This window comes from Labrenzia sp. ATLA3, assembly GCF_057180185.1.
Window position 1 is genome coordinate 399806 of sequence record NZ_JBXUKV010000002.1, and the last position, 57671, is coordinate 457476.

A 57671-nucleotide genomic window follows, 5' to 3' on the forward strand; every position below is an offset into this window, starting at 1 on the left:
CGGACCTCGATCTGCGTGACGAGATCTTCCGAGGCTTCCTCTGCGAAGACTGCCTGCTCGACGATCATTTCATCGGCCAGCGCTTCCAGCACATCGAAAAAGCCGGGCACACCCGGGCTCACCGCCAGGTCGATCACACCGACATTGGCAGGCACCGGCAGGCCCGCGTCCGCCAGGACGATTTCGTCCATATGGCCGAGCGAGGCAACCAGTTTGCTGAGGTGCCGGTTTAAGAGCTTGGTACGTTTCATGGCCTTGTCCTGAATGTTCGGTAGTGCTTACGTGAGCGAGACCAGTGTTTCGCAAAGCGGCACGGGGTCATAATAGGGTGCGGAGGCCTTGCTGACGAGAGCAAGACGAAGAACGGAAAGTCCCAGATCCCGCAGCCCTTCCGTTTCACTTTCCGGAACTGCCTGGTCGACGATCACGAAATTCAGCAGCCGATCCACCGGGCAGTCGCTGCCCGCGTCCCGCCGCAGGTAGGCAAGCAGGGTCATCACCTTGTCCGCAACGCTCATCGTTCCCGTTTCCGGGTCGTGCCCCGTTCCGGGCACAAAGACCTTCGGCACAGTGCGCGCAGCGATGGCCATTCCGACACCAGTCGGCAGAAGATTCGCGATCAGGCTGGTGTAGAAGCTGCCCGGCGCGTAGCAGATCAGATCCGCGGACTGGATCAGGCTCTGGTTGCGCTCCGGAAACGCAGCTTCCGCAGGATCCTTGCCGGACAGTCCCCGGTTGAGAAAAAGGAATTTGATCGGCGACACCAGCGGGGGATGTTCCTTGCCGGTCAGAAGATGCTGGCCGATGACCACCTCGCCATTCTCCAGCTCCGCGCCCAGATGCAGGTTATCCTCGGCAATGGCCCGCACGGTGCCCTGCACACCTACCAGCTTGGCCACCAGAAAGATGATCGGTTCAAGCTGCTGGTTCTGGTTGAGATAACCCCCGGCCAGGATCAAATTGCCGATGCTGGCTCCCCGCAAATCGAAAGCATCCGGACGCGCGGCGTAAAACGTGCCCAGCTGGTTCTGGATCAAAGTGCGCATCGGCTGCTCGATCGCCGTCACAAGACCATGCGTTCCGGCAATCATGCTATCCAGCTCGCCGGCCAGATCCGCTTGCGGCGCCGTTTTGGAAAAACGGTGCGTGAACAGGCGAAAGATATCGGGGTGACCAAGCACCGTCTCGTCGGCAAGAGCCATCAGCCGGCTTCTGAGATCGCCGATGGCAGGCATGTTGAAGGCAATCCTGAGGCCTTGCGAACTGCCGCCGCTGTCGAACGGTGTTACCAGATGAATGGAATTATGCGTGTAGCGTTTCAGGTTCTGGGCAACACCGTTGAGCGCCGAGCCCCCACTGAAAAACAGCGTCCTTGGACCAAGCTTGGGATTGGACAGAAACCGTTCGATCCGGAACGGATCGGGCAGGCGCGCCACACGGGTGATGGTAATTTCAGTCAAGTCCTGTCCCTTGGGATGTCCGGCAAGATCAACCGGGTAAAGGAAGTGCGGCGCCTATCCATGCCAATACGCTATCCAATCCATATGGCGCGGAAATCATTGACATTCGTCAGTGTCGGTCCGGTGACAATCTGATCTCCGATCGTGTCGAAAAAGCGGTGAGCGTCGTTGTTGAGCAGGGCTTCTTCCACATCGGCACCGGCCTTGTCCGCCCGGGCGAGCGTATCGGGTCCGATAACGGCTCCGGCCACCTCCGCGGCCCCGTCGACACCATCCGTATCACAGGCAATCGCATGGATACCTTTAGCGTCGCGCAAGGCAAAGGCCAGAGCGAGGGCATATTCGGCGTTAGGTCCGCCGACACCTTCACCGCGACGTGTGACCGTCAACTCGCCGCCGGACAAAAGCAACAGGGGCGTGCTCCCCTCAGGCCGGTCGCTCTGGCGGCTCAAAGCCAGTTCCGCATGAGCGCGCGCAACATCCCGCGCCTCGCCTTCCAGTGCATCGCCCAGGATCTCGACATCGCAGCCTTCCGCCTCCGCAAGGCTTTTGGCAGCGTCCAGCGACTGGGAGGGAGCCGCGTAGATGGTATTCGAAACGCGGCTGAGCTTTTCGTCATCCGGCTTCAGAACACCACTGCCCTCAGCCAGAACCTGCTGAACCGAGTCTGGCACCTCGATCTTCCACTGGTCCAGGATGGCCTTTGCATCGTCTGCCGTGCTTTCGTCGCCCACCGTCGGACCGGACCCGATCTCGGCAGGACTGTCGCCGGGAACATCGGAAATGAGCAGGGTCAGCATTTTGGCAGGATAGGCAGCGGCAGCCAGTTGGCCGCCCTTTACGCGGCTCAGATGTTTCCGCACGACATTCATCTGGCCAATGGGGGCCCCGGAAGCCAGAAGCGCCTGATTGACCGCCTGCTTCTCCGCAAGCGTGATGTCGCCCGCAGGCGCGACCAGCAGCGCCGAAGCGCCGCCGGATATCAGCGCCAGCACAAAGTCGTCCTCACCCAGGCCGGACACGAGATCGATCATGCGCTCGGTTGCGACCAAACCCATTTCGTCCGGAACCGGATGCGCCGCTTCCACAATCTCGATGCCCTCGCACGGTCTCGCATAGCCGTAGCGCGTAATCACCAGACCTTCGCAAGGCCCCCAGGCCTTTTCGACCGCCTCAGCCATACGGGCGGAAGCCTTGCCTGCACCAACCACCACAACCCGGCCTGCCGGTTTTTCCGGCAGAAACCCGGCGAGGCTTTGCATCGGGTCAGCCACCTCGACAGCCCGCAGAAACAACCGCTTCAAAAAATCCCGAACGCTTTCGGCCATGGCACCACTTCTTCCGTAAATCGTGTTCTCCTGTTTGAGCGCAGAACCGCAGGCATTATCAAGGCCGAAACGCTGTCTTCCGGTCTGGCAGGCTCCAAAACCCAGCGAAACTGTGTGCCCCGCAGCATAGAAATGTTTTGCGTTTCACCGCTGCCAACCACACATGAGCACCAATTTCAAGGAGGACAAAATGACCGCGCAGACAATGCCCGCCCTTGAGACGGCAATCCGCAACCCGGATAATCCGGGCCACCTGATGGTGATCAAGGACGTCCCCCGGCGCATCCGCATCTACCAGGGCGCGGCTCTGCTTGCAGACAGTACCCGCGCGCTCCGCGTTCTGGAAGTCGGCAAGTCTTTTTACGATCCGGTGATCTATGTGCCCGAGGCCGATCTCAAAACCCGGTTCGGATATGTCGACAAATCCACCCACTGCCCCATCAAGGGCGATGCCAGCTATATTTCCCACGACAGTGAAGAGATTGGCTGGGTCTACCGATCACCGGTGCCGATGGCGGAGAAACTTTCCGGGCATTATGCCTTCTGGCCGTCCAAGGTTAGGGTCGTTGAAGGCGAATAGAGCGAACAGAAATCTGGAAACTTCGGCTCAGCCCTTGCCGACATCCTCGACATAAACCAACGCCCGGCCCTGGCAGATCCTTTTGCCATCTTCGGCTTCGCAGATCGTTTCCAGATCGACCAGATGTTTTTCCGGCCGCAGACGCGTAATGGTAACTGACGCCGTCAACATTTCCCCGACAGGCGCAGGCGCCACAAATTCCAGACTTTGCTTCAGGTAGTTGGTGCCTCTTCCCGGCAGCTCCACCCCCAGCAGATAGGAGAACAGCCCCCCGATCAGCGGCCCCGGAACGGAAACCGGCACCTCAGTGCCTTCGCCGGCAAGCTGCGCGAAACCAAGCATGTCTTCCTCGGTGTATCTGCGCCGCACTTGGGCGCGTGCCCCGACTTCCAGGCTCATGTCCGCCTCCCCAGTTTACAGGTTCCGGACAAGGTCACTGCCCCGTCCGCCGCGCGTGCGACCTCGATCAGGATCAGGTCCGCCTCATCCTCACTCGGTGTGAACGAAAACGTCAGTTCCTCGTTTGCATACGCCGGGTTCGGGAACATCATGGTCTGAACGGCATGGGTCCGCTCCGGATAGAGCGCTGCCAGATGGGCGAAGACCCGCGTATAAAGCAGCATCCCGTGCGAAACGGTGCGGCCGAACCGGGTGCGGCTGGAAAACTCGGGATCGACATGGATCGGATTATCGTCACCTGACAGATCCGCAAAGGCGTCGAAATCTTCCTGACGGGGAATCCAGCGAAACGTCGCGCCGTGCTGCGCGTCAGCGGTGAGGCTCATCGGTTATGCTTTCTCCAGCGGTTTGTCGGCAAGGAAGTCGTCTTTGAGAATGTTCTTGCGCACCTTGCCCGCAGCGGTGCGCGGAAGGTCGTCCGTAACGGTGAAGCTTTTTGGCACCTTGTAGGGCGCAAGCTGCTTGCGGCACCAGTCGGCGAGCGTCGCCGTGTCCAGATCTTCACCCGGCCGCGCTATCAGAAAGGCCGCACCGACCTCGCCCCATTTGGTGTCCGGCACGCCGATGACAACGGCCTCAAGGATGGCGGGATGACCGACCAGCACCTTCTCGACTTCGGCCGGATAGACGTTCTCGCCACCGGAGATATACATGTCCTTGATGCGGTCGACGATGTAGTAGTAGCCGTCCTCGTCGCGGCGCCCGATGTCGCCGGACTTCAGCCAGCCGTCGACAGTGAAGGTCGCGACCGTCGCTTCCTTGTTGTCCATGTAGCCCGGCGTGATGTTCGGCCCGCGAAACTGGACCTCCCCCTCACCCGGCCCTTCGACAATGCCGCCATCGCCGTCGACCAGACGGACGTCCGTGAGGATCTGCGGCTTGCCGACCGAGCCGATCTTGGCCGATGCGTGATCCTTGTCCATCAGGAACACGGTTGGTCCGGTTTCGGTCATGCCCATGCCGTTGCAGATGGTGACGCCGCGTTGCTGAAACTCGGACAGCAAATGTTTCGGCACGGGCGCACCGCCACAGCCGAGCGACCGGACCTTCGAAAAATTCGTCTTGCCGATCCTGGGTGACAGGGCCAGTGCCTGATAGATCGCCGGAACACCGAAGAAGCAGGTGACGTTTCCAGCTGAAACGAGATCGAGAACGGTCTCCGCATCGAACTTGCGCAGAACCGTCGACATGCCGCCGTTGAGGAAGATCGGCAGCGTTGGCAGATTGATGCCCGCCGTATGAAAGAGCGGCAGGAAGTTGACGCCCTTTTCACCGACGGAAAGCCCGGTGGCCTGGCAGTAGTTGATCATGTTGGCATAGGCCATGCCCGCCGTCTGGATAACCGCCTTCGGCAGGCCCGTCGTTCCGGAGGTGAAGAGCAGATACCAGGGCGCCGACGCCTTGACCTTGCCGCAACCGATTGCAGCAGGACTTGCCTCAGCCAGCAGATCGTCGAGAGCGCTGACACCTTGACCTTTTGCGCCCATCGGCAGCAGTGACAGGTCGGCACCGGCGGCAAGCTCTGCAGCGGTCTCCGCAAAGTCCTGATCATGAAACAAAAGCTTCGCCCCGGAAGCGGCCAATATGGGCTGCAGTTCGGCAACCGGCTGGCGCCAGTTCAGTGGCACCAGAAGGATGCCGGTCTTTTGGGCGGCAAACAGCAGCGCGAAGAAATCCGGATGATTGTGGCAAAGCACCGCCATGCGGTCGCCCTTGGCAAGCCCCCGTGCGAGCAACAGATTGCCCAGGCGTGTCGCCCGCTGGTTGATGTCGCAGAAGCTGAAGGCTCTGCCGCTGTCCCGGTCGACAAAGGCAGTTGCTCCGGGCGTGAGCTCCGCCCGTTTTGCAGCCATGTCGGTCACATACTCCATAGGTCCTCCCAACACCTGGTGCGGCTACGAACCGGCGGCCTTCGGAAGGTTGAGGCGATCACGTTGGCGATCATCGCTCGAACCTTCAGGCCAGGCCTCTCCTCAAGCCCACTTCCTGGTGAATTCCTTCATCCCCTCGAGCGTGCTCGGACGGGTTACCAACTCCAGAAACCTGGTCTTTTCCTGATCCAGACGCTCACGCACGATGCTCCGCCTGCGCTCGTCCCAAACAGTCTGCCGTGTCGCACGATGGGTCTGCGCGAAGCCAGAAGCGAGTTCCGCGACCCAGCCCTCAACGGTTGCGGCAAGGTCAGCCCCTTGCACGCGGCACTCGGCAAGGTCCAACGCAACCGCATCCGTCGCTCCTATGCGCGTGTTGCGATACTGGATCGCAAGGGCCCTGGAGGGGCCGATCCGTTCCGGCAGCAGCGCAGTCCAGCCGCCGTCCGGCCCAAACCCCACCTGATTGTAATAGGGCTGTACGAAAGCCGTCTCCGACATAGCAACTAGATCCGCCGCCAGCATCAGACCGGCAGAGCCACCCGTCACCGGCCCGTTGACGGCTGCAAGCACCGGCGCCGGAAAGGCCAGCAGGTCAAGGATTGCCTCGTGCAAGCTCCCGACCAGCACGTCGGAATAGGCGTGAAGATCCTCGGCCGACCCGGCATGGTCCATGAAGCTGCCAATGTCACCGCCGGTCGAAAAACTGGTGCCACGGCCAGACAACACCAGCGCAACCGGCTCGGCAGTGGCTGCGGCTGCAAGGGCATTTCGCAGATCGCTGACCAGAGCCGGAACAAGGGCATTGTGCCGCTCCGGCCGGTTCAGCCAAAGCCAGATCGCACCGCCGCGCGTTTCTGTCTCGACGAGGCTCATGACATGCGCCTCAGGGCTTGATGCCGTTGGCAATCAGGTCGTAGGCGCTGGCCACAAGATCGGCAATGGGCTTTTCCGACTTGAAAACCACCAGTTGCTCGCCCAGTGCCCGGGCAATTCCCATGAGCGCCCAGGCGCGGGTTTCCGTGTCGCCTTTCGAGATCTGACCGGCGGCCTCGGCAGCCATCAGCCCCGACCGGTACCCCTCGGCAAATGTCCTGTAGTATTCCTCATAGGCGGCGGGATCGACAAACAGCGCTTCCTGAACGATCCGGTAAAGATCGGGATGGGCCTGGACGAATTCCAGAAACGCCCGAAGACCGGCCTCCTCCGCTTCCAGGCGGTTGTCGATGTCCTGCGTTGCCTCGGCAATCGTATGGCGGACAAGGCGGCCCATTTCCAGAACAAGCTCGGAGAACACCTGCTCCTTGGTGGTGAAGTAGATATAGAAAGTGCCTTGGGCGACGCCGGCCTCACTGGTAATGTGACCGATGGAAGCGTCGTTATAGCCTTTCTCGCCAATCACCCGTTCTGCAGCAGTCAGGATTGCCTTCCTCGTGGCTTCCCCGCGCGCCGTTTTCGGCTGATTGCTCGCACTCTTTTGTGCTGTTTGTGCTTCTGCGGCCGGTTTACCCACCTGCTGTTTCCTCCCAACTCCTGAAACATGAATCAGTATTCATGTTTGACACATGAAAGCAAGAACCTTCTGCACGCAGACCCGCGCGATGGGGCCATCCGGTACCGTCAGAAATCCCGGATCAGTTTGCTTTCTGCGGCGGCGCTGCAAACTTTCCGGCAATGAATTTTGGGTATCCTTGCGGCTCGCCCGAATTCACGAGCGTTTTCCAACGCTGGATTCGCATTGGTTTCTCGGGCTAAACTGCGGCGGCAGAGACTATGGCGATTGGACGCAGCCGTGGTTTTTGACCTTGATCAAGGCCAAAACTTTGAATAGCAGTTTTGAATGGCTATAAGTTAGCTGCTATTCTGGAATCGGACGGAAAGGCTCCAGACGGCAAAGTTGGCCGCGCGGGACGCGAGTTGCGCGGGCAGGAGAGAGGCGCTGGCAAAAAGTGCCCGCGATGAGAGGATCCTGAGAATGGACGTGAACGCGTATCTGGAAGAACGCCTGGGCAAACTGCATGACAATGGTAATTACCGCGTCTTTGCAGATCTGGAACGCCAGGCAGGTGATTTTCCGCGCGCAACCCGTTACCGCGAGGATGGTTCGGTTCAGGATGTGACCGTTTGGTGCTCCAACGACTACCTCGGTATGGGTCAGAACGAAAAGGTCGTGTCCGCAATGCAGGACGTGATCTCCAAATGCGGCGCTGGCGCTGGCGGAACGCGCAATATTTCCGGCACCAACCACTACCATGTTCTTCTGGAGAACGAGCTGTCCGACCTTCACGGCAAGGAAGCGGCTCTGATCTTCACCTCCGGTTATGTTTCCAACTGGGCAGCGCTCGGTACGCTCGCCTCCCAGGTTCCGGGCATGATCGTCTATTCGGACTCGCTCAACCACGCCTCCATGATCGAGGGCATCCGCCACGCCCGTTGCGAAAAACGTATCTTCAAGCACAACGACTATGAAGATCTGGAACGCCAGATGGCAGCGGACGATCCGGACGCGCCGAAGCTGGTCGCATTCGAGAGCGTCTATTCCATGGATGGCGACATCGCGCCGATCAAGGAAATCTGCGACGTTGCCGACAAGTTCGGCGCGCTGACCTATCTCGACGAAGTGCATGCCGTCGGCATGTACGGCCCACGCGGCGGCGGCGTTGCCGAACGCGAAGGCCTGATGGACCGTCTGACCATCATCGAAGGCACGCTCGGCAAGGCTTTCGGTGTCATGGGCGGCTACATCACCGGCTCGAAAACGGTGGTCGACTTCGTCCGCTCCTTCGCGTCCGGCTTCATCTTCACCACCGCCCTGCCGCCCGCACTGGCAGCAGGCGCAACCGCCTCCATCCGGCACCTGAAGGACAGCCCGTTCGAGCGCAAGGCGCACAAGGACCGGGTCGCCCAGGTCCGCGCCGCCCTCGACAAGCGCGGCATCCCGCACATGGAAAACCCGAGCCACATCGTTCCGGTGATGGTGGGCGATGCCAAGAAGTGCAAATGGATCTCCGACATCCTTCTGGAGACCTACGGCATCTACGTTCAGCCGATCAACTACCCGACGGTTCCGGTCGGCACCGAGCGCCTGCGCTTCACTCCGACCCCGCTGCACACGGCCGAGGACATCGAACACCTCGCCAGCGCGATCAACGACCTGTGGTCGCAGTGCGCACTGGCCCGCGCTGTCGCGTAAGCGCTGGAAAAAACAGATCCTGCAAAACCCGCTTTCCGATGGAAGGCGGGTTTTTCTTTGACCGTTTTCCACCGTGGTTATCCCGTGACTTGAGCACGAGTTCCAAGCCTTTGCAGTTCCTGTGAGCGATAAAGCGCACCGGCATGGACTACAGGATCGAGCTTCCATGATTTGTCGCCCCGGTTTGATGCGTCAGCAGCAAGACCGGGACCCAGTACGCCGTGTCGTTCGAGGCAAAGACACACTCTCAGCCGGTTACTGGATCTCTGCCTGCGCAGGGATGACAAGTTGCCATTACCTACGGGCAAAAGTCTGTGTCGAGGGTTTTCGCGAATACGAGTGGGCGAACCGTACAAGAGGTGTGAAACCAACAACGAACGTCTCGACGCGGCCATCGTCCGCCCTGCCCTTTTCCCATCCCCGCCCTAGCTACTCTCAGATGCCTTTGCCATGGGGAGACGGTTGCGATGCGGATAATCCTTGCTGTTGTTGTCTGGTGCCTGGCCCTGATCCCGCCTGCTTTTTCGGAAGAACTCGACCTGGAACTGGTGCTCCTGGCGGATGCGACGGGATCCATCGATGAGGCAGAAATCCAGTTCCAGCGCAAGGGATATGCTGACGCGATCACGGATCCGTCCGTGCTGAATGCCATATCCAGCAATATCTACGGCAAGATCGTCGTCACCTATGTCGAATGGGCCGACGTGCACTCCCAGGATGTTGTCGTCGACTGGACAGTCATCGACGGACCGGAAAGCGCCCGGCAATTCGCGGCGGAGCTTATGGCGGCCCCGCGCCGCGCCTATGGGCGCAACGCCATCGGCGCCGCTCTCCTGAAGGGCAAGCAACTGATCGACGGCAATGCCTATGCGGGCCTTCGCAGGGTGATCGACCTGTCCGCCGACAGCGCCAACAACTGGAACGGACCGACCATTCCCGAAGCCAGGGATATCGTGGTGTCCTCCGGGATCGTGATCAACGGGTTGGCGGTTCTGTGCCGGCATTGTTCCGGGCGGCCGATAGCCTACGATCTGGAACAACGGTTCTACCAGACCATCATCGGCGGACCCGCCGCCTTCGTAGTGACCGCTGACAGTGCGCAAACCTTTGCCGACGCCGTGCGCAAGAAACTGATCCTGGAGATTGCCGCCAAACCCTCTGACGCGCAGCGTATCCTGAAACAGTTGGCAGCCTTGCAGTAACCGTGAAACGGCTCTTGCACGGACCTTTCCAGTTGCATTTTCGCTTTTGGCAAATCACGGCTGTCACACAAGCGCGTCATCGCATTATGATTTGAGACGACAGCCCAAGCTATCCTAACGTCACTGCGTGCAAGGGGGAAATCGTTTCATGACAACCGGCCTGTTGCTTCTGGCACTGTTTACGGTCAGCTACACACTGCTGGCCAGAACACTGTCCAACGGCATATTGACGGCGCCGATCCTTTTCATCGGCTTCGGTTACCTGATGGCGCAGACCGGACTGATGCCCGGTACCGACGCGGAACGCCTGCTGCACATCGTTGCCGAACTGGCTCTCATCGTCCTTCTGTTTCTGGACGCGGCACAGATCAACCTTCAGGCCCTGCGCCATCGCCACCAATGGCCATTGCGCATGCTTGCCCTCGGCCTGCCATTGGCCATCATTATCGGCACACTGGCCGCAATACCCTTTCTGAGCGGTGAACCGCTTATCGTCGCAGCCCTTGCCGCCGCGCTACTCGCCCCGACCGATGCCGCGCTCGGCCAGGCGGTCATCACCAACAAGGCGGTGCCGGAGCGGGTAAGACGGGCTCTAACGCTGGAAAGCGGTCTCAATGACGGGCTGGCGCTGCCGGCCGTTCTGCTGTTCGCGAGCCTTGCCGGCGAAATGATGCAGCCGGGCGCGACAGACTGGCTGATGTTCGGCGCCAAGCAGCTGCTTCTCGGCCCGCTGGCGGGCGCAGCTCTCGGCGCGCTGGGTGGCGTCCTGTTTCTGACAGCCAAACGCCGGGGCATGACCACCGACACCATCGAAGGCATCGGCGCCATCGCCATGGCCTGCGGTGCATATCTTGCCGCTGACGAAATCGGCGGCAACGGCTTCATTTCAGCGTTCGTTGCAGGCCTCTTCTTCGGCAACGTCATCAAGGGCCAATGTGCCTTCATTTACGAATTCACCGAAAGCGAAGGGCAGATGCTTTCCTGGGGCGCGTTCTTCCTGATCGGCCTTGCCCTGGTGCCAGAAGCCATCGCGCACCTTGATGCCGGCAGCCTGACGCTCATTCTGGTGAGCCTGTTCGTGGTGCGCCCGCTAGCCGTCTGGCTCTCGCTTTCCGGGACGGATGCCGCCCCGCTGACCAAGCTCTTCTTCGGCTGGTTCGGCCCGCGCGGACTGGCGACCGCCCTGTTTGCGCTTCTCATCGTTGACCAGATCGATCACGCAATCGGCCAGCAGTTGCTGAACCTGGCCGTCAACGCGGTCTGGATCAGCGCGGTCCTGCACGGCATCACGGCCGTGCCTTTTGCAAGGTGGTACGCGGCCCATATGTCCGGCCAGGACGATGCCGCGGAACTCAAGGCGATGCCCGCCATGCGGCCGGAGGTAACGGCAGACTGAAGTAAGACAAATCCGATAGCCAAGGCGTAGAGCGCCAGTAGCCGGGGGAAGACATGACAAGACAGGTTGTTGCCAAACTCAGCGAACTGCAGGACAGGAAACCGCACTACGCCCTCGTCACCGATGTCGACCTTGTGGTCGTCCGCTTCGACGACGACATCTCCGTCTTCTACGGCCGCTGCCTTCATCGCGGCGCGCTCATGTCCGATGGCTACGTCAGCGGCAACAATCTCATCTGCGGCGTCCATTACTGGGACTACCGGCTCGACAGTGGTGTGTCCGAGTACAACAACTCCGAGGCCCTGCCGAAATTCACGAGCTGGGTTGAAGGCGACGATGTGCTGGTGGACGCGGACGAAGTCGCTGCCTGGGCACAGGAAAATCCGCAACCGTTCAACCGCGAAAGCTATCTTGGGCTTTATGCCGACACCAGCCACGGCACCGAGGAAGAACCGTATAATAGCCTGATCCAGCAATATGCCCGCGATGGCCTCAGCAAGACGGGACATCATGGCCGTGTCGACTCCATGGGCGTGCCGCGCAACCAGTTGCCAGACTGGGACGACATCCAGATCCTGACGGCTCAATTACAGAAATTCCCGCTTCTGGAGGACGAGCCGGTCGGCACCGATGTGGTGGTTGGGCCGAACGCCCAGAAGCCGCTGAGGCTGAAGATCCCGCTGCTTGTGTCCGATATGAGCTTCGGTGCCCTGTCGGAGCCGGCCAAGATCGCCCTTGCGAGAGGCGCAGAGCTTGCGGGCACCGGCATCTGCTCAGGTGAAGGCGGCATGCTGCCGGAAGAACAGCAGGCCAATTCAAGGTATTTCTATGAGCTTGCCTCGGCCCGTTTCGGCTTTGCCTGGGACAAGCTCGACAAGGTTCAGGCGTTTCACTTCAAGGGCGGCCAGGGCGCCAAGACCGGCACCGGCGGCCATCTGCCCGGAGCCAAGGTCAGGGGCAAGATTGCCGAAGTGCGCGGTCTTGAGGAAGGCGAAGACGCCATCTCGCCGCCCCGTTTTCCGGACTGGACAGAGCTCTCCCAGATAAAGGACTTTGCCGACGAAGTGCGCACCCGCACCGGCGGCATCCCCATCGGCTACAAGCTGTCGGCCCAGCACATCGAAAACGATATCGATGCGGCGCTGGAAGTGGGCGTCGATTACATCATCCTCGACGGCCGCGGCGGAGGCACCGGGGCCGCGCCGATCATCTTCCGGGACAACATCTCCGTTCCAACCATCCCCGCCCTCGCCCGCGCCCGGCTGCACCTGGACAACTCGGGACGGCCGGACGTCACGTTGATCATCACCGGCGGCCTGCGCAAACCGGCCGATTTCATCAAGGCTCTGGCGCTCGGTGCCGATGCTGTGGCGCTTTCCAATTCGGCCATGCAAGCCATCGGCTGCATAGCCATGCGAGCCTGCCAAACCAACAATTGCCCAGTCGGGATCGCCACCCAGAAGCCGCATCTGGTCAACCGGCTGGAAATCGAAAAATCCGCCCGCCAGCTCACCAACTTCTTCGAGGCCTCGGTCGAGCTGATGCAGGTCATGGCGAGGGCCTGCGGCTATTCGCACCTGAACCAGTTCGCTCTGGAAGACCTGACAACCTGGAAGCGGGAAATGGCCGAGCTATCCGGCGTTGCCTATGGCGGCATCGCCTGACCGGCGCGTTTCTTGAGGGAGGAAGACCAATGGACGCTCAGGATCTCGACTGGATCAAGGTGGGACACGTCAACGATCTGCCGCAAGGCCGGGTAAAAACGGTGACGGCCCGAACGACATCGATCTGCCTGTCGCATTTCGACGGCCAGTGGGCCGCCATGGACAACCATTGTCCGCATCAGCGCGGCCCGCTGGGAGAAGGCTCCATCGAAAAGGGATCGGACGGCAAATGCTGGATCCGCTGCCCCTGGCACGGGTGGGATTTCGACCCGCTGACGGGCGCTCCTCCCGGCGGTCATGAAGACAGCGGCCAGAAGCTCTATCCCCTGCGGATCGAAGGCGACGAGATTTTCATCGGTCTGGAACCGGAGCCGCCCCATGAACGCACAGTCACCGACGTCATGGCCGAAACGATGGTCAACTGGGGCGTCAAGCGTGTCTTCGGCATGGTCGGCCATTCCAACCTCGGCCTTGCCGATGCCATCCGCCGGCAGGTCAACACGGGCGCATTGGGCTATGTCGGTATTCGCCACGAGGGCGCCGCTGCCTTCGCCGCCTCCGCCTATGGCAAGTTGACCGGCAAACCGGCGGCCTGCCTCACCATTGCCGGGCCTGGTGCCACCAACCTTCTGACCGGTCTCTGGGACGCAAAGGTCGACCGGTCTCCGGTTCTGGCCCTCACCGGTCAGGTGCAGACCCAGGTGTTCGGTCCGGGCGCCTTTCAGGACATTGATCTGAAATCCGCGTTCGAGGCCGTCTCCAAGTTTTCCCAGCCGGTACTCAGCACCTCCAACCATGCCGAGCTGATGTCGCTGGCCTTGAAAACCGCGCTGGTGGAGCGGGACGTTGCCAACCTGATTTTCCCGGACGATGTCCAGACCAATCCGAGCAGCAAGGACGCCGGCAAACCCGAGGGCCGCCTTGGCGGAACCACCATCACGCCCTCCGGTGAAGACCTTGCCAGGGCCGTTGAGATGATCAACACGGCCAGACGCCCGGTCATTGTGCTTGGCTATGGCGCCAAGGATGTCCGCGACAAGGTCATCGCGCTTGCCGAGAAGATCGGCGCGCCGGTTCTGACCACCTTCAAGGGCAAGGGGCTGATCCCCGACACGCACCCGCTGGCAGCCGGCGTTCTTGGGCGTTCCGGAACCCCGATTGCAAGCTGGTTCATGAACGAGGCAGACCTGATCCTCTCGCTCGGGTCGTCCTTTGCCAACCACACCGGCATTGCCCCTTACAAGACTATCATCCAGGTGGATTTCGAGCGCATGCAGCTTGGCAAGTTCCATCCTGTGACCTTGCCCGTGTGGGGCGAAATCGGCACCTTCTGCGAGGCGATTGTCGATCAGGTTCTGAAACCGGCCGATGCCCCCGACCAGGCAAGCGAACTGGTGGAACGCTGGACGATCTGGCGCGCGGAAAAGGAACACCGCCTTTCTGAGGACAGCGGCAAGGGCATTCACTCGGCGGCCGTCTTCAAGGCGTTGAGCGATCTGTGCCCACCGGACGCGATCCTCCCGGTCGACGTCGGCAACAACACCTATTCCTTCGGCCGCTATTTCGAACCTTGCGGACAACGCATCCTAATGTCCGGCTATCTCGGCTCCATCGGCTTCAGCCTGCCCGCGGCCCTGGGCGCCTGGAGCGCGACCCAGGATTTCGAGGAATTCCACGGCCGCAAGGTGATCTCGATTTCCGGAGACGGCGGCTTCGGCCAATACGCCATGGAGTTCACCACCGCCGTCAAATACGGAATGGATATAACGCATATCCTTTTGAACAATTCAGAGCTCGGCAAGATCTCCAAGGAACAACGTTCCGGCGAATGGCCGGTCTGGGAAACGAACCTCACCAACCCGTCCTTCGCCGCCTTCGCGCGCCTCTGCGGCGGGCACGGCCACAGGGTGACGGAGGCTGCCGAACTGAAAGACGCCATCACGGATGCCATCGCCCATAACGGCCCCTCACTGGTGGAAATCATCACCGATGCGGATCTGGTGTGATGGGGTTTCAGGATGAGACTTGTCATCCCTGCGAAGGCAGGGAGCCAGTAGACACCGCCAGGGGTTTGTTGCGACACTTCATCGTCCGCAAATACTGGATCCCGGCCTCCCGCTACGCTTCAGCCGGGATGACAAGGAGTGGACAGGACGCAGGGGGAGCACGATGCAAACAGCAGCCATTCTGATTGACATCGGAAAATACTATCTCATGGCCGGCGGGCTGGTCGCGGCACTGTTTCTTGTTATCGGCATCGACCGGGTGGAACCGTCCGCACGCGGATCTCACGTGTTCCGGCCCTTGCTCATTCCCGGCATCTGCCTGATCTGGCCTCTGGTGCTCTATCGCTGGTACGTGCTTGAAAAACACGGGGAGGCTGGCCGGTGAAACGTGCGCATCGCAAGGCTCATGCCCGTATCTGGACCATCCTTGGCCTGCTCCTGCCGCTGGTTTTCTTCACCATTCTGGCCATGCGCCAGTCGCCCCCCGCGGACAGACCGGCTGTGCTGATAGAGGCCCCGGCAGAAAGCTCCGGGGAGGCAAGCCAATGAGCGTGCAATACACACCGGTCATCTGGAACCGCAACAAGATGGTCTATGATTCCGTCCTGCTGATTGCCGTCGCGCTTTATCTTTACGTCTTCATTCGTGTCGGCCCGTTCTACGAGGACGTCACCCGGCCGATTGACGGGGCCATCCTGAGGATGCGCGCTTTTGGAAGCTGTGCCTTCCTGATGCTGACGGTGATCCTGTGCATCGGGCCACTGGCCCGGCTCGACAGGCGCTTTCTGCCGCTGCTCTACAACCGCCGCCATTTCGGCGTGATGACCGCCGGTATTGCTGCCGTTCACGCCAACTACGTGCTCGGCTGGTATTTCAATTTCTCGCCGACCGACCGCTACATTGCGCTGCTGTCCTCCAACACCAGCTACGGACAGATCCTCGGCTTTCCCTTCGAGGCCTTCGGCATTGCCGCGCTGTTGATCCTCTTCGTGCTGGCCGCCACCAGCCATGATTTCTGGCTCAGCTTTCTGGGAGCGCCGATCTGGAAGGCGCTGCACATGTTCATCTATGCCGCCTATGCTTTCGTCGTGCTGCATGTGGCGCTCGGTGCATTGCAGGGATCGTCCGATCCCATCTTCACCGGCATGGTTGCGGCAAGCGTTGTCCTGGTCTCCGGCCTTCACTTTGCAAGCGGGCATCTGGAAGCCAATCGGGAAAAGGGCGATGCAACGGCAAAGGCTTCGCTGGAGGAAGCCGGCTGGGTTGTTGCCGGAGAGGTGGACGAGATCGACGACAACTGTGCCAAGGTCGTGACCCTGAGCGATGAGGAACGTGTCGCCATCTTCAGGTATGACGGCAAGCTATCCGCCGTCACCAATGTCTGCGCCCACCAGAATGGCCCGCTTGGCGAGGGCAAGGTGCTGTGGGGCTGCATCACCTGCCCCTGGCATGGATACCAGTACAATCTGGCGGATGGGTGTGCGCCCGCGCCCTTCACCGAGAAGATCGCCACCTACAAGCTGAAACTGGTCGGCTCCACCGTTCTTCTGGACCCGAAAGCCCTGCCGCCCGGAACCTATGTCGAGCCGGTCGTGATCGGAGGTGCGTCATGAGCTGGAAACAAACCAAGGCTGCGCCGTTTTTCGTCGGTTATCTCAACAAGGTGCCAAAACCGCTGGTCGCTTTTGTCGGCGTCTTCTCCCTGTGCTTTGTCGCAGGGCTTGGCCTTGCGGCCTTTGCCCTGTCCTCCACCCAGAACGACCCGGGCAACGGTGCGTTTCAGTGGGGCAACCGGTTCGAACAAACTGGCCTGCTGGAACTGCGCCCCTATCCGGTGTTCCGCCTTCCCGCCGATGGCGACACCCCTGCCCGCACTTACATGCTGGCCGGTCAGGGCAAACGTGGTGTGTTCGAACAGGCGGAAGCCAATCGCGAGACGCCGGTGACCTTGCGCGGAGTGCCGGTAAACCGGGGCGACCTGACGATGATCCAGGTCGGTCAGGTGGAAGCTGCAACGAACGCTGCACCCGGTTTCAATCCAGCCGAACCGGTCTCGCTCGGTCGCTGGAAGCTGACCGGCGAGATCTGCGACGGCAAGTGCTACGCGGGCGCCATGCGCCCGGGCCGGGGCCTTGCACACAAAGCCTGCGCGGATCTCTGCCTCACCGGCGGCATTCCCCCGGTCTTCGTCTCGTCCGGACCGGTCGAGGGCCGCTCCTTCTTTCTGATGGCCGGCAAAGACGGCCAGCTTCTTGGCGAGGCCATTGATCCACTGCTGGCGCTTTACATCGAGGTCGAAGGCGAGGTCGAAAAACTGGACGACCTGATGGTCTTCAAGGCGGACCTTCTGACCGCACGGGTGCTGAAATGAGCGACCATCCGCAGAAGCCTCTCTGGCAGACCATTGTGATCTCACTCATGATGACGGCACTCCTCGCCACGATTGCCTGGGCCGTCTGGACCTACGCGAACAAAGGCGTTCAGGAATTCGCGCCCGGCTCGTTCCTGCGCGATTTGCGCTTCTTCATCGGGCTGCTCGCCGTGTTTCTGGTGCTGAGCGTGCTGGACCGTATAGTCGAGTTCCTGAAGGCGAAACTGGGCGGCGGGCACTGACTGGAAGCCTATCTGGATGGCCACTCCAGTTCCTGGTCCTGCCACCAGCGCTTCAAACTTGAAGACATGGCGGCCTGCTTATCAATTCAGCCCTTCACCAGCTCCCGCAGCAGACTGTTGAACTTTTCCGGCTCTTCCATGTGCGGCGCATGGCCCGATGCTTCATAGCCGTGGAAGTGGAAATCCGGAACATTGTCCGCGTGCCAGCGATGCACGCCCGGGCCGTAGAGTTGGCTGCGCAGACCGGCGACCAGATGAAACGGCACGGGAAAGGCTTTCAGAAGCGGGCGGAAATCCTGCGCCGTCAACGAGGCCCACATTGGCTTCAAAAGCACGGGATCGGCCGCGGCAATTTCAGTGCGGGCAAGCGCTTCGGCAGCCTCCGGCACCGGCAGACCTTCCGCGAAAAGCCTTCTTGCAATCCGGGCGGGTAACCGCGCCCAGTCCGCGACGATGGCGTTCAGGAAATGACCGTTGAGGTCTGCATTGAGGCCGTTCAGCGTGCCATTCTGCCAGTCCCGATCATTGAGCACCTTTGGCGTCATGTCGATGGCAACGAACTGGGAAATTCTCTCCGCGCCATGGCGCTCGATCATCGCGTAGGACACCAGTGCGCCCATGGACCAGCCGCACAGGATCGCATCCGTCAGGCCACGTTCGGCAAGGGCCGCATGAACCGCATCGGCAGCCGTCTCGATCGTCAGGGGCAGCCGGTCGGCCGTTTTGCCATGTCCCGGCAGGTCCGGAACGATGCAGCGGGCATCTGCCTTGAGCGCATCGACCTGAGCATCGAAGAAACCGCCCGGACAGGACCAGCCGTGGATCAGCACCAGCGGTCTGCCCGTTCCCTCGTCGCGGATGTGCATCATATTCCCGCTCACGCACGCCCTGCCCGTAACCGTCCGACAATGCCCGTCGGGAAAAAATAGACCGACAGAATGAAGAGGACACCCAGCCACAACAGCCAGCGTTCCGGCGCTACCAGCGTCGAGACCACCGGCACCGCGCTGGTCGCCTCGGCAGCAACCCCCATCAGATTGTGCAGGTAGGTCTGCGCCAGAATGAACAGGGTTGCCCCGAGCACGGCCCCGTAGAGCGTGCCCATGCCCCCTATCACGACCATCAGCAGAATGTCGATCATGATCTCCATGGAGAGCGTTGTCGCCGGGCCGGTGTAGCGGAGCCAGATGGCCAGAAGAGAGCCGGCAAGCGCTGCCATGACTGCGGACAGAACGGTGGCTGTGGTGCGGTACCAGACCACGCGGTAACCGATCGCTTCCGCCCGGAAGGCATTGTCGCGCACCGCCTTCAGCGTACGCCCGAAGGGGGAATTGACGATGCGCAGCATGACCAGGAACAGAATTACAGCGGCGAAGAACACCAGATAGTAAGCCAGGATCTTGCCGTTGATGCTGACGTCGAACACCTTGGCCTTGATCAGCTTGAAAGCCGGCGTCAGCTCGCGTGGGATCTTGTAATTGAGCCCGTCCTCACCGCCTGTCAGCCACGACATCTGCGACACCAGCACGGCAAAGGCGCTTGCGACCGCCAGCGTTACCATGGCGAAGAAGATCGCCTTCACCCGCAGCGAAAACAGCCCGATGGCCAGCGCAAACAGCGCCGCGACACCAGCTCCCGCCGCCGTGCCCCAGACCAGGGCTCCATAGCTCGGCCCGGTGGTCGAGAGCGCCAGCGCGGTGCCGTAGGCCCCGATGCCGAAGAACATGGTGTGCGCGAAGGAAACGATGCCGGCATAGCCCAGCAGCAGATCGTAGCTTGCCACCAGCACGATGAAGATGCAGATGCGCGCAGCCGTCTCCAGCGATTTGGTACCGGGAAAGAGAAACGGCGCGAAGGCGAGCGAGATCAGCACGATCAAAAGCAACGCGGTCAGAAGACCGCTGCGCGGTGTGTCGCCGGAAAGAAGTCTGGTCAGCATTCTCTTCTCCCGTCCCTACTTCGCCTTGACGACCGGATAAAGGCCCTGCGGCCGCCACATCAGCACCGCAACCATCAAGGCGATGGTCGAGATCAGCGCCACCTTTGGCGCCAGAAAAGCGGTGTAATTGGCGAGCAGCCCCACCAGCATGGCCCCGATGAAACAGCCCTCGACCGAGCCGAGCCCGCCGATGATCACGACGATGAACACCAGCACCATGATCTCCGAGCCCATGTGCGCGGTAATCGTTTCCTGATAAAGGCCCCACATGACGCCGCCCAGTCCGGCCAGCGCCGATCCGGTCATGAACACGATCAGGAACAGGCGGCGAACGCGGTAGCCCAGCGCTTCGACCATCTCGCCGTTCTCCACCCCGGCCCGCACCAGCAGGCCGATCTTGGTGTTCTTCAGGATGTGGCGCATCCCCAGGAACAGGGCGAGGCCGATGCCCACGGCCACCAGCCGGTATTTCTCGATGGCCGCTTCGCCGATCACCAGCGATCCCTGCAAGGCTTCCGGCCGGGACATGTGCAGCTCGTCCGGGCCCCAGACCACATAGATCATCTGCTGGGCGACGATCAGCCCGCCCATGGTGACAAGGATCTGCTTCAGGTGTTCGCCATAGACCGGCATCACGATCACCCGTTCGAAGGCAAGGCCAAGCAGGCCGGTGACAAGCATTGCTGCAAGGATCGCGACCAACACGGCAGTCAGGTTCATGAACACGCTTGGCGAAGCCGTCCAGCCTGCCAGCCAGGCCAGAACCGTGAAGCCGACGAAGGCCCCGACAGCGACAAAGGCGCCATGACCGAAGTTGATCACGTCCATCAGCCCGAAGACCACCGTCAGGCCAGACGCCATGATGAAGATCATCATGCCCATGGCAAGCCCGGCCACCGTCAGCGTCAGCCAGCTTGCCGGATTGCCGATGGCGATGAGGCCCACAGCGGCCAGCACCGGCACCAGCAGCACCGGTAGTTTCTGGGCAAGCTGTTCTTTCAGCGGGATTTTCTCGATCCGCGGTTTGATCGCCGTCTCGCTCATTGATGTGCCTCCAGGCTCAGTCCCATGAGTTTTTCCTGCAAGGCCACATCCGCCACCAGCTCGTCCATGCGTCCGGAATGAATGATGCGGCCATCATCCATCACCGCGACCGTGTCGCCGATGCTGGAGGCCATGGCGAAATTCTGTTCCACCAGCAGGATGGTGGTGTCGGTTTCCTTCAGTTCCTTCAGCGCGTCGGTCATCGCCTTGATGATCGCCGGGGCGAGACCCTTGGTCGGCTCGTCGATCAGGATCAGCCGGCGCGGCTCGATGATCGCACGCGCCACGGACAGCATCTGTTTCTGACCACCGGACAGCGTGCCCGCGGAGGAATTCCAGAAGTTGCCGATCGGCGGAAACAGCTCCTTGATCCACGCAAGACGCTTTGGGTCCATCGGCCCGTTGGCTGCGGCCAGGATCATGTTTTCGGCAACCGTCAGATCGGTGAAGATGCCCATGTCTTCCGGCACCAGGGCGATCCCCCTGCGAGAGATTTCCGGGGTCGATAGCTTCGTGATCACATGATCGCCAAACCGGATACCGCCCTGGCTCGCGGTCCAGAGCCCCATGATCGTCCGCAAGGTGGTGGTCTTGCCCGCACCATTGCGGCCGAGCAGAACGGTCACGCCGCCCTCCGGCACTGCAAGATCGACACCCTGCAAAATGTGATAGGGGCCGATATGAGTATGAACGCCGGACAGGGTAAGCAGGTTCTCTGCCATCACGCAGCCTCCCCGGACGAGGCCGGCGCCTTGCCGAGATAAGCCTCCTGCACGATTGGCAGAGCAATCACCTCCGACGGTTCTCCATCGGCCACTAGTGCCCCGTTGTGCAGAACGATGATGCGGTCGGCCAGGGTGCGGATGACATCCATCTTGTGTTCCACCAGCAGAATCGTGCGGTCCATGTCGCTCTTCAGTTTCTTGATCAGCTCCAGGATCACCGGCACTTCATCGACGCTCATGCCCGCGGTCGGTTCGTCGAACATCAGCACCTGCGGGCCAAGGGCGATCAGCAGCGCCACTTCCAGCTTGCGCTGGTCGCCATGAGGCAAGGCGGAAACGGTCTGGTCTGCCTGATCGCTAAGCCGGACCTCCGCCAGCACATGGTCTGCCCGCTCCAGAAGCTCGACATGGCTTTCGGCAACGCTGAAGAGATCGAAGCCCTTGCGGGCCTTTGCCTGCGCCACCAGGCGCACGTTTTCGCGCACGCTCAGGGTTGGGAACAGATTGGTCAACTGGAAGGCGCGGCCGATGCCCCTGTCCGTGCGCTCGGGCACCGACAGTCTGGTGATGGCCTCGCCGTTCAGGAGCACCGACCCGGCGGTTGCGCTCAACTGGCCGGATATCAGGTTGAAGTAGGTGGTCTTGCCGGCGCCATTCGGCCCGACGATTGCCGTCAGCGTGCCGCGCTCGAACGCGCAGGAAACGTGATCGACCGCCACATGGCCACCGAAGCGAATGGTCAGGTCTCTCGTTTCCAGAATCGGGTGTTCCTTGGCCACGATGCGCGTTCCCAGGTTTGAAATGTCGCGAAAGCTGTATCGGAAATGTGCCCGGCCGAACGGGCGTCTCGCCAGCCGGGCACTTTATTGGTTCTTGGGGCCACGCAGGCGAAGCACAAGGCTCCGCCGCGTCTTCGCAAGGCTTACTGGTTGCGCACCGGGATGTTCATGTCCTCTATTTTCAGTTCGCGCACCAGCTCCGGGATGCCCCATTCGACATCCGGGTCGACCTTGATCTTGAAGTGATACATGGATTGCAGAGCCTGGTGATCTTCCGCACGGAACATCATCTTGCCCTTCGGCGTTTCGAACTCCATGCCTTCCATGGCGGCAATCAGATCCTCAGTCTCCGTGGAACCCGCCTTGCGGATCGCCTCGACAATGGCGATACCGGCCGACATGCCACCTGCGGTGAAGAAATCCGGCGGTGCGTCAAAGCGCTTCTGGTGTTCTGCCACCAGCCAGTCGTTCACCGGGTTCTTCGGGATCTCGTAGTAATAGTAGGTCGCCCCTTCCATGCCCGGCAGTTCCTTGTAGGCCGCCATGGCCGCCAGGATGTTGCCGCCCGTGGCAATCTCGACACCGAAGCGCTCCGGTTCCATTGCCTTGATCTTGCTGATCGGATTGCCGCCACCGGCCCAGATCACGAACAGGAACTTGCGGCCCGGCTCATCTTTCAGGGCATCGAAGACGCGCTGTGCGTTGGCGGTGAAATCCTTGGTATCGGTCGGGGCGTATTCCTCGAACACCAGCTTGGCTCCGGTGCCTTCCAGCGCTTCCTTGAAGGCGGCAACGCCGTCACGGCCAAACGCATAATCCTGGGCCAGCGTCGCGATGGAGACGCCTTCCTGCCCGAGTGCAACGGCGTTGGAAATCGCGTCCTGGGATGAATTGCGCGAGGTGCGGAAGATATAGCGGTTCCAGTTTTCGCCGGTGATGCTGTCGGCCACCGCCGGCTCCACCAGCAGCACCTTCTCGTATTCTTCGGCGACAGGCAGCATGGCCAGCGCAACACCGGAGGAGACAGGGCCGACGGCGATATCGACTTCATCGTCGCCATAAGCTTCCGCCAGCGCGGCCTTGCCGATATCCGGCTTCAGCTGCGTGTCTTTCTCGATGACCACGATCTTGCGGCCGTCGATTTCCATGGTGCCGTCAGTGGCATATTCGAGGCCCATCATCAGGCCGGTATGCGACTGTTTCGCATAGGCCTCCAGGGCACCGGTCTTGCCGTAGACGTGGGCGATCTTGATATCGTCGGCCTGGGCGCCGGCAATTCCGGCAGCCGCCACACCGATGCCGGCCACAAGCGGCACGGCCCAGCGAAAAACGCGTTTCGTCATGAATTCTCCTCCCGTTGCGCGAAAGGCCGAAAACCTGCCGAGCCGCTCCCACGACTTCGGACAGGGCAACATCATCGCCTGACGCGGCATCATATGACACCTGAATCAGTATTCATGTCAAGGCAAGATACGTGTTCAAATCAGCCGCCTCACCGGCCTGGCCGTGGGTGAGCGCAAATGTTGACCGAGACCGGAGACTGCTGCGGCGGACACAAACGCATAGCTCCACGAGCGGCGGCACGATCCATAACGGTCATCTCCATAAAGGATGCCTGAGGTATTATGATGACAGAGGGAAAAGAGTGGAGCCGACTGGCGAGCCGTCGAATGTGTTTAAGAGCAGCCCAGAGACGCGCCAAAGGCGCGGCGGATATCTGGGTTCCGGATCGGCGTCCGGCTTTACTTCGCTTGTCCGGAATGACGTGCGGGCGGCGGCGGCGGCGCCTCGGCTGACGGCCTCGGCGAGACTACCGCAGCCGCTTCTCCGTCTTCGCATCGAAGAACAGCGCCGAGGCCGGGTCGAAGTCGATGGCAACAAGGCCATCGGAAACCGGGGCATCCTCGCCCTTGGTTTCCACGATCACACGTTCTCCCGTCGGGCAGATGAGATACGAATAGGCGACACCGCCAAGCTGCTCGCACAGATCGACCTTTGCGCCTTCCTGCGCCGGAGAGACTTTCAGATGCTGCGGCCGCAGCCCGACCAGCACCTTTTCCCCCTTGGCCGGCAATGAGACCGATGTCGGCACGGCAACACCGCCGAACGCAGCAATGCTGACAGTACCGTCTCCGGCGACCCCTTCGACAAAATTCATGCTTGGGGAACCGATGAAACCGGCAACGAACCTGTTGTCCGGATCGGAATAGAGCTGCATCGGCGAGCCGACCTGCTCGATAATGCCGCCGCGCAGCACCACGATCTTGTCGGCCAGCGTCATCGCCTCGACCTGATCATGCGTCACGTAGATCATGGTCGCGCCGATGTCCTTGTGCAGGCGGGCGATTTCAACGCGCATGTCGACGCGCAGTTCCGCATCGAGGTTGGACAGCGGTTCGTCGAACAGGAACACTTCCGGCCCGCGCACGATCGCACGGCCGATGGCGACGCGCTGGCGCTGCCCGCCGGAAAGCGCCTTCGGCTTGCGCTTCAGATAAGGGTCCAGCTTCAGGATCCGGCTCGCCTCGGCGACCTTGGACTGGATCTCGGCCTTGGGATGACCGTTCATCTTCAACCCGAAGCCCATGTTCTCCTCAACCGTCATATGCGGGTAAAGCGCGTAGGTCTGGAACACCATGGCCACGCCCCGCTCGGCCGGGTCAATCCTGGTCACATCCCTGCCGCCGATCTCGATCCGGCCGTCAGTCGTCTCCTCCAACCCGGCGATCATGCGCAGGAGCGTGGACTTGCCACAGCCGGACGGACCGACAAAGACGCAGAATTCGCCATCCTCGATCTGAAGTTCCACTCCGTGGATGACTTCCAGATCGCCATATTTCTTGATGGCTTTGGTCAGTGTGACGCCAGACATGTAATTCTCTCTCCCTTGGAATTTCTTTTACGCCGGGAACTGCCAGTCCTCGACCGCCGCCGCGATCTTCGAGGCTGCGTCCAACAGCGCAGGCCGTGCCTCCAGAAGCTGCTCCAGGCTCTTGCGCTGCGTGGAAGTTGTCACGGAAAGCGCACCGACCGGCCGCCCCCTGGATGACAGGATCGGCGCCGCAATGCAGATGATGCCCGGCTCGTGCTCCTCCCTGTCGTAGGACAGGCCCTCTTGGCGGATCTTCTCCAGATCCGCGCGCAGTGAAGCCTCGCTGGCAAGCGTTGCCGGGGTGTATCGATAGAACGACTGCTTCTTCAACACGCGATCGAGCTCAGCCGGCTCCAGGAAGGCCATCAAGGCCTTGCCGACGCCGGTGCAATAGGCCGGGCCAACCTTGCCGGCCTGCGAAAACATGTCGATGGCGTTGGTCGGATTGCGCTTGTCGACATAAAGCACCTGTCCGCTGTCAAGCTGCGCCAGATGTACGGTTTCCCCGACCGCTTCGGACAAGGCGCTGACGAAAGGACGCGCGATTGGCGCAATGGAACTTTGCCGCCAGGCCGCATGTGCCAACCGCACGAGGCGGATACCCAGCGAATAGGTCTGCTGGCGTTCGTCATAGGCAAGCATGCCCTGACTGACGAGGGTCTGCAGCAGCCGGTAAAGGGTCGCCTTGGGATGGGTGCTGTCGGACAGAAGTTCGGAAAAGCGCACAGGCCGGCCGACGGCCGCAACCTTGTCCAGCACTTCCAGCGCCTTGCCGACCGTGCCGTCACCTGTCGATGACCTCTCCTGTTTGTTCATGAGCTCCTCCATCGGCCCGTTTCTTGCGGTCGAGCCTGTTGACAACTTATCGCCATCACATCAGAGTATCAATATACAAAACTAAGTTTCACATAATGGAACAAAAAGGGAGGACACCATGCGTTCCATGCTGAAAACGTCCGTAGCGGCCTTTGCCATGTTGGCAACCGCGATGGGCGCAGCTTCTGCTGACGGCCTGACCGGCAATCTGAAAATCTTTCTCGACACATCGAACCCGGCGCCACGCGCAACCATGGAAGAGATGATCGCGCAGTTTCAGGAGAAGAACCCGGAGCTGACAATCGAGACGACGGTGATCGACCGGGAGGCCTACAAGACGCAGATCCGCAACTTCCTGACGGCAAACGCGCCGGACGTCGCCACATGGTACGCGGCCAACCGCATGCGTCCTTACGTGGAAGCAGGCCTTTTCGAAGACGTGTCGGACCTGTGGGCGGATCCGGCCATCGGCGACAATCTCGCCTCCACCAAAGGCGCGATGACCATCGACGGCAAGCAGTGGGGCGTGCCCTATACCTACTATCAGTGGGGCGTTTACTACCGCAAAGACATCTTCGACGAGCTTGGCCTGTCCGAACCCACCACATGGGAAGAGGAAAAGGCGAACTGCCAGAAGATCCTCGATGCGGGCAAGAAGTGCTACACAATCGGCACCAAGTTCCTCTGGACCGCAGGCGGCTGGTTCGACTACCTGAACATGCGCACCAACGGCTTCGACTTCCACATGGACCTGCTCACTGGCAAGGCCTCCTGGAAGTCCGACGAAGTCCGCAAGACGTTCGCCAACTGGCGCGAACTCATCGACATGGGCGCCTTCATTGACAACCACCAGACCTACTCCTGGCAGGAAGCCTTGCCGTTCATGGTCAAGGGCGATGCAGCCGCTTACCTGATGGGCAACTTCGCCGTGGCACCGCTGCGTGACGCCGGTCTCAGTGACGACCAGATCGATTTCTACCAGTTCGTGGAAATCACGCCGGGCGTCGCCAAGGCCGAAGACGCACCGACCGACACCTTCCACATTCCGGCCAATGCGGAGAACAAGGAAAACGCGCGCGAGTTCCTGAAGTTCGTGGTGTCGCCGGACGTCCAGACCTGGATCAACGACGGCGAGCACCTTGGTCAGCTGCCGGTCAACTCCAAGTCGTCGGTAGACAACGACAAGTTCCTGGAACAGGGCTTTGAAATGCTGTCCTCGAACTCCCCGGGCGGCGTTGCCCAGTTCTTCGACCGCGATGCCCCGGCTGAAATGGCGAAGGTTGCCATGGAAGGCTTTCAGGAATTCATGGTCAAGCCGGACAACCTGGACAGGATCCTGGACCGTTTGGACCGCGCCCAAAAGCGTATCTACAAGTAAGGTCCGCCTGCGCGTGACCGGACAGGGGGCAACCGCTCCCTGTCCTCTTTTCCGGTATACGCCGACGACTCACGAAGAGTTCCGAAAATGGCCCAAGCATCCGTGACCGAGATCCGCCAGAGTTCCTGGTGGCATCGCAACCAGCAGCAGCTTACACCCTGGCTGTTCCTGGCTCCCGGGATCCTGTTTTTCCTGTTCTATGTGATCTTCCCGATTTTCCAGTCCTTCAACCTGTCGCTCTACGAGTGGGACGGTCTGGGCAAGGCGGAATTCGTCGGGCTCTACAATTACGAGGAACTCTACTGGGATGACGCGTTCTACACCTCGCTGAAGAACAACGTCCTCTGGCTGCTGCTCTATCTGCTGGCCATTCCGGCAGGCCTGTTCATCGCACTGTTCCTGAACCAGACCGTCACCGGCATCCGGCTCTACAAATCGCTGTTCTTCTTTCCCTTCGTGATCTCCCAGGTCGTGGTCGGCCTGGTGTTCACCTGGTTCTACGACCCGACATTCGGCCTCCTCAACGTTCTGCTCGGCGCGGTCGGCCTGCCGCCGCTTAACGTTCTGGGAGACGAGAACACGGTCACCATCGGCATCATCGTCGCGGGCCTCTGGCCCCAGACAGCCTATTGCATGATCCTCTATCTCACCGGCCTCAACGCGGTCGATCCGGAACAGATCGAGGCCGGGCGGCTCGACGGCGCCAAGGGCTGGCGCATGCTCTGGTACATCATCGTGCCACAGCTTCGCCCGGCCACCTTCATCGCCTTTGTCGTCACCATCATCGGCGCGCTGCGCTCCTTCGACCTGATTTCGGTCATGACCAACGGCGGCCCCTTCGGCGCCAGTCGGGTGCTCAGCTTCTACATGTTCGAGGTCGCGCTCTCCGAATACGGATTCCGCATGGGCTACGGCGCGGCCATTGCCGTGGTTCTGTTCCTGATCATGCTGGCCTTCATCGCCTACTTCCTCTGGTCGATGTACAAAGAAGAAAAGGCGCGCTGACATGTTCCCGACACCGATCGAACGCACGTCCCGCTCCTGGCAGATCACTTATCAGTCGCTGCTGCCACTGGCGCTGATCCTGTGGCTGTTACCGCTGATCGCGGTCGCCATCTTCTCCGTCAAGCCGGACGCGGATTTCTCCAACGCCAACTACTGGGGTTGGCCGTCTTCCTTTGAAGGCTTCACCAACTACGCGCTGGTCTTCACCGGCTCGGACATGCCGCAGTATCTCCTGAACTCGTTCAAGATCACCATTCCGACGGTCATCGGCGCGGTTGGCCTGTCGTGCATGACCGGCTTTGCCCTTGGAGTCTACAAGTTCAAGGCCAACATCTGGATCTTCTTCATGTTCGTGGCCGGCAACTTCGTGCCGTTCCAGATCCTGATGGTGCCGGTGCGCGATCTGACCCTGCAGATGGGCCTCTACAACACCATCACCGGCCTTGTGCTGTTCCACATCGCCTTTCAGACCGGCTTCTGCACGCTCTTCATGCGCAACTTCATCCGCGCCCTGCCCTTCGAGCTGATCGAGGCTGCGCGTGTCGAGGGCGTCTCCGAATGGCGGATCTTCTGGTACGTGGTTCTGCCGCTGATGAAGCCGGCCATCGCCGCGCTATCGGTGCTGATCTTCACCTTCATCTGGAACGACTATTTCTGGGCCGTGGTGCTGACGCAGGGCGTTGAAAGCCAACCCGTTACTGCAGGCATCACCTCCTTCAACGCCCAGTACCGCGCCGCCTACCACCTGATGAGCGCTGGCTCCATCGTGGCTGCCCTGCCGCCGGTTGCCATGTTCTTCCTGATGCAACGCCACTTTATCGCAGGCCTCACACTCGGAGCCGTGAAATGATCCGCAGCTGGCATCTTGGAGATGACAGACAGAGCCTGGTCCTGGCCAGCTTCGACAACCGATTGCCGGAAGCCGTCTACTGGGGGCCCGCCCTTCCCACTGGCGAAAACCTGGAGAGGCTTTCGGCAGCCACGCTCGCCGATGTCACCGGCGGCATGGTCGACCGCAACGCCGGCCTGAGCCTGTGCCCCGAAGCCTCAGAAAGCTTCCCCGGGCAAACCGGCCTCGCCGCCAGAAATGCAGCCGGCACCCCGCTCATGCCGTCTTTCCGCTTCGAACGCGAAGCCACGACCGAGCATGGGATGACCTTGGTTTTCACCGACAAGGCTCTCGACCTCGGTCTTGTCTTCGATCTGACCCTGACACCGGAAACTTCCCTGCTGAAATTGCAGACACGGCTGGAGAGCGCGGACGAGATAACGGTCGACTGGCTGGCGGCACCTGTTCTACCGGTTCCGGCCCACACCGGTGAGATGATCGAATTCTCCGGCCGCTGGTGCGCGGAATTCCTGACCCGCCGCGTGCCGTTTGCACCCGGCGCTCGCGTCCGCGACAACCGCACGGGCCGCACCGATCATGCGCATTTTCCGGGCCTGATCGTCTGCGGCGCGGGAACGTCCAACACGGCAGGTGAAGCCTTCGCGTTTCACTACGGCTGGTCCGGTGGCCACAAGATGGTGGCCGAGGAACTTGCCGACGGCCGCCGCCAGGTCCAGTTCGGCCACGCCACCGCGAGCCTTCCAAGCGGCCGCCAATTCGTCAGCGCGCCGCTTTATGCCACCTATTCCGCCACCGGCTTCAACGGCGCTGCCGTAAGGTTCCAGCGCCATGTCCGCGATCACATCGTTCAGGCGGCCCGCACGCCGCGCCCGGTGCACTACAATTGCTGGGAAGCGGTCTATTTCAAGCACGATCTTGAAGAACTCAAGGCCATCGCCTCCCAGGCGGCGGACCTGGGCGCCGAGCGCTTTGTCCTGGACGACGGCTGGTTTGGGCGCCGGGATGACGACACCTCGTCTCTCGGCGACTGGGTGATCGACACACGCAAACATCCGGATGGCCTCACCCCGCTGATCGACCATATCAAGGCGCTCGGCATGGAGTTCGGCATCTGGTTCGAGCCGGAGATGGTCAATGAGGACAGCGACCTCTACCGCACTCATCCGGACTGGGTTCTGGGTTCCGCCGACCAGGTTCGCGGACGCCAGCAGCTTGTGCTGGACATGTCCCGCCAGGACGTCCGGGACTATCTTTATGCCCATATCGCCGATGTCTTGAAAAACAACGACATCGGCTACATCAAATGGGACCACAACCGCATCCTGCCCGTCGTCGATGCCCGGCAGGTAGAAGGCTTCTATGAGCTGGTCGACCGTTTGCGGGCAGACTTTCCCGACGTGGAAATCGAAAGCTGTTCTTCCGGCGGCGGGCGCATCGATTTCGGCATTCTGCAACGCACGCACCGGGTCTGGCTCTCGGATAGCAACGACGCGCTGGAGCGCCAGCGTATCCAGCACGATGCCAGCCTGTTCCTGCCGGCCAGCGTAACCGGCTCTCATGTTGGCCCCCGTCACTGCCATACCTCCGGCCGCACGCTGGACATCCGCCTGCGCGCCTGGACCGCGGCTCAACGCCATATGGGCTTCGAGATGGACCCGCGAGAGTTGACAGAGGCCGAAGCCGATACGCTGCGCACAGTGACGAGCTGGTGGAAGGCCAACCGGGACTGGATGATGCAAGCGGATATCCTGCGGCTCGACAGCGCGGACCCGGCAGTGATTGCAGAACAGCAGCTTTCACGGGACGGCAGCCAATTTGTTGCCTTCGCCGCACTGACGCGCCCAAGCGACCAGATCCTGCCGCGCCCATTGAGGCTGACAGGACTGGACCCGCAAGCCAGATACAGGATAAGCCTCGTCAATCGGGACGAAGCACCTGGACTGTCTCGCGGCGCCCCGCTCCTGAAACATCAAGACCTTGAAGCCAGTGGACAATATCTGATGTCCCACGGGCTCACATTCCCCTGGCGGTTCCCCGAAACGGTCTGGGTTGTAGAAGGCAAACGTCTTTGAGTAACGTTACTCAAAACGAACGGATTTCGGCTTCGGCCACCAAAACAATTGAGGAAGTGCCATGAACGCAACATACCCGGATCTCGACAATGCATCGGTTTTCATCACCGGTGGCGGCTCCGGCATCGGCGCAGCGCTCACCGAGGGTTTCCTTCGGCAGGGAGCGAAAGTCGCCTTTGTGCAGCGCTCGGATGCCGCTGCCTTTTGCGACGAGATGGAGCAGAAATACGGCCGCCGTCCGTTGTTCCTGCCCTGTGACATCACCGATATGACCGCCCTCAAGGCCGCAATGGATCAGGCAGCCGAAGCCCATGGCCCGATTACGGTTCTGGTCAACAATGCCGCCAACGACAAACGACACAAGACCGAGGAGGTCGACGAGGCGTTCTGGGACTGGTCCGTGGCGATCAACCTGAAGGCCTATTTCTTTGCCTGCCAGCATGTGGTGGCCGGCATGCGTGCCGCTGGCGGCGGCTCGATCGTCAATTTCTCGTCCATTTCCTACATGATGGGCAACGCGGGCTATCCGGTTTACACCACCGCCAATTCAGGCATCAACGGCATGACCCGCAGCCTTGCCCGCGAGTTCGGCCCGGAAAACATCCGCGTCAACGCCCTGGCGCCCGGTTGGGTTCTGACCCAGAAGCAGAAGGACATGTGGGTGACGCCGGAAGGTCTGGCGGCCCATATCGACCGGCAGTGCCTCAAGGTTGAACTGCAGCCGGAAGACATGGTCGATCCGGTCCTGTTCCTGGCCTCCAGAACCAGCAAGGCCATGACCGGCCAGGCTCTGGTCGTGGATGGCGGCGTGGTGGTGACGGGATGACCACGCACCCAAAAGCAGCCTGGATCGCGGCGGATTGGGGCACCACCAATCTGCGCATCTGGGCGCTTGACGAAACCGGCAGCATGCTTGCCCATCGCAGCTCGGACAAGGGCATGGGCCGGTTGGAGAAACAGGACTACGAGCCTGCCCTGATCGAACTGGTCGCAGATCTGCTGAAGGAGGACGTGGCCACCCCGGTGATCGTCTGCGGCATGGCCGGATCCCGTCAGGGTTGGGCTGAAGCCCCCTATATGGCCACCCCCTGCACGCCGCCGTCAATCCGCAATGCCACCCGGGTGGAGGCAGCCGACCCGCGTCTGGATGTGCGCATCCTGCCCGGCATCAAGCAGCTAACGCCCCCCGATGTCATGCGCGGCGAAGAAACCCAGATCGCCGGGTTCCTCGTGGACAATCCCGGCTATACCGGCACTCTGTGTCTGCCCGGAACGCACACCAAGTGGGTCGCCCTCAAGGACGGGCGGATCGAGCGGTTTCGCACGTTCATGACGGGAGAAACCTTCGCCCTTCTGTTCAGTCACTCGGTGCTGCGGCATGGCCTGTCGTCCGACGACCTGGACAATGCTGCCTTTGCTACAGCCGCTGAACACAGTTTCCATGCGCCCGAAATGCTGACGGCTGATCTGTTCGGCGTACGCGCCGCCGGTCTGGTGGCGGACCTCGCCCCGGCGCAGGCCAGTGGCAGACTGTCGGGCCTTCTCATAGGCGTCGAACTCGCTGCCGTCAGCCGGGATTTCGATCTCGGCAATACCGCCCTTCTGGGCAGCGACAAGATCGTCGGCGCCTATCGCGCCGCCTTGACCCAGGTTGGCTACGCCTCCAGACAGCTCGACGCGCAAACCATCACCTTGAAGGGCCTGACCCTGGCCTATTCCTCCTACGAACCGGAGCATTCATGAGCCGTAACCTGATTGCCATTCTGCGCGGTCTGACCCCGGACGAAGCCCTGCCCGTTACCGAATGTCTGATAGCCGCCGGCATCACCCGCATCGAAGTGCCGCTCAACTCGCCGGATCCGCTTGTCAGCATTTCAGCGATGGCCAAGAGCTTCTCTTCAAAGGCGGAAATCGGCGCAGGCACCGTGCTCGCCCCCGAGCAGGTGCAAGACGTCAAGAACGCAGGCGGCACGCTGATCGTGTCACCCGACTGCAATCCGGACGTCATCAAGGCAACGAAAACCGAAGGCATGTCCTCCTTTCCCGGGGTGATGACTCCGAGCGAGTGCTTCACCGCTCTGCGCAGCGGCGCCAATGGCCTCAAGTTCTTTCCCGCTTCGCTCATTGGTCCGGACGGTCTGAAGGCGATGCTGGCCGTGTTGCCAAAGGGTACCCCCACTTATGCGGTCGGCGGTGCCGGTCCGGACAATTTTGGCGACTGGATCAAGGCCGGGGCCACAGGTTTCGGCATCGGGACAGCACTGTTCAAACCCGGTCTCAGCGTTGCAGACGTCAGCGACCGGGCCGAAAAAATCGTCGCCGCCTATGACGCGGCCGTTGCAGCATCCAGGTGATTTCATGAGCACAGTTTTCGACGAACGCCAGTGCACCCTTGGTGAGGGACCGCTGTGGCACCCCGAACGCCAGCAATTGTTCTGGTTCGACATCCTGAACAAGCGGCTGCTCAGCCGCGACAACGGCACCGAGAAAACCTGGCAGTTCGATGAATATGTCTCTGCTGCCGGCTGGGTGAGCCAGGCCGAGCTGCTGATCGCAAGTTCTTCCAAACTGTTCCTCTTCAATCTGGAAACGGAAGCCTCCGCAAAGATCTGCGATCTGGAAGCCGACAATGCGGTGACACGCTCCAACGACGGCCGCGCCGACCCCAGGGGCGGCTTCTGGATCGGCACCATGGGTATTGGCGCCGAAAAAGGCGCCGGATCGATCTATCGCTACTACAAGGGCGAACTGCGCAAGCTATTTTCCGGTATCACCATTTCCAACGCCATCTGTTTTTCGCCGGATGGTACCACGGCCTATTTCGCCGACACCGACGCATTGACCATCCAGCAGGTCTCTCTGGACGCCGAGGGCTGGCCTGCCGGCACGCCGACCTTGTTCACCGACCTTTCTGCAGACGGCTTCAACCCGGACGGTGCTGTGGTCGACAGCGAGGGCTTTCTTTGGAACGCCCATTGGGGCGCAAACCATGTCGCCCGCTATTCCGCGGACGGTAAATTCGCCGAGGCGGTTTCCATGCCCGCAAAACAGATCTCCTGCCCGGCGTTCGGCGGCGCGGATATGCAGACCCTCTTCGCCACATCCGCTGCCGACGGCCTGACTGGCCAGGACGAAGGCAAGACCTATTTTGCACAGGTGAAGGTTCGTGGGCAGAGCGAGCACCGGGTCGTGCTGTAACGGCTGCAACCCCTGACATCACAGGATTTCCGACGTGCGCTTTCCCCGCCTCTGAGGGACCGACAAACAAACTCCGGCAACGCACCGCCCCTCGCATGTGGGTTGCCGAACCATCAGGCAGTGAGCACCCATCATGAAACGCACTCTTGGCACCTGCTATTATCCGGAACACTGGCCGGAAGAGATCTGGGAAGCCGATGCCCGCCGCATGGCGGAAACCGGGCTGACATGGATCCGCATCGGTGAGTTCGCCTGGTCGCGTCTCGAGCCCCGTCCGGGTGAGCTGCACTTCGACTGGCTGGACCGGGCCATAGAAACCCTGGGACGCGCCGGACTGAAGGTCGTGCTCGGCACACCGACCGCGACGCCGCCGCGCTGGGTTGTCGACAAGCATCCGGACATGGTCGCTGTTGATGCCGACGGCAAACCGCGCAAGTTCGGCTCCCGCCGTCATTACTGCTTTTCCCATGAGGGCTATCGTCAGGAGAGCGACCGGATCGTAAAGCTTGTCGCCGATCGTTACGGCAACAATCCGCATGTCGCCGCCTGGCAGACCGACAACGAATATGGCTGCCACGATACGATCCTCTCCTATTCGGAGGCCGCCCGAAAAGCGTTCCGGATCTGGCTGAAGGAACGTTACGGCTCCATCGAGGCACTCAACCGGGCCTGGGGCAACGTCTTCTGGTCGATGGAATATCTCTCCTTCGACGAGATCGACCTGCCCAACCTCACGGTAACAGAGCCCAACCCGTCGCACACGCTCGCATTCCGGCGGTTCTCGTCCGATCAGGTGGTGACCTTCAACAAGCGCCAGGTCGATATCATCCGGGCACATTCCAGCGCCCCGATCAGCCACAACTACATGGGCCGGGTCACCGATTTCGACCACTTCAAGGTTGGCGACGATCTCGAGATCGCTACCTGGGACAGCTACCCGCTCGGCTTTCTGGAAGACCGTGTCGGCGCGGATGATACCCATCAGCGGGCCTTCATGCGCCAGGGCGATCCGGACTTCCAGGCGTTCCACCACGATCTTTACCGGGCCGTCGGCAAGGGCCGCTGGTGGGTGATGGAACAACAGCCGGGACCGGTGAACTGGGCCCCGCACAATCCCGCTCCATTGCCGGGCATGATGCGGCTCTGGGCCTGGGAGGCTTATGCCCACGGCGCGGAAGCCGTCTGCTATTTCCGCTGGCGCCAGGCACCCTTCGCGCAGGAACAGATGCATGCCGGCATGCTGCGCCCGGACAATGCCGATGCGCCTGTCCTTGTCGAAGCCCGCAAGGTCGCAGACGAATTGCGCGATGCACCTGACGTCTCGTCCCCGCGGGCGCCCGTTGCACTGATCTTCGACTATGACGCGGATTTCGCCTGGGCCACGCAACCCCACGGCAAGGGACTTTCCTACTTCCAGCTCGTTTTCGACACCTACAAGGCGCTGCGCAAGCTCGGGCTTTCGGTCGATATCCTACGCGGTGAAACCCGTGACTTTTCCGGCTACAAGATTGTTGCCCTGCCCGGCCTCATCTACGTGACGCAGGATCTGAAACAGGCGCTGTTGGAAACCGAAGCCCTGGTGGTGATGGGCCCGCGCACCGCCGCCCGCAATGCCGACATGGTCATTCCCGTGCCGTTGCCACCCGACATGCCCGGTCTTGACCTTGCCGTCTCACGTGTCGAGAGCCTGCGCCCGGACATGCCGATGCTGCTCAAGGGTGGTGGCGCCTTCACCGGTTACCGCGAGGAACTGGAAGGCGCCGGCGAAGTCATACTGGAACTTGAAGACGGCCAACCCGCCGCCTACCGTCAGGAGCATCTCGTCTATCTCGGCGGCTGGGGTGACGAAACCGCGCTAAAGCGGCTTTACGCCATGCTGTGCAAGGAAGCCGGGATCGACACGCTCGACCTTGCCGGCGGCGTCCGCTGCAGGACAACCGACGGCCTCAGGATCTGGACCAACTATGGCGCGGACCCTGCCGAAACACCGGCCGGCCGGATCGAAGCTGCAGGGGTGTTGTTCGAGACGCTCTGAAGAAACAGTGGCTCCACCCTAAAAGGGGTAAGAGAACCAAGCTCTTCCCCCTCCCCGTCTTTGCAGGGCTCGACCCTGCAATCCATGCCGTGACGGCGCCTCAAGCAGCGGCCCGACGAGTCGGAACGAAACGGCTTGGACGCCATGGCCGAGCCATGGCATGAGGCAGAAATTGGACGATCTACTGGGTATCTCTAAGGCTGTGCCGTCAGGCCGCCTTGCCCCTCGTCAGCTCGGTGATGATTGCCGCGAAATTGTCGACACCCTGTGCCCCTGAAACCAGGTGCTGACGTTCGAAGACGACCGCCGGAACGCCGTGGATGCCGTTGCCGGTCCAGAAGGCTTCTTCCGCGCGAACGACCTCGGCAAAACGACCATCTTCCAGAACGGCGAGGGCTTCGACGCGGTTCAGGCCGACGCTTTCTGCCACATCCGCCAGCACTTGGTCGTCGTGAACGTCCTTCCGGTCGTGGAAGTAGGCCTGGAACAGCGCCATTTTCAACGCATGTTCCTTGCCGCTCTCACCAGCCCAATGGATCAGCTGATGCGCCTTGAATGTGTTCACCATGCGCATGTCGTCGGTGAACCTGAAGTCGAAACCGAGGCTTGCGCCCAACTCCGTCAGCCGGTCCCGCGCCGCCTGGGATTGCTCTGCGCTGGAGCCGTATTTGCGCATGATATGCTCGCGCAGGTTTTCTCCTTCGGCCACCATGTCCGGATTAAGCTCGAACGGGTGCCACTTGATGGCGGCGGAAACCCCCGTGCGGGCAATCGCCTGTTCAAGCTGCTTGAAGCCGACAATGCACCAGGGGCACACGACATCGGACACGATATCGATCTGAAGAACATCGTCGAGGCCGGTCGTGTCTGTCTCTTGCGTAGTCATGTTAGCTCCTTTGCCGGCGCTCTCAGCCGGGGTCTGGCAAGCACCATTGTCTGTCTTTCCCTGCATATAGGAGCCACAGCCGCACGGGAAAAGGCGACGCCTACCAGCGGACAACCGCATTTTCCGATCGAACAGCAGCCTTCCCGCCCTCCGTCAAAGGGTGTGATCGCCTTTCGGCGGCGGTGTACAGCCTCAGTCCATGTCCTTGGCTCGATCCCCACTCCGGTCGACCTGCATGCTTTCGAACAGGGTTTCGGATCGCGTCCGCATGGCATCGACACAGGCGGTACTGGCCTCGTCAGTCCGCCTTTGTCACCTTCACCCGGGTGCCCGTCTGAGAAGCTTCGGCAATTGCATGGATCACCGCTTCGAAATGAAGCGCTTCGCGGAAGGATGGCACCGCGTTGCGGCCTTCGGCAATTGCCGTCAGGAACTCATGAACCTCGATCACCTTCAGGTCGTTGAAGCCAAGCTGATGCCCGGCGGCCGGAACGAACTGGCCGTATGGCGGATGGGCAGGGCCGGTCAGCAACGTCTTGAAGCCCTGTTCGGCAGCTTCGCCCCGGTTCTGGTAGAGCCGGAGTTCATTCATGCGCTCCTGATCGAAGGTGATCATGCCTTCCGTACCATGCACCTCGAAGGCGATGTAGCTCTTGCGACCCCAGGCACTACGCGAGGTCGAGACGACGCCATGGACACCGTTTTCGAAGGTCAGCAGCGCAGAGGCAATGTCCTCGTTTTCCACCGCCCGGCGCTCGCTTGAGCCATCGCCCAATGGCCGTGTTTCGTGAACAGTTCTTGTCTCCGCGATCAGGCTCTCAACCGGGCCGACCAGGGCCGTTGCCAGCGAGATCAGGTGGCAACCAAGATCGCCAAGCGTGCCGAGACCGGCGTCGGCCTTGGTTGCCCGCCACGTCCAGGCCAGATCCGGGTCGGCCTGATAGTCCTCGTCGACCATGCCGCGGAAGTGCACAATCCGGCCGATGGCGCCGTCCGCGATGAGTTTGCGGGCATGGGAAATCGCCGGATTGTGCAGGTAATTGTACCCGACAATGGTTTTCGCACCCGTCCTTTCGGCAAGAGCCAGCATCTGCCTGGCGTCCTCCAGGCTGAGCGCCATCGGCTTTTCCAGATGCACATGCTTGCCGGCCTCAAGCGCGGCAAACGCCATCTCCTTGTGTACCTTGTTGGGCGTGGTGATGCAGACGATATCGACCTTGGGATCCGCAATCAGATCTTTCCAGTCGCTGGTAGCCCTGGCAAAACCGAACTGGTCGGCAAAGGCTTCAGCCTTCTCTGCCGGTACATCGCACAAAACTTCCAGGCGGGTTGCCGGCACATCGCCGAACACCGCTTTCACCGAACCATAGGCAAGTGCATGGCACTTGCCCATGAAACCGGTGCCGATTAATCCGATACCGAGACTTGTCATGTAATCCGATCCTCCCGGAGGTGACGAAGCGGACCGCTCCGCCTTTAACCTCATCCTGAGGAAGCGCCTTGGCGCTGTCTCGAAGGATGGGCCGCGTGCTCAAGAGTGTGCCGCCCATCCTTCGAGACGGACCGGACGGTCCTCCTCAGGATGAGGTCATAGTGGTTCTGGCGCTCAGACTTCGTCCATGCCGACGGCACGGCGTTCGGCAATGGACTTGAGCGCGGCTTCCGCAAGGGCGAGTGCCTTCAGACCATCTTCACCACTGGGGGACGGCGCCGAGCCTGTTTCAATGGCCTCGACGAAGGCGGTGATTTCCGCCGCATAGGCTTCCGTGTAGCGGGTCATGAAGAAATCATGCAGCGGCGGGCGGGTGTAACCGGCCTCTGTCGCCACCTCGATGGAAACCGGACGCTGGTTTTCCGCGCTGACCACCCCTTTGGAGCCATGAACCTCGATCCGCTGATCGTAGCCATAGGTTGCCCGGCGGGAGTTGGAGATCGAACACTGCTTGCCGGACGCCGTCGTCAGCACCACCGTGGCGCTGTCGTAGTCGCCCAGTTTGCCGATTTCCGGATCAACCAGAACAGAAGCAGTGGCATAAACGGTGGTGACTTCTTCGCCCAACAGAAAGCGGGCCATGTCGAAATCGTGGATTGTCATGTCACGGAAGATGCCGCCGGAGGACGTGATGTAGGACGGCGGTGGCGCACCCGGATCACGCGAGGTGATCTGCACCATCTCCACGTCCCCGATCTGGCCTTCGTCAATGGCGGCACGCACGGCACGGAAATGCGGGTCGAAGCGGCGGTTGAACCCGAGCATCAGGGTTGCGCCGAGGTCTTCAACCGTCTTCAGGCAGGCCTTTACCCGGTCAAGCGACAGATCGATGGGCTTTTCGCAGAAGATGGCCTTGCCTTCCCGTGCAAATTTCTCGATCAGATCCGCATGGGTGTCTGTCGGCGTGCAGATGATCACCGCATCGACATCCCCCGCAGCTGCGATCTCGTCGATGGTGCTGACGCGCGCACCATAGGCAGCCGCAAGCGTTTCGGCAGCTTCCGGGAAAGCGTCCGCAACCGCGACAAGCGTCGCACCGGCCGCCGCGCCAATGGCCTTTGCATGTACTTTACCGATACGTCCGGCCCCAAGCAGGGCGACATTGACGGCCATGATACTTCCTCCCGGATAACATGTGGCAGGGCGGGCTGAACCAGCGCTTGCCAATTTAGAATAAAAATTCCAAAATCATTTTCGACGGAATGTGTCAAGCAGGAAAAGAAGAAGACAATGAATGACGCCTCGCCCCATCCAGACCTGGACGCCAACCTCGCTTCCGCCGAAATGCTTGCTCCGCCTCAGTCCATCGACGCGTTTTTCACCCGTCTCGGCAGCACAGCGGACAGATTGCCCAAACGCCTGAAACAATTCGCGAACTATATTGCAGCCAATCCGGACAAGGTGGCGGTTTCCACCGTTGCCGAACTTGCAGACGGCGCTGATGTGCAACCCTCCGCAGTCATGCGTTTCTGCCAGGAAATGGGCTTTTCCGGTTTTTCGCAAATGCAGAAGCTGTTCCGCTCCGATTATTCCCAGAAGTGGCCGGACTATGCCACCCGTCTCGCCAAATTGCGGGAACACGGCACTGAGTCTCCCTCCGCCCTTCTGGCCGAATTCGTCGAGGTTGGCCGTGCGTCTTTGGAAAACCTGCTGACAACCGTCGACCCCATTGCCCTGCAACAGGCCGTCGATGTGCTGGCCCGCGCCGAGACAATCCACATGATCGGCTTCCGCAGGGCCTTTCCGGTGACCTCGTATCTTGCATATGCCTTTGAAAAAATGGACGTTCCTGCCGTTCTTCATTCCGGCATTGCCAACATCAACATGGAACACCTGATCCGCCCGAACGACGCCGTGATTGCGGTAACCTTCGCGCCCTACACCGAAATGACCATCGATATGGCCACCAAGGCCCGTGCCAGTGGCGCCGATATTGTCGCTATCACGGATGTGGTCACCAGCCCGCTCGCACGCCTCAAGGCGATCCAGCTTCTGGTGTCGGAACTGGACGTCGGCGCGTTCCGGGCCTTGTCCGCAAGTCTTTCTCTCGCCATTGCGCTGGCGGTTTCCGTGGGGGCGCAGAGGAACCGGATATGAGCTTTATGGAAAAAATCTGTTGCGCTCAGATAAAAATGGAATTTATATTCCAAACGCGGCAACGGTCAGCCGGAGCCGCCACAGACTTCTGATGACGCGGGTGGGATTGTTAAAGGCCCGCGGTCCACGTTCTGGGAGGAACACCATGAAGAAGACACTTATCGCGATGGCGGCTGCCGCTGTTGCCTTCACCGGACTTACCGCTCCGGCCTCCGCTGACGGAGAACGTTTCGTTCTGGTCAGCCATGCACCGGACAGCGACAGCTGGTGGAACACGATCAAGAACGCCATTGCCGTTGCCGGCGACCAGATGGACGTCGAAGTGGAATACCGCAACCCTCCGACGGGCGACCTTGCCGACATGGCCCGCATCATCGAGCAGGCGGCTGCGTCCAACCCGAACGGCATCATCGCGACAATCGCCGACTACGACGTTCTGAGCGGCCCGCTGTCCAATGCGGTTGCCAAGGGCATTCCGGTCATCACCATCAACTCCGGCACCGAAGAGCAGTCCAAGAAAATCGGCGCTCTGATGCATGTCGGTCAGCCGGAATATGACGCAGGCAAGGGTGCCGGCGAAAAGGCCAAGGCGGCCGGCGTCACCGACTTCCTTTGTGTGAACCACTACATCACCAACCCGGCATCGGTTGAACGTTGTCAGGGCTATGCCGACGCACTGGGCGTGGAACTCGGCAGCCACATGATCGACAGCGGTCAGGACCCGGCTGAAATCAAGTCCAAGGTCATGGCCTATCTGCAGGGTCATCCGGACACCAACGGCATCCTGACCCTCGGGCCGACCTCGGCACATCCGACGCTGGCAGCGTTGGAAGAAATGGGCAAATCCGGCACCATCCACTTCGGCACCTTCGACCTGTCGGGTGAAATCGCTGAAGCCATCAAGGGCGACGTGATTGCCTTTGCCATCGACCAGCAGCCTTACCTGCAGGGCTACCTGCCGGTCGTCATCCTGACGAACCTGGCGCGTTACGGCGTGGTTCCGGGCAACTCCATCAACTCCGGCCCGGGCTTCGTGACCAAAAACAACATTGCCCTGGTGGAAAAGTACGCCGGCGAATACCGGTAAGCGAACCTGAAGGGCCGCCAGGTGCGGCCCTGCGGAGAGGCGGTGTCCGCCTCTCCCTTTCAACAGACACACCCGCGCGCCCAGACGGGCAAGCACTGAATTCCAGAACACTGTTCTGCGGCCGGGCCGCATACTGGACGCGGCCGGCCACCCCGGCACGCAGGAGGAGACCTATGGCTGAGACACAATCGGCAGCCGCCCCTCAGAAAGACGAGCGCATCCGCGAAATGTCGCCCATGCGCAAAGCCCTGATCCGCCCGGAACTGGGCGCGATCTGCGGCACCATCCTTGTTTTCATGTTCTTCCTGGGCATCGCCAGCGACAGCGGCATGTTCTCGCCGGAAGGCATCATCAACTGGGGCACAGTCTCTGCCCAGTTCGCCATCATCGCCGTCGGCGCCTGCCTCCTGATGATCGCAGGCGAGTTCGATCTCTCCGTCGGCTCCATGATCGGCTTTTCCGGAATCATCATCGCACTCATCTCCGTACAATGGGGATATCCGGTCTGGGTCGGCATCTTGGTCGCTTTCGCGATGGCACTGGCCATCGGCGCGCTCAACGGCTACCTGGTCGTCAAGACCGGCCTGCCCTCCTTTATCGTCACCCTCGCCTTTCTCTACATTCTGCGCGGCCTGACGATCTTCATTTCCATCGCCACCACCCGCAAGACCATCATCGGCGGTGTACGTGAGGTCGCAGAGGGCGATCCGATTGCCTGGCTCTTCGGCGGCAAGGTTTTTTCCGGCCTGTTTGTCTGGCTTGCCGATCTCGGCATCGTCGGCAAGTTCGTTGCTGGTCCGAAAGCCGGCCAGCCGGTGGTCGAAGGCATCCCGATGCTGATGATCTGGGCGGTGATCCTGATCGTGTTCGGCCACCTCCTTCTCACCCGCACCCGCTTCGGCAACTGGATCTTCGCCGCTGGCGGAGATGCCCAGGCAGCCCGCTATGTCGGTGTTCCGGTGAACCGGGTCAAGATCCTGATGTTCATGTTCACCGCCTTCTGCGCGACCATTTTCGCCACCTGCCAGGTGATGGAATTCGGCTCTGCCGCGGCTGACCGTGGCCTGCTGAAGGAATTCGAAGCCATCATTTCCGTGGTGATCGGCGGCGCGCTTCTCACCGGTGGCTACGGCTCGGTGGTCGGCGCGGCCCTTGGCGCCCTGATCTTCGGCGTCGTCCAGCAGGGCCTTTTCTTCGCCGGGGTCGAAAGCTCGCTGTTCCGGGTTTTCCTCGGCGTGATCCTGCTGCTGGCCGTGATCCTCAACACCTATATCCGCCGCATGATCACGGGGGAAAGATAAGATGTCCGACAACCTGATCGAACTCGTCGATATCGAGAAACACTTCGGCCCGGTGATCGCCCTGAACGGTGTCTCCGTTTCCGTGAAGGCCGGCGAATGCCACTGCCTTCTGGGCGACAACGGCGCGGGCAAGTCCACCTTCATCAAGACCATGTCCGGCGTCCACAAGCCGACCAAGGGCAAGATCCTGATGGACGGCAAGGAAGTCAACTTCAACAGCCCGCGTGACGCCATGGAAGCCGGCATAGCGACCGTCTACCAGGACCTGGCGATGATCCCGCTGATGTCCGTCACCCGCAATTTCTGGATGGGCCGCGAACCGCAGAAGCGCTTCGGCCCGTTCAAGTTCTTCGACTTTGCCCAGGCCAACGAAGTCACCATGACCGAAATGGCCAAGATGGGGATTCACCTGCGCTCGCCGGACCAGGCGGTCGGCACCTTGTCCGGCGGCGAACGCCAGACGGTGGCAATTTCCCGTGCCGTCTTCTTCGGCGCCAAGGTGCTGATTCTGGACGAGCCGACATCGGCCCTTGGCGTGCGCCAGACCTCCAACGTTCTGGCGACAATCGACAAGGTCCGTCAAAAGGGTATCGGCGTAGTCTTCATCACCCACAACGTGCGCCATGCCATGGCCGTGGGCGACAGGTTCACGGTGCTCAACCGTGGCAAGACGCTTGGCACCGCGTTGCGCGGGGACATAAAAGCGGAAGAACTTCAGGACCTGATGGCCGGTGGCCAGGAACTGGCGGAACTGGAAGGTTCGCTCGGCGGCACCATCTGACGGGCTGAATGAGAAACGGAATGTGCACGTGAAGAAACTCGATGTCATCACGATAGGCCGCTCGTCGGTCGACCTTTACGGAGCCCAGGCGGGCGGGCGTCTGGAGGACATGGCGTCCTTCAACAAATATATCGGCGGCTCGCCCACCAACATGGCCTGCGGCACCGCGCGGCTCGGCCTGCGGTCGGCGCTGATCACCCGTGTCGGTGACGAGCACATGGGCCGTTTCATCCGCGAGGAACTGGAACGGCACGGCGTCGACACACAGGGGGTGATCACCGACAAGGAGCGGCTGACCGCCCTCGTCCTGCTGGGCATCCGTGATCAGGAGCAGTTCCCGCTGATCTTCTACCGCGAGAACTGTGCCGACATGGCGCTGGTTGAAGACGACATCGATCCCGCGTTCATTGCGTCGGCCAAGGCTGTTGTCGCCACCGGCACGCACCTCAGCCACCCGCAGACGGAAGCCGCCGTTCTGAAAGCCCTGAGGCTTGCGCGTGAAAGCGGCAGCCGCACCGCGCTCGACATCGACTACCGCCCCAATCTGTGGGGCCTGTCCGGACACGGCGACGGCGAGAACCGCTTCATCGCGTCCGACAAGGTCACGGAAAAACTGCAATCGACCTTGCATCTGTTCGACCTGATTGTCGGCACGGAAGAAGAATTCCACATCGCCGGCGGCACCACAGATACGCTCGAGGCACTTCGCAACGTGCGCAAGGTGTCCGCAGCGACGTTGGTCTGCAAGCGCGGACCTATGGGCGCAACCGCCTTTGAAGGTGCCATTCCCGGCAGCCTTGACGACGGCATATCCGGCCCGGGTTTCCCGATTGAGGTGTTCAACGTTCTGGGGGCCGGTGACGGCTTCATGTCCGGCCTGCTGAAAGGCTGGATCACCGGCGAAGACTGGGTCACGGCCCTGACCTATGCCAATGCTTGCGGTGCCTTCGCGGTGTCCCGGCACGGCTGCACGCCCGCCTACCCAAGCTGGGAGGAACTGCAGTTCTTCCTGAAACGGGGTGTGAAGGACAAGGCCTTGCGCAAGGACCCGGACCTGGAGCAGATCCACTGGTCCACCAACCGGCACCGGCTGCACGGCGGCGACTGGTCGACCATGCGAGTCTTTGCCTTCGACCACCGCATCCAGCTGGAACAGATGGCCGATGCGGCCAATGCCGGTCACGAGCGGATCGGATCGTTCAAGAAACTCTGCCTCGACGCGGCCCTTGCGGTTGCGGACGGTCAGCCTGGCTATGGCATCCTGTGCGATAGCCGGCATGGCCGCGAGGCGCTTTATCGGGCCGCCGGAACCGGACTTTGGATCGGTCATCCGGTGGAGTGGCCTGCCTCCCGGCCACTGACCCTGGAACCGGAAATCGGTCCGGATTTCGGCGGCCTGGCCGAATGGCCGGCAGAGCATGTGGTCAAGGTGCTCTGCTTCTATCATCCCTATGACACCGACGCGATGAAGGCCGAGCAGGAAGGCATCCTGAAACGGCTGTTTGCGGCCTGCCGCCGCAACCGGCTGGAAATGCTGCTGGAAGTCATCCCGTCCAAGGTCGGCCCGGTGGATGCGGACACGACAGCCGCTATCATCCGCCGCTTCTATGAGATCGGCATTTATCCGGACTGGTGGAAACTGGAACCGATGACCTCGGCAGAAGCCTGGGCGAGAGCCTGTGCGGCGATTACCGAAAACGATCCCCACACCCGCGGCATCGTGGTGCTGGGCCTCGATGCGCCGGAAGATGAGCTCGCCGCCAGCTTTGCCGAGGCGGCCCGGTTTCCGCTGGTCAAGGGTTTTGCCGTCGGCCGTACGATTTTCGCGGATGCCGCCCGGAAATGGCTGGCGGATGAATTGACAGACGAAGCTGCCATCGCCGACATGGTGAGCCGCTTCAACCGCCTGTGCCACATCTGGGATACCGCCCGCGCAGAAGCCGGAAGCAAGGCGAACGAAAACGAACCCCAAGGAATTTCCGCATGAGTACGATCCGTCTGACAGCCGCACAGGCGATGGTCCGTTATCTTTCGGCGCAAATGACCGAAGACGGCGAGCGTTTCATTGATGGCGTCTGGGCGATCTTCGGCCACGGCAATGTTGCCGGCATGGGCGAAGCGCTGGAGCAGGCCGGCAACGCCTTGCCGACCTGGCGCGGCCAGAATGAACAGACAATGGCACATACTGCCATAGCCTATGCCAAGGCCAGAAAACGCACCCGGGCGATGGCGGTGACCTCTTCCATCGGCCCCGGCGCCACCAACATGGTGACCGCCGCCGCCCTTGCCCATGTAAACCGCCTGCCGGTGCTGTTGATCCCTGGGGATGTCTTCGCCAATCGCGCACCGGACCCGGTGCTGCAGCAAGTAGAGGACTTCGATGACGGTACGGTTTCGGCCAATGATTGCTTCCGTCCCGTCTCACGTTATTTCGACCGGATCAGCCGCCCCGAACATCTGCTGACGGCACTGCCGCGGGCTTTTCGCGTGATGACCGACCCGGCCAACTGCGGCCCGGTGACCCTCGCCTTCTGCCAGGACACCCAGGCCGAGGCGTTCGACTATCCGGCAAGCTTCTTCGAACCCAAGGTCTGGCGCATTCGCAGGCCGGAACCGGACAGCCGGGATATTGCCGATGTCACGGCACTCATCAAGGCAGCGAAAAAACCGGTTCTCGTCTGCGGCGGCGGCGTCATCTATTCGCAGGCCGAACAGACCCTTGGCGAGTTTGCGACGAAACACGGCATTCCGGTGATCGAGACCCAGGCCGGCAAATCGGCACTGGCCCAGTCTCACCCGATGAACTTCGGCACTGCCGGTGTCGATGGCTCGGCCTGTGCCAACGAGATTGCGGAAAGCGCCGATCTCGTCATCGGCGTCGGCACCCGTTTTCAGGATTTCACCACCGGCTCCTGGGCTCTCTTCAAGGAGCCCGGCCGCAAGCTGGTGTCGATCAACGTTCAAAGCTACGACGCGCTGAAGCACGGCGCCATGGGTCTCGTCGGCGATGCCAAAGTGGCCCTGGAGAAGATCTCCACCGCGCTCGGCGACGAGAAGAAGTCTGCCTTCGATCCGCAGTCCCGTCTCGACTGGCTGTCCAGGGTCGACGCCCATTGCAGCGCCCGCACCAACGTGCCCGCAGACTACCTGCCGCTGGATGCGGAGGTAATCGGCGCGGTTCAGCGGACTTCATCGGAAAAGACCATCGCCATGTGCGCCGCCGGCACCATGCCCGGTGCGCTGAAGCTCCTTTGGCAGGCGCCACAGGGCGGCTATCACATGGAATACGGCTATTCCTGCATGGGTTACGAGATTGCAGGCGCCATGGGCGTCAAGCTGGCCCAGCCGGAGCGGGATGTCGTCTGCTTCCTCGGCGACGGCTCCTACATGATGGCCAATTCGGAGCTGGCGACTGCCGTCATGCGGCGCGTGCCGTTCACGGTGGTCCTGACGGACAATCGCGGCTACGGCTGCATCAACCGGCTGCAGATGGGCACCGGTGGCAACCAGTTCAACAACCTCTATCAGAGCTGCAACGTCGAGGCCCAGCCTGACATCGACTTCGTCGCCCACGCGGCCGCGATGGGAGCTCACGCGGTGAAGGCAAAGGACATTGCCGACCTGGAAGCGCAGATCCTCGCCTCAAAGGACCGGGCCATTCCGACGGTGATCGTCATCGACACGGACCCGATGCACGGACCGGGTGAAAACGGCGGTGGCCATTGGTGGGATGTTGCCGTTCCCGAAGTTTCGCAGCGCGCCGAAGTCCGGCAGGCCCGTGAAGGCTATGTCGCGGAGCTGAAGCACCAGAACCTTGTCGATTAGGGAAAGGCATCGCAGCACACCGACATCCTCTCCTTATGACCTCTTCCTGAGGAGGACCATCCGGTCCGTCTCGAAGGGAGGGGGGGCAAATACCGAACAAACGGCCCATCCTTCGAGACAGCGCTGAAGCGCTTCCTCAGGATGAGGTCGGAAAAACACAGATATCGAACCCAACGCTCCGACGCGTTACAGGACAACAGCCATGATCCTTTACGGCACCAACCCGATTGCCTGGGCCAATGATGACGACCAGACCCTTGGCGCGCATATTCCGACTGAGCAGATCCTGTCTCAAGCCTCAGAAATCGGCTTCGACGGTATCGAGAACGGCCACCGCTGGCCCAACGACCCGGAAGAGCTGAAACAGCTTCTCGGCAGCTATGGCCTCAGGTTCATTTCCGGCTGGTATTCGCTCAACCTGCTGGTCCAGTCGGTCGAAGAAGAAAAGAAGGCGATCCAGCCTCATCTCGACAAGCTGAAACACAATGGCTGCAAGGTCTGCATCACCTGCGAGACCTCCAACACCATTCAGGGCTCCCAGACAGACATCAACACCAGCCCGGTGCTGACTGCTGACGAAATGAAAGCCTTCGGCGCCAAGATCGAGGAACTCGCGGCCTTCTGCGCAAGCCAGGGCATCGATCTTGTCTACCACCACCACATGGGCACCGTTGTCGAGACGCCGGAAGAAATCGACGCCTTCATGGACGCCACCGGCCCGGCAACCAAACTGCTGTTCGATGCCGGCCACTGCTATTTTGGCAGCAACGGCCAGGATCCGGCTCCGGTGCTGGAAAAACACGCCGCCCGCGTGAAGCATTTCCATGCAAAGAACGTGCGTCCGGCCGTGATGAAGGAAATCCGCGAGACCAAGAAGTCCTTCATGGACGGCGTGCGCACAGGTGTCTTCACCGTGCCGGGCGACGAGGAAGGCGGCGTTGATTTCAAGCCGCTTCTCAAGATCCTGAAAGACACCGGCTATGAAGGCTGGATCGTGATCGAGGCGGAACAGGACCCGGACGTCCGCAACCCGTTCCAGTATCAAAGCCTCGGCCTCAAGACCCTCAAGCAACTCTCAAAGGAAGTGGATTTGACATGAGCCATCTTCTCGTCAAGCCGTCCGGCACCTCCGGCAAGGTGCACGACATCACGCCGGAAAGCGCCAGATGGGGCTATGTCGGCTTTGGTCTCTATCATCTGGAAGCGGGTCAATCGGCATCTGAAGATACCGGCGACAAGGAAGTCATCCTCGTCCTCGTGGAAGGCAAGGCTTCGTTTTCCGCCGGCGATGAAGACTTTGGTGAACTGGGCGACCGGATGAGCGTGTTCGAGCGCAAGAAACCGCATTGCGTCTATGTGCCCAACGGCAGCAAATGGTCTGCGAAAGCCACCACGGACTGTGTTCTGGCGGTCTGTACCGCACCGGGCAAGGGCAATTACAAGGCCCGCGTCATTACCGATATCGGCCAGGTGGAACGCGGCAAGGGTGCCAACACCCGCTACATCCATCCGATCGCGATGGAAGAAAGCGATATCGCCGACAGCCTGCTGGTGACGGAAGTCTATACGCCCCAGGGCAACTGGTCGTCCTATCCCCCGCACCGGCACGACGAAGACAATTTTCCGGATATGACCTATCTGGAAGAGACCTATTACCACCGCCTCAACCCGAAACAGGGTTTCGGCTTCCAGCGCGTCTTCACCGAAGACGGCGAGTTGGACGAGACGATGGCTGTTTCAGATGGCGACGTGGTGCTGGTTCCCAAGGGCCACCACCCCTGCGGCGCGCCCTATGGCTACGAGATGTATTATCTGAACGTCATGGCCGGCCCCTTGCGCAAGTGGCGGTTCCAGAACCATCCGGACCACGACTGGATCGCCCAGCGGGACGCTGGATAGGTTCAAGTAGCAGGGACTGAGCAAGCGGCCATCCTTCGAGACGAGCCTTTGCCCCTCCTCAGGACGAGAATTGCTCAGCGCGAAGACAGCAAAAAGGGCGCCGACAGGCGCCCTTTTTCATTTCTCTTGTCTGCGTTCTTACGCGGCAATCAGAATGTGACTTTCCTGTAGCTGCTCGGCGAACTCGACGCCGCACCCTGCTTCGGTCTGGCGTACGACTTTCGCATTCAGCACGGTGCCATCCAGGAACTCCAGCGTCAGATGCTCGCCATTCGGCATGTCTTTGAGATCCAGGATCTGCGCACCCGTGATGCTGACATCGACCAGCTGGGCGGTGCGCTTGCGGCCGTTCGAGAAGGTAAGTCTGACATCTTCCGAAATCGCCTTGCGGACTGCACGCCTGCGGTCCTCGACATCCTTTGTGACGTCCGAAAGAAATTTCTCGACCTCCTGCGCCAGGCTGGAACTCGCCTCCGAAACCAGATCAGACGCCGTGCTGACAGACCCGGCTTCCGCGGACGTCTGTTCAACTGCGCCGGAAACGGAGGACATGCTGTTGGCGGCGTTGCCGGTGCTGTCGCTGGCAGATCGCGCCGAGCGTGCGATTTCCTGGTTTGCCGCCCGCTGTTCCTCGATAGCCCCGGCCACGGAGCTGGTCAGGTTCTTGATGTCGGATACTTTCTCGGTGATATGTTCGATAGCCCCGGCCGCATCGCGAACCGAGTTCTGAATACCCGAAATCCGACCGGAAATTTCGTCCGTTGCCTTGGATGTCTGTTCCGCGAGCTGCTTGACTTCCGATGCCACGACCGCAAACCCGCGCCCGGCTTCACCTGCACGGGCCGCTTCAATGGTGGCGTTCAGCGCCAGGAGGTTGGTCTGTTCCGCAATGTCGCGAATGAGATTGACCACGCTGCCGATATGTTCGGCAGCTTCCGACAGCGTCTCGACGTTCCGGTTCGTATCTTCCGCCGCTTTCACGGTTTCCAGAACGATACGGGTCGTGGCTTCGGTCTGGTTGGCGATTTCCTGAACGGTGGCTGTCATTTCTTCCGTGGCGGCTGCAACAGCAGCAACGTTTTCCGACGCGCTGACAGAGGCCTGCCCTGCGTGGTCAGACTCCGACTTGGCGTTGATCGCGAGATCTTCCAGCGTGGTGGCGGCGCCGCGCATGCGTTCCATCTGCTCGGATACGGTTGTCAGACGGCTGGACATGATCGACTTGAAGTCATTGATCACCCCTTCCAGAAAGGCCTGACGCTGGCGTTCCTTGTCGCGCTCGTTTCGGGCCTGTTCTTCAAGATGACGCCGTTGAATGGCGTTTTCCTTGAACACCGAGACGGCCTTGAACATGTCTCCGATCTCGTCGCCACGCTTGGCGTCATCGGTCTCCACACGTGTATCGCCTCCGGCAAGCGCATTCATTGCGGCAACAACCTTGCCGATGGGGGTCGTGATCGTGCGAGCCGCGAAGAAACCGACTGCGCCAGCCACAACAAGCAGAACAAGTCCTGTTAACAGCATGCGGTTCCGCATTGTTGTAACTGGTGCAATCGCTTCTTCGTAAGTCTGCATGGCGATGATCACGAAGTTCTGGCCATGAAACACAAATCTGATTGCATCGACTTCCATGGGCTCTTCGCTGAAAAACGAACTGATCCCGAAAGCTTCCCCGGACGCGAAGGCTTCATCGATAATGGAATTGTCGACCTTGGTGACAAGAATGTCGTTCTGTTCGGACGTGAGCTCGGAATTGTTACGCATCAACCGGTCTTCGCCGATCAAGACAAGTTCCCCTGTCTTGCCGAGACCAAGGTTATGGCTCAGAAGCTCATCGATTTTTCCAACAGGCATTTGATACGCAAGCACGCCAACTGTTTCATCGGCAGTGCGAACCGGATGCGCGATGAAACTGGCCGGAGCATCGGAACTGGGCTTGTAAGGCGCGAAATCCTCGAAAGCGACCTTCCCGTGCTCCGTGCTGCTCATCGCCTTGCGATAGACTTCACCGAGGTCGGTATCGGCCCACTTGCCTCCGCCGGTACTGAAGTTGGTCGCGAAGTCCGCTTCCTTGAACACCGAGTAAACGAGGTTACCCTCGGTATCGAACAGAAAGACGTCGTAGTATTCGTTGTCCTGTTGAAGCTGACGGAACCATGGGTGGTATTTGGCATGCACCTCGTCGTAGTCGGTGCCGGAGGCACCCTTGTCGAGCAGCTGCTTTTCACCATTCGGGTTCGGATTGTCGGCTATATACGCCTTCTGCAAAGCCTGACCGGGATCACCACCGGACTGTTCCCAGTTTTTCCAGGCGGACGCAAATTCCTGGACGGCAGCGGCGGTTCCCGGATGCTCTGCAACAATGGCAAGATCCCGCTCGATCACCTCCAGATAACCGAGTGTTTCCTGCTTCGAGATCTTGGCGGCCGCCATGAGGCGTTCTCTCGTCATCTGGTTCACGCTTGCTGCAGACGTGACGTAACTGGAAACACCGATACCAATGCCGACCACCGCAGCGGCGCCCAATACCAGCGCCGGGATCTTTTTCGACAAACGCAAACCTGAGAACATTCGTCCCCCCTCTGATGGCCAATACGCCAACATCCAAAATCGGACGTAGGGTAGGAATCATGAGCGAACAAATTCCTAATTTTTCTGGACGAAGAGCTTCCCAGACAAATAGAACAATAAGAAATCAAAGAAAAAATAAAACCACACTGTCAATATTCGCAATGATTTTATTTCATACTGACATTTTATACTTTCAGGGAATTGCCTACAGGCGAATCGCCGTTTCTTCCCGTCAGGCCGGTTCGAGACAGGCAACCAGAGCACCACGGTGCTGGATCACGTTACCGGCAAGATTTGCGCCCGCATCAACGCTTTCCGCGACATCCCCCCCGGAGAGATATTTCGCCAGAAAGGCCGCATTGAAACTGTCTCCGGCAGCCGTCGTGTCGACAATTTTGGAAACCGGCGCCGGCTGGAAAGCCTGCCGCGACCCTGCGTCCGCACAGACCACCTGTTCAGGGCCGTTCTTGACCACCACCATGCCGGCTCCGGCGGCAAGATAGCGGTTCGCGCTGTCATCCGGGGTCGCATCTCCAAAATGAGCCAGTTCGTCCTCGAAAGAGGGCATCAGGAAATCGCAGCAGCCGGCGGCTTCCGTAACGCTTGCCCGCATCGTGTCCGCATCTTCCCAAAGTCGCGGGCGCAGGTTCGGGTCGAATGCCGTTTTGGCCCCAGCCTTGCGGGCAGCTCTCAGTCCGTCCAGGAATGCTTTACGGTCGTCCGGCGGAAGGATGGCAAGGGTAATGCCGCTGAAATAGATCAGCCCCGCCCCTTTGAGCGCCGACGCCAACACGTCCTGGTCGGCCGCCAGCAAGCGCGCGGCGGATTGGGAACGCCAATACGCAAAGCTGCGTTCACCATCCTTCAACTGGATCATGTAGAGACCGACAGTCCGGTCGTCCCGCTTCTGGATGGTGGACGTCTCCAGATCCGAGCCCTTCAGGAAAGACAGCATGTCTTCCGACACCTGATCGCGGCCAACGGCTGTGTAATAACCGACTGTCCAGTCGGCGGGCAGGCATTTGCGCGCGTACCAGGCGGTGTTCAGCGTATCGCCGGCAAACCCCATGGCATATGTGCCCTCGCCCGTTGGTGCCATCTCGACCATACATTCGCCAATGGCAAGGAATTTGAGTGACACGGCAGGGCTCCTGGGGCTTCGGGAATCAAAAAAACTAAAGATGAAAATCCCGCAGAAATCCGGGATTTAAATGCATTAGCATAAAAGCCCCTGCCAGAAAAAGTGCCCAACGGCCAACGGCTTGAGCCAAAGCGGTTTGGCCGTCAAGGCAAAGGTCGTCCATCCCCTGCTTTCCGCCGTTTCCCAAATTAAATTTATTTGATAGCGCCACGCATGAAGCTCTGGACAAACTGCCCTTCGAAAAGAAGGACTATCGACGCCAGGAGGCTCAGGTTGCGTCAAATCCACTCCAGAGCATTCGGCTTGCCGGCCCCGGACGAATACACGCCTGAAGCCTGGAAGGTTCAAGCTTGTGGGCTGAAAATCACGCCAGATCCTCATCGGCGGCCACGAACACGTCCGTGTTTGTGCCTTGCAGCGACGCCAGAAAGGCGTCCGGCACCGGGCAATCGGTAAAGACCGCATCGACATCACTGAGATGGCCGCCGCGCACATGGGCGTTCCGGCCGAACTTGCTGTGGTCCAGCACCAGATAGGATCTGCGGCAATTGGCGAGAATGGACTGGCGCGCGGCTACTTCGTCCTCATGAAAGTCCAGCAGCGTGCCGTCTTCATCCACGCCGGCAACGCCGAAAATGCCGATATCAACCTTGTAGTTGGAAAAGAAGGACTGCGCCGCAGACCCAAGCACATCGCGGTCGCCGTGTCGCAAACGGCCACCCGTTATCGTCACCTGAAAGGACGGATTGATCGACGCGGTGAAGGCAACGTTCAGGTTGTTGGTAAAGACCGCCAGCTTTTCATGCCCGACAAGGGCCTGCATGACGATTTCCGGCGTAGTGCCGATGGAAAAGGCAAGCGACTGGTTGTTGCCCACGTGCCTTGAGACCAGCTCCGCTATGCGCTGCTTTTCCGGAAGGTTCAGAATCTGCCGCGTGGAATAGTGAATGTTGGAAGCGGGTGCGGGCGGTTCGACACCGCCGTGGGTTCGGCGCAGAATTCCAAGTTCGCAAAGACCGTTGACGTCCCGGCGGATCGTCTGTGTGGTCACCTCGAACCGGTCTGCCAATTCCTCAACGGATGCAAATCCCGCCTTTTGTACCAGATCCGCTATTTCGGCCTGACGCTTTGAAATATCTATTTGCCCAAGCATATTCTTCTGATCCGCCATCGTCCCCTTTCCTCCCGCAGGCACGGGAGGCCAGCCGCTCCAAAGGCAACATGTTGACTCGAAAAAGCCTGACTTCGAAGCCCCTTAAAACATTTTCATATGAACCTTATTCGACGCTCATATGAAAATGATGTGACAATAGGGGATCGAGCGGGCCACGGGAACACCAGCGACGCCTCGCAATCGAGATAGGCCACAATATCTTTGGATCTTGGAACGTAGTTGCAGGGAGGATTGCTGCCAGCCGTCCGGAACTTCAGTAAACCGGTCATCCGGCCATGACCTGAAACCCATAGGGTTCAGCAGAGATACCGCCGGACAAATCATAAGACGGCTCAGGCGAAAGGGCTTGCTCGAAATTCACAAGAGCATGAAATGAAAAAGAAAATCTGTGTCTGCAGCAAACCGGCAATCAAATGGCACGTCATGTCATCAGTGACGTGCGAACCTGACACCAGCATTGACTGAGAGATCCGGGGCCGGACAGCTGGCCACCGCTCATGTAAGGCACTGCCAATGCGCTCACAAACCTGGCCGGATCTCCCTCCCCTCTTGGGAGGAGAAGTACAAGGGGTGGGGGCAGCAGTCTCGCCGGACGCCTCTCCCCACCCTGCAGGGTCAATCATCTATAGAGAAACGACTGTCCCTCGCTGTCGAACAGATGCAGTTTTTCCGGCGCAGCCGTCAGACGGATGGACGTGCCCCTTGCGATCTTGTGGATCCCCGGCAGCTTGGCGATCAGGGCCGATGCACCGTCTTTCGGACGGAAGTAAAGCACTGTTGTTTCTCCGAGCGCTTCGACGATTTCGACCTCGGCGGAGATCAGGAAATCGTCGCTGTCCGTCACTGTCAGGTCTTCCGGCCGCACACCAAGCTTCACCGCCGCGCCCTTGTCGCTGTCCAGCGAGGCAATCGGCACGTCCGCATGACCGTCATCGGCCATGACCAGGGACGTTTGGGCGCCGGTTGCCGCCACCTTGGCATCAAGCAGGTTCATGGCGGGCGAGCCGATGAACTGGGCAACGAACGTGTTGGCGGGGCGTTCGTAAAGATCCAGCGGCGCGCCGAATTGTTCGATATTGCCGCCATGAAGCACGACGATGCGCGTTGCCAGCGTCATCGCCTCCACCTGATCGTGGGTAACGTAGATCATGGTGCTTTCCGGCATGCTCTCCTTCAACTGCGCGATCTCGATCCTTGTCGCAACGCGCAGGGCGGCATCGAGGTTCGACAGCGGCTCGTCGAACAGGAACACCTTGGGGTCGCGAACGATTGAGCGGCCAATGGCAACGCGCTGTCGCTGACCGCCGGACAGCGCTTTTGGCAGGCGGTCGAGATAAGCCGTCAGCTGCAGCCTGTCCGCCGCCGCCCGCACAGCCTTGTCGATTTCATCACGCGACTTGCCGGCCAGCTTCAGGGCGAAGGCCATGTTGTCGTAGACCGTCATATGCGGATAAAGCGCATAGGACTGGAACACCATGGCAATTCCGCGCTGTGCCGGCGGCACGTCGTTGACGACGACGCCGTCGATTTCCAGTTCGCCGCCGGTGATTTTTTCCAGGCCTGCGATCATCCGCAGCAATGTCGACTTTCCGCACCCCGATGGGCCGACGAAAACGATCAGCTCGCCTTCGTTGATATCCATGTTGATGTCGCGCAGAACTTCGACAGATCCATAGGACTTGCTGACATTCTTCAAGGACAACGATGTCATGCCGGCTGCTCCCGATTGTTGATTTTGTTCATGTTATTTCACCGATCCGGCCAACAGGCCGCGCACGAGGTAGCGCTGCATCGCGAAGAACACGAAAAGCGGCACGGCGATGGACACAAAGGCAGCGGTCGCGAGAATTTCCCAATTGCCGCCACGCGTTCCCAGAAGTTCCACGATCTGGTTGGTCATGACCGTGGTCGAGCCCGTGGCATCGATCAGGAACACCTTGGCCACCAGAAGGTCGTTCCAGGTCCACAGGAACTGGAAGATGGCGAAAGAGGCCAGCGCCGGAAAACTGAGCGGCAGGATGATGCGGGTGAAGATCTGGAAATCCGTCGCCCCGTCCACCTTGGCATTCTCGATGATGTCCCGTGGCAGCCCGACCATGTAGTTCCTGAGCAGATAGACCGCGAGTGGCATGCCGAAGGCCGTATGGGCCAGCCAGACCCCCATGTAGCCCTTGCCGATGCCGACCGCCAGGTGAAGCCGCAGCAGCGGAATGAGCGCCAGTTGCAGCGGCACGACGAGCAGCGCCACAACGGCGGCAATCAGCAAGGCACGGCCGGGAAACTCCATCCAGGCAAGGGCATAGGCTGCGAACGCCGCGATGACGATCGGAATGATCGTCGCCGGTATGGTGACTGTCAGCGTGTTGAAGAACGCCTTTCCCATATTGTCCTGTCCGGTTCCGGAAAACAGGATGGTGGCATAATTCTGCCAGGTGAATTCCGGCGGCACGGTCGCTGTCACGAAGACACGCTGGCCGCGGCCGGAAATCTGCTTGTCGTTGCCCTTCCAGACATAGGACCCGTCGGCCTGCAACGTCAGGCTTTCGCCGTCGCCCATATCCGCCGTTTCGCCGGTTTGATAGGCCGAGACATCGCGTGAGGACACGCCCCACGACCGGATGTCGCGCGGCTCACCCTCGAATATGTTTCCGGTGACGATGAACTGATCGCCGTCCGCCACGCGGGTCTCATCCGGATCCGACGTCCTGTAGACTTCGTTCTGCTCGGACGGGAACAGCGCTGCCCACCAGCCGGAACTGGAAATCTGGTCGGCGGTCCGGAACGACGAAACGAACAGCCCGACGGTGGGAAACAGCCACAACAGCACCAGCGCGGCGACGGAGATATGAACGGCCCAGGTCAGGCCGGATTTTTTCCCAGCAATGCTGGCCATCACTTCATCTCCTTCCGGGCGTTGTAGACGTTCCACACG

53 protein-coding genes (2 of these 53 running past the window's edge) are annotated in these 57671 nt (G+C 60.7%); 28 read left to right on the plus strand and 25 right to left on the minus strand.

Translation table 11 applies throughout. The features are described from left to right. The 3 genes from rbsD to AC2A6O_RS06355 all read right to left on the minus strand — a co-directional run. A protein-coding gene (gene rbsD, locus AC2A6O_RS06345) for a D-ribose pyranase (protein ID WP_148582811.1) crosses the window boundary here: on the minus strand, positions 1-251 show its 5' portion. 160 nt of this gene lie to the left of the window's left edge; the window shows 251 of its 411 coding nt (coding positions 1-251); the start codon lies at positions 249-251; its stop codon lies off the left edge, out of view. 27 nt (positions 252-278) lie between these two features. After that, positions 279-1460 (minus strand): GAK system CofD-like protein, encoded by a 1182-nt coding sequence (locus tag AC2A6O_RS06350; RefSeq protein WP_498926179.1) that lies wholly within the window; start codon positions 1458-1460, stop codon positions 279-281. 71 nt (positions 1461-1531) lie between these two features. Continuing rightward, a complete protein-coding gene (locus AC2A6O_RS06355) occupies positions 1532-2788 on the minus strand; it encodes a glycerate kinase type-2 family protein (protein WP_498926180.1) in 1257 nt (418 codons plus the stop codon). Positions 2789-2978: 190 nt separating this feature from the next. Between AC2A6O_RS06355 and AC2A6O_RS06360 the strand changes: the two genes are divergently transcribed. After that, positions 2979-3368, plus strand: a complete 390-nt coding sequence (locus AC2A6O_RS06360) for a DUF427 domain-containing protein (protein WP_498926181.1) — start codon at positions 2979-2981, stop codon at positions 3366-3368. Positions 3369-3395: 27 nt separating this feature from the next. Here AC2A6O_RS06360 and AC2A6O_RS06365 read toward each other — a convergent pair whose 3' ends face one another. The 5 genes from AC2A6O_RS06365 to AC2A6O_RS06385 all read right to left on the minus strand — a co-directional run bounded on the left by AC2A6O_RS06365 (position 3396) and on the right by AC2A6O_RS06385 (position 7211). Then, the gene (locus tag AC2A6O_RS06365) at positions 3396-3767 is read right to left on the minus strand and encodes a hotdog family protein (RefSeq protein WP_498926182.1); all 372 of its coding nucleotides are present in this window, start codon (positions 3765-3767) and stop codon (positions 3396-3398) included. Continuing rightward, on the minus strand, positions 3764-4153 hold the full coding sequence (locus AC2A6O_RS06370; protein WP_498926183.1) for a MaoC/PaaZ C-terminal domain-containing protein: 390 nt from the start codon (positions 4151-4153) through the stop codon (positions 3764-3766). Before AC2A6O_RS06370 ends, AC2A6O_RS06365 begins: the two co-directional genes overlap by 4 nt. 3 nt (positions 4154-4156) lie before the next feature. Continuing rightward, the gene (locus tag AC2A6O_RS06375) at positions 4157-5698 is read right to left on the minus strand and encodes an AMP-binding protein (RefSeq protein WP_148582817.1); all 1542 of its coding nucleotides are present in this window, start codon (positions 5696-5698) and stop codon (positions 4157-4159) included. Positions 5699-5800: 102 nt separating this feature from the next. Then, positions 5801-6574 (minus strand): enoyl-CoA hydratase/isomerase family protein, encoded by a 774-nt coding sequence (locus tag AC2A6O_RS06380; RefSeq protein WP_498926184.1) that lies wholly within the window; start codon positions 6572-6574, stop codon positions 5801-5803. Positions 6575-6584: 10 nt separating this feature from the next. Next, the gene (locus tag AC2A6O_RS06385) at positions 6585-7211 is read right to left on the minus strand and encodes a TetR/AcrR family transcriptional regulator (protein ID WP_498926185.1); all 627 of its coding nucleotides are present in this window, start codon (positions 7209-7211) and stop codon (positions 6585-6587) included. A gap of 462 nt (positions 7212-7673) precedes the next feature. Between AC2A6O_RS06385 and hemA the strand changes: the two genes are divergently transcribed. From hemA to AC2A6O_RS06435, 10 genes are all read left to right on the plus strand, one after another. Continuing rightward, the gene (gene hemA / locus AC2A6O_RS06390) at positions 7674-8891 is read left to right on the plus strand and encodes a 5-aminolevulinate synthase (RefSeq protein ID WP_148582820.1); all 1218 of its coding nucleotides are present in this window, start codon (positions 7674-7676) and stop codon (positions 8889-8891) included. Positions 8892-9358: 467 nt separating this feature from the next. Further along, positions 9359-10093, plus strand: coding sequence for a DUF1194 domain-containing protein (locus AC2A6O_RS06395; RefSeq protein ID WP_498926186.1), 735 nt, complete (start codon positions 9359-9361; stop codon positions 10091-10093). Between the two features lie 148 nt (positions 10094-10241). Further along, the gene (locus AC2A6O_RS06400; protein WP_498926187.1) at positions 10242-11489 is read left to right on the plus strand and encodes a cation:proton antiporter domain-containing protein; all 1248 of its coding nucleotides are present in this window, start codon (positions 10242-10244) and stop codon (positions 11487-11489) included. Between the two features lie 53 nt (positions 11490-11542). Continuing rightward, positions 11543-13153, plus strand: coding sequence for a glutamate synthase-related protein (locus AC2A6O_RS06405; RefSeq protein ID WP_498926188.1), 1611 nt, complete (start codon positions 11543-11545; stop codon positions 13151-13153). A 29-nt stretch (positions 13154-13182) separates the two neighbouring features. Continuing rightward, a complete protein-coding gene (locus AC2A6O_RS06410) occupies positions 13183-15159 on the plus strand; it encodes a thiamine pyrophosphate-binding protein (RefSeq protein WP_498926189.1) in 1977 nt (658 codons plus the stop codon). 163 nt (positions 15160-15322) lie between these two features. Further along, complete coding sequence (locus AC2A6O_RS06415; protein WP_062487206.1) at positions 15323-15544, plus strand: hypothetical protein; 222 nt, start codon at positions 15323-15325, stop codon at positions 15542-15544. Continuing rightward, the gene (locus AC2A6O_RS06420; protein WP_498926190.1) at positions 15541-15708 is read left to right on the plus strand and encodes a hypothetical protein; all 168 of its coding nucleotides are present in this window, start codon (positions 15541-15543) and stop codon (positions 15706-15708) included. Before AC2A6O_RS06415 ends, AC2A6O_RS06420 begins: the two co-directional genes overlap by 4 nt. After that, positions 15705-16772 carry a Rieske 2Fe-2S domain-containing protein gene (locus AC2A6O_RS06425; RefSeq protein WP_498926191.1) on the plus strand — a complete coding sequence of 356 codons (1068 nt, stop codon included), beginning with the start codon at positions 15705-15707 and terminating at the stop codon, positions 16770-16772. The genes AC2A6O_RS06420 and AC2A6O_RS06425 overlap by 4 nt, the downstream gene beginning before the upstream one ends. Further along, complete coding sequence (locus tag AC2A6O_RS06430; protein WP_498926192.1) at positions 16769-17530, plus strand: hypothetical protein; 762 nt, start codon at positions 16769-16771, stop codon at positions 17528-17530. The genes AC2A6O_RS06425 and AC2A6O_RS06430 overlap by 4 nt, the downstream gene beginning before the upstream one ends. Further along, entirely contained in the window at positions 17527-17772 is a 246-nt protein-coding gene (locus AC2A6O_RS06435; protein ID WP_498926193.1) for a hypothetical protein, read from the plus strand. The genes AC2A6O_RS06430 and AC2A6O_RS06435 overlap by 4 nt, the downstream gene beginning before the upstream one ends. Before the next feature lie 86 nt (positions 17773-17858). On the opposite strand, the gene AC2A6O_RS06440 is transcribed toward AC2A6O_RS06435, so the two are convergent. The 8 genes from AC2A6O_RS06440 to AC2A6O_RS06475 all read right to left on the minus strand — a co-directional run bounded on the left by AC2A6O_RS06440 (position 17859) and on the right by AC2A6O_RS06475 (position 25947). Next, positions 17859-18653 (minus strand): alpha/beta fold hydrolase, encoded by a 795-nt coding sequence (locus tag AC2A6O_RS06440; RefSeq protein ID WP_498926194.1) that lies wholly within the window; start codon positions 18651-18653, stop codon positions 17859-17861. Continuing rightward, positions 18650-19711, minus strand: coding sequence for a branched-chain amino acid ABC transporter permease (locus tag AC2A6O_RS06445; RefSeq protein WP_498926195.1), 1062 nt, complete (start codon positions 19709-19711; stop codon positions 18650-18652). Before AC2A6O_RS06445 ends, AC2A6O_RS06440 begins: the two co-directional genes overlap by 4 nt. A gap of 15 nt (positions 19712-19726) precedes the next feature. Then, on the minus strand, positions 19727-20755 hold the full coding sequence (locus AC2A6O_RS06450; RefSeq protein ID WP_148582829.1) for a branched-chain amino acid ABC transporter permease: 1029 nt from the start codon (positions 20753-20755) through the stop codon (positions 19727-19729). Then, positions 20752-21477, minus strand: coding sequence for an ABC transporter ATP-binding protein (locus AC2A6O_RS06455; protein ID WP_148582830.1), 726 nt, complete (start codon positions 21475-21477; stop codon positions 20752-20754). Before AC2A6O_RS06455 ends, AC2A6O_RS06450 begins: the two co-directional genes overlap by 4 nt. After that, on the minus strand, positions 21477-22259 hold the full coding sequence (locus tag AC2A6O_RS06460; RefSeq protein ID WP_498926196.1) for an ABC transporter ATP-binding protein: 783 nt from the start codon (positions 22257-22259) through the stop codon (positions 21477-21479). Before AC2A6O_RS06460 ends, AC2A6O_RS06455 begins: the two co-directional genes overlap by 1 nt. A 143-nt stretch (positions 22260-22402) precedes the next feature. After that, positions 22403-23602, minus strand: coding sequence for a substrate-binding domain-containing protein (locus tag AC2A6O_RS06465; protein ID WP_498926197.1), 1200 nt, complete (start codon positions 23600-23602; stop codon positions 22403-22405). Positions 23603-24069: 467 nt separating this feature from the next. Further along, positions 24070-25131 carry an ABC transporter ATP-binding protein gene (locus AC2A6O_RS06470; protein ID WP_498926198.1) on the minus strand — a complete coding sequence of 354 codons (1062 nt, stop codon included), beginning with the start codon at positions 25129-25131 and terminating at the stop codon, positions 24070-24072. Between the two features lie 27 nt (positions 25132-25158). After that, positions 25159-25947, minus strand: a complete 789-nt coding sequence (locus AC2A6O_RS06475) for an IclR family transcriptional regulator (RefSeq protein ID WP_498926199.1) — start codon at positions 25945-25947, stop codon at positions 25159-25161. 118 nt (positions 25948-26065) lie between these two features. On the opposite strand from AC2A6O_RS06475, the gene AC2A6O_RS06480 reads away from it, so the two are divergent. The 9 genes from AC2A6O_RS06480 to AC2A6O_RS06520 all read left to right on the plus strand — a co-directional run bounded on the left by AC2A6O_RS06480 (position 26066) and on the right by AC2A6O_RS06520 (position 36485). After that, the gene (locus AC2A6O_RS06480) at positions 26066-27325 is read left to right on the plus strand and encodes an ABC transporter substrate-binding protein (RefSeq protein WP_498926200.1); all 1260 of its coding nucleotides are present in this window, start codon (positions 26066-26068) and stop codon (positions 27323-27325) included. A gap of 87 nt (positions 27326-27412) precedes the next feature. Beyond that, complete coding sequence (locus AC2A6O_RS06485) at positions 27413-28330, plus strand: carbohydrate ABC transporter permease (protein WP_148582836.1); 918 nt, start codon at positions 27413-27415, stop codon at positions 28328-28330. 1 nt (position 28331) lies between these two features. Continuing rightward, the gene (locus AC2A6O_RS06490; protein ID WP_148582837.1) at positions 28332-29180 is read left to right on the plus strand and encodes a carbohydrate ABC transporter permease; all 849 of its coding nucleotides are present in this window, start codon (positions 28332-28334) and stop codon (positions 29178-29180) included. Beyond that, a complete protein-coding gene (locus AC2A6O_RS06495; RefSeq protein ID WP_498926201.1) occupies positions 29177-31252 on the plus strand; it encodes an alpha-galactosidase in 2076 nt (691 codons plus the stop codon). Before AC2A6O_RS06490 ends, AC2A6O_RS06495 begins: the two co-directional genes overlap by 4 nt. A gap of 61 nt (positions 31253-31313) precedes the next feature. After that, entirely contained in the window at positions 31314-32078 is a 765-nt protein-coding gene (locus AC2A6O_RS06500) for an SDR family NAD(P)-dependent oxidoreductase (RefSeq protein ID WP_498926202.1), read from the plus strand. Further along, the gene (locus AC2A6O_RS06505; RefSeq protein ID WP_498926203.1) at positions 32075-32995 is read left to right on the plus strand and encodes a 2-dehydro-3-deoxygalactonokinase; all 921 of its coding nucleotides are present in this window, start codon (positions 32075-32077) and stop codon (positions 32993-32995) included. The genes AC2A6O_RS06500 and AC2A6O_RS06505 overlap by 4 nt, the downstream gene beginning before the upstream one ends. Next, complete coding sequence (locus AC2A6O_RS06510; RefSeq protein WP_498926204.1) at positions 32992-33606, plus strand: 2-dehydro-3-deoxy-6-phosphogalactonate aldolase; 615 nt, start codon at positions 32992-32994, stop codon at positions 33604-33606. Before AC2A6O_RS06505 ends, AC2A6O_RS06510 begins: the two co-directional genes overlap by 4 nt. A gap of 4 nt (positions 33607-33610) precedes the next feature. Continuing rightward, on the plus strand, positions 33611-34450 hold the full coding sequence (locus AC2A6O_RS06515) for an SMP-30/gluconolactonase/LRE family protein (protein ID WP_498926205.1): 840 nt from the start codon (positions 33611-33613) through the stop codon (positions 34448-34450). Positions 34451-34583: 133 nt separating this feature from the next. After that, the gene (locus AC2A6O_RS06520) at positions 34584-36485 is read left to right on the plus strand and encodes a beta-galactosidase (protein ID WP_498926206.1); all 1902 of its coding nucleotides are present in this window, start codon (positions 34584-34586) and stop codon (positions 36483-36485) included. 208 nt (positions 36486-36693) lie between these two features. Here the strand turns inward: AC2A6O_RS06520 and AC2A6O_RS06525 are convergent, their stop codons facing one another. The 3 genes from AC2A6O_RS06525 to iolG form a co-directional block, all read right to left on the minus strand. After that, the gene (locus AC2A6O_RS06525; RefSeq protein WP_498926207.1) at positions 36694-37371 is read right to left on the minus strand and encodes a DsbA family oxidoreductase; all 678 of its coding nucleotides are present in this window, start codon (positions 37369-37371) and stop codon (positions 36694-36696) included. Positions 37372-37669: 298 nt separating this feature from the next. Next, positions 37670-38803, minus strand: a complete 1134-nt coding sequence (locus AC2A6O_RS06530) for a Gfo/Idh/MocA family protein (RefSeq protein ID WP_498926208.1) — start codon at positions 38801-38803, stop codon at positions 37670-37672. Positions 38804-38977: 174 nt separating this feature from the next. Further along, positions 38978-39976: an inositol 2-dehydrogenase gene (iolG, locus tag AC2A6O_RS06535; protein WP_498926209.1), complete on the minus strand. Its 999-nt coding sequence runs from the start codon at positions 39974-39976 to the stop codon at positions 38978-38980. Positions 39977-40093: 117 nt separating this feature from the next. Between iolG and AC2A6O_RS06540 the strand changes: the two genes are divergently transcribed. The 8 genes from AC2A6O_RS06540 to iolB all read left to right on the plus strand — a co-directional run bounded on the left by AC2A6O_RS06540 (position 40094) and on the right by iolB (position 49853). Continuing rightward, the gene (locus AC2A6O_RS06540; protein WP_498926210.1) at positions 40094-40960 is read left to right on the plus strand and encodes a MurR/RpiR family transcriptional regulator; all 867 of its coding nucleotides are present in this window, start codon (positions 40094-40096) and stop codon (positions 40958-40960) included. 145 nt (positions 40961-41105) lie between these two features. Further along, positions 41106-42047 (plus strand): sugar ABC transporter substrate-binding protein, encoded by a 942-nt coding sequence (locus AC2A6O_RS06545; protein WP_498926211.1) that lies wholly within the window; start codon positions 41106-41108, stop codon positions 42045-42047. Between the two features lie 173 nt (positions 42048-42220). Further along, complete coding sequence (locus AC2A6O_RS06550; protein ID WP_148582847.1) at positions 42221-43348, plus strand: ABC transporter permease; 1128 nt, start codon at positions 42221-42223, stop codon at positions 43346-43348. A gap of 1 nt (position 43349) precedes the next feature. After that, positions 43350-44129, plus strand: a complete 780-nt coding sequence (locus AC2A6O_RS06555; RefSeq protein WP_148582848.1) for an ATP-binding cassette domain-containing protein — start codon at positions 43350-43352, stop codon at positions 44127-44129. Between the two features lie 28 nt (positions 44130-44157). Then, positions 44158-46116, plus strand: coding sequence for a bifunctional 5-dehydro-2-deoxygluconokinase/5-dehydro-2-deoxyphosphogluconate aldolase (locus tag AC2A6O_RS06560; protein WP_498926212.1), 1959 nt, complete (start codon positions 44158-44160; stop codon positions 46114-46116). Continuing rightward, positions 46113-47954 (plus strand): 3D-(3,5/4)-trihydroxycyclohexane-1,2-dione acylhydrolase (decyclizing), encoded by a 1842-nt coding sequence (gene iolD, locus AC2A6O_RS06565; protein WP_498926213.1) that lies wholly within the window; start codon positions 46113-46115, stop codon positions 47952-47954. Before AC2A6O_RS06560 ends, iolD begins: the two co-directional genes overlap by 4 nt. 202 nt (positions 47955-48156) lie before the next feature. Further along, the gene (gene iolE / locus AC2A6O_RS06570) at positions 48157-49053 is read left to right on the plus strand and encodes a myo-inosose-2 dehydratase (protein WP_498926214.1); all 897 of its coding nucleotides are present in this window, start codon (positions 48157-48159) and stop codon (positions 49051-49053) included. Further along, positions 49050-49853 (plus strand): 5-deoxy-glucuronate isomerase, encoded by an 804-nt coding sequence (gene iolB, locus AC2A6O_RS06575; RefSeq protein WP_498926215.1) that lies wholly within the window; start codon positions 49050-49052, stop codon positions 49851-49853. The genes iolE and iolB overlap by 4 nt, the downstream gene beginning before the upstream one ends. Before the next feature lie 138 nt (positions 49854-49991). Here the strand turns inward: iolB and AC2A6O_RS06580 are convergent, their stop codons facing one another. The 6 genes from AC2A6O_RS06580 to AC2A6O_RS06605 all read right to left on the minus strand — a co-directional run. Further along, entirely contained in the window at positions 49992-52424 is a 2433-nt protein-coding gene (locus AC2A6O_RS06580; RefSeq protein WP_498926216.1) for a methyl-accepting chemotaxis protein, read from the minus strand. 232 nt (positions 52425-52656) lie between these two features. Continuing rightward, complete coding sequence (locus AC2A6O_RS06585) at positions 52657-53565, minus strand: sugar kinase (RefSeq protein WP_498926217.1); 909 nt, start codon at positions 53563-53565, stop codon at positions 52657-52659. Positions 53566-53929: 364 nt separating this feature from the next. Continuing rightward, entirely contained in the window at positions 53930-54736 is an 807-nt protein-coding gene (locus AC2A6O_RS06590; protein WP_498926218.1) for a DeoR/GlpR family DNA-binding transcription regulator, read from the minus strand. A gap of 622 nt (positions 54737-55358) precedes the next feature. Next, positions 55359-56450: an ABC transporter ATP-binding protein gene (locus tag AC2A6O_RS06595; protein ID WP_498926219.1), complete on the minus strand. Its 1092-nt coding sequence runs from the start codon at positions 56448-56450 to the stop codon at positions 55359-55361. 33 nt (positions 56451-56483) lie between these two features. Then, positions 56484-57632, minus strand: coding sequence for a carbohydrate ABC transporter permease (locus AC2A6O_RS06600; RefSeq protein ID WP_148582857.1), 1149 nt, complete (start codon positions 57630-57632; stop codon positions 56484-56486). Then, a protein-coding gene (locus AC2A6O_RS06605; RefSeq protein ID WP_148582858.1) for a carbohydrate ABC transporter permease crosses the window boundary here: on the minus strand, positions 57632-57671 show its 3' end. 1202 nt of this gene lie beyond the right edge of the window; 40 of the gene's 1242 nt are visible here — the last part of the coding sequence; the start codon falls outside the window, past its right edge; the stop codon is at positions 57632-57634. Before AC2A6O_RS06605 ends, AC2A6O_RS06600 begins: the two co-directional genes overlap by 1 nt.

What these genes read in the sequence shown, in the direction of transcription:
- AC2A6O_RS06355 (WP_498926180.1), bottom strand. Translation starts at nt 2,788, where the DNA reads ATGGCCGAAAGCGTTCGGGATTTTTTGAAGCGGTTGTTTCTGCGGGCT.
- AC2A6O_RS06360 (WP_498926181.1), top strand. Translation starts at nt 2,979, where the DNA reads ATGACCGCGCAGACAATGCCCGCCCTTGAGACGGCAATCCGCAACCCG.
- AC2A6O_RS06365 (WP_498926182.1), bottom strand. Translation starts at nt 3,767, where the DNA reads ATGAGCCTGGAAGTCGGGGCACGCGCCCAAGTGCGGCGCAGATACACC.
- AC2A6O_RS06370 (WP_498926183.1), bottom strand. Translation starts at nt 4,153, where the DNA reads ATGAGCCTCACCGCTGACGCGCAGCACGGCGCGACGTTTCGCTGGATT.
- AC2A6O_RS06375 (WP_148582817.1), bottom strand. Translation starts at nt 5,698, where the DNA reads ATGGAGTATGTGACCGACATGGCTGCAAAACGGGCGGAGCTCACGCCC.
- AC2A6O_RS06380 (WP_498926184.1), bottom strand. Translation starts at nt 6,574, where the DNA reads ATGAGCCTCGTCGAGACAGAAACGCGCGGCGGTGCGATCTGGCTTTGG.
- hemA (WP_148582820.1), top strand. Translation starts at nt 7,674, where the DNA reads ATGGACGTGAACGCGTATCTGGAAGAACGCCTGGGCAAACTGCATGAC.
- AC2A6O_RS06395 (WP_498926186.1), top strand. Translation starts at nt 9,359, where the DNA reads ATGCGGATAATCCTTGCTGTTGTTGTCTGGTGCCTGGCCCTGATCCCG.
- AC2A6O_RS06400 (WP_498926187.1), top strand. Translation starts at nt 10,242, where the DNA reads ATGACAACCGGCCTGTTGCTTCTGGCACTGTTTACGGTCAGCTACACA.
- AC2A6O_RS06405 (WP_498926188.1), top strand. Translation starts at nt 11,543, where the DNA reads ATGACAAGACAGGTTGTTGCCAAACTCAGCGAACTGCAGGACAGGAAA.
- AC2A6O_RS06410 (WP_498926189.1), top strand. Translation starts at nt 13,183, where the DNA reads ATGGACGCTCAGGATCTCGACTGGATCAAGGTGGGACACGTCAACGAT.
- AC2A6O_RS06415 (WP_062487206.1), top strand. Translation starts at nt 15,323, where the DNA reads ATGCAAACAGCAGCCATTCTGATTGACATCGGAAAATACTATCTCATG.
- AC2A6O_RS06425 (WP_498926191.1), top strand. Translation starts at nt 15,705, where the DNA reads ATGAGCGTGCAATACACACCGGTCATCTGGAACCGCAACAAGATGGTC.
- AC2A6O_RS06430 (WP_498926192.1), top strand. Translation starts at nt 16,769, where the DNA reads ATGAGCTGGAAACAAACCAAGGCTGCGCCGTTTTTCGTCGGTTATCTC.
- AC2A6O_RS06435 (WP_498926193.1), top strand. Translation starts at nt 17,527, where the DNA reads ATGAGCGACCATCCGCAGAAGCCTCTCTGGCAGACCATTGTGATCTCA.
- AC2A6O_RS06445 (WP_498926195.1), bottom strand. Translation starts at nt 19,711, where the DNA reads ATGCTGACCAGACTTCTTTCCGGCGACACACCGCGCAGCGGTCTTCTG.
- AC2A6O_RS06450 (WP_148582829.1), bottom strand. Translation starts at nt 20,755, where the DNA reads ATGAGCGAGACGGCGATCAAACCGCGGATCGAGAAAATCCCGCTGAAA.
- AC2A6O_RS06455 (WP_148582830.1), bottom strand. Translation starts at nt 21,477, where the DNA reads ATGGCAGAGAACCTGCTTACCCTGTCCGGCGTTCATACTCATATCGGC.
- AC2A6O_RS06465 (WP_498926197.1), bottom strand. Translation starts at nt 23,602, where the DNA reads ATGACGAAACGCGTTTTTCGCTGGGCCGTGCCGCTTGTGGCCGGCATC.
- AC2A6O_RS06470 (WP_498926198.1), bottom strand. Translation starts at nt 25,131, where the DNA reads ATGTCTGGCGTCACACTGACCAAAGCCATCAAGAAATATGGCGATCTG.
- AC2A6O_RS06475 (WP_498926199.1), bottom strand. Translation starts at nt 25,947, where the DNA reads ATGAACAAACAGGAGAGGTCATCGACAGGTGACGGCACGGTCGGCAAG.
- AC2A6O_RS06480 (WP_498926200.1), top strand. Translation starts at nt 26,066, where the DNA reads ATGCGTTCCATGCTGAAAACGTCCGTAGCGGCCTTTGCCATGTTGGCA.
- AC2A6O_RS06485 (WP_148582836.1), top strand. Translation starts at nt 27,413, where the DNA reads ATGGCCCAAGCATCCGTGACCGAGATCCGCCAGAGTTCCTGGTGGCAT.
- AC2A6O_RS06490 (WP_148582837.1), top strand. Translation starts at nt 28,332, where the DNA reads ATGTTCCCGACACCGATCGAACGCACGTCCCGCTCCTGGCAGATCACT.
- AC2A6O_RS06495 (WP_498926201.1), top strand. Translation starts at nt 29,177, where the DNA reads ATGATCCGCAGCTGGCATCTTGGAGATGACAGACAGAGCCTGGTCCTG.
- AC2A6O_RS06500 (WP_498926202.1), top strand. Translation starts at nt 31,314, where the DNA reads ATGAACGCAACATACCCGGATCTCGACAATGCATCGGTTTTCATCACC.
- AC2A6O_RS06505 (WP_498926203.1), top strand. Translation starts at nt 32,075, where the DNA reads ATGACCACGCACCCAAAAGCAGCCTGGATCGCGGCGGATTGGGGCACC.
- AC2A6O_RS06510 (WP_498926204.1), top strand. Translation starts at nt 32,992, where the DNA reads ATGAGCCGTAACCTGATTGCCATTCTGCGCGGTCTGACCCCGGACGAA.
- AC2A6O_RS06515 (WP_498926205.1), top strand. Translation starts at nt 33,611, where the DNA reads ATGAGCACAGTTTTCGACGAACGCCAGTGCACCCTTGGTGAGGGACCG.
- AC2A6O_RS06520 (WP_498926206.1), top strand. Translation starts at nt 34,584, where the DNA reads ATGAAACGCACTCTTGGCACCTGCTATTATCCGGAACACTGGCCGGAA.
- AC2A6O_RS06525 (WP_498926207.1), bottom strand. Translation starts at nt 37,371, where the DNA reads ATGACTACGCAAGAGACAGACACGACCGGCCTCGACGATGTTCTTCAG.
- AC2A6O_RS06530 (WP_498926208.1), bottom strand. Translation starts at nt 38,803, where the DNA reads ATGACAAGTCTCGGTATCGGATTAATCGGCACCGGTTTCATGGGCAAG.
- iolG (WP_498926209.1), bottom strand. Translation starts at nt 39,976, where the DNA reads ATGGCCGTCAATGTCGCCCTGCTTGGGGCCGGACGTATCGGTAAAGTA.
- AC2A6O_RS06540 (WP_498926210.1), top strand. Translation starts at nt 40,094, where the DNA reads ATGAATGACGCCTCGCCCCATCCAGACCTGGACGCCAACCTCGCTTCC.
- AC2A6O_RS06545 (WP_498926211.1), top strand. Translation starts at nt 41,106, where the DNA reads ATGAAGAAGACACTTATCGCGATGGCGGCTGCCGCTGTTGCCTTCACC.
- AC2A6O_RS06550 (WP_148582847.1), top strand. Translation starts at nt 42,221, where the DNA reads ATGGCTGAGACACAATCGGCAGCCGCCCCTCAGAAAGACGAGCGCATC.
- AC2A6O_RS06555 (WP_148582848.1), top strand. Translation starts at nt 43,350, where the DNA reads ATGTCCGACAACCTGATCGAACTCGTCGATATCGAGAAACACTTCGGC.
- iolD (WP_498926213.1), top strand. Translation starts at nt 46,113, where the DNA reads ATGAGTACGATCCGTCTGACAGCCGCACAGGCGATGGTCCGTTATCTT.
- iolE (WP_498926214.1), top strand. Translation starts at nt 48,157, where the DNA reads ATGATCCTTTACGGCACCAACCCGATTGCCTGGGCCAATGATGACGAC.
- iolB (WP_498926215.1), top strand. Translation starts at nt 49,050, where the DNA reads ATGAGCCATCTTCTCGTCAAGCCGTCCGGCACCTCCGGCAAGGTGCAC.
- AC2A6O_RS06580 (WP_498926216.1), bottom strand. Translation starts at nt 52,424, where the DNA reads ATGTTCTCAGGTTTGCGTTTGTCGAAAAAGATCCCGGCGCTGGTATTG.
- AC2A6O_RS06590 (WP_498926218.1), bottom strand. Translation starts at nt 54,736, where the DNA reads ATGGCGGATCAGAAGAATATGCTTGGGCAAATAGATATTTCAAAGCGT.
- AC2A6O_RS06595 (WP_498926219.1), bottom strand. Translation starts at nt 56,450, where the DNA reads ATGACATCGTTGTCCTTGAAGAATGTCAGCAAGTCCTATGGATCTGTC.
- AC2A6O_RS06600 (WP_148582857.1), bottom strand. Translation starts at nt 57,632, where the DNA reads ATGGCCAGCATTGCTGGGAAAAAATCCGGCCTGACCTGGGCCGTTCAT.